Origin of the sequence: Pseudomonas capeferrum, from assembly GCF_000731675.1 — a bacterium.
In the GTDB taxonomy this organism is placed as follows: domain Bacteria; phylum Pseudomonadota; class Gammaproteobacteria; order Pseudomonadales; family Pseudomonadaceae; genus Aquipseudomonas; species Aquipseudomonas capeferrum.
This window is the reverse complement of record NZ_JMIT01000006.1, coordinates 129545-180569: the sequence shown is the minus strand read 5'-3', so window position 1 is coordinate 180569 and position 51025 is coordinate 129545. Positions and strand designations below refer to the sequence as shown.

The 51025-nt window shown below is 57.8% G+C and carries 54 protein-coding genes, 4 tRNA genes and 2 rRNA genes; 57 read left to right on the top strand and 3 right to left on the bottom strand.

Going from position 1 to position 51025, the window contains the following annotated elements:
* Positions 1-176 precede the first annotated feature (176 nt).
* The 52 genes from PC358_RS26540 to bfr all read left to right on the top strand — a co-directional run bounded on the left by PC358_RS26540 (position 177) and on the right by bfr (position 39972).
* Positions 177-3069, top strand: a 23S ribosomal RNA gene (locus PC358_RS26540).
* A 133-nt stretch (positions 3070-3202) separates the two neighbouring features.
* A 5S ribosomal RNA gene (rrf, locus tag PC358_RS26535) occupies positions 3203-3318 on the top strand.
* 154 nt (positions 3319-3472) lie between these two features.
* Complete coding sequence (birA, locus tag PC358_RS26530) at positions 3473-4432, top strand: bifunctional biotin--[acetyl-CoA-carboxylase] ligase/biotin operon repressor BirA (protein WP_033703505.1); 960 nt, start codon at positions 3473-3475, stop codon at positions 4430-4432.
* A complete protein-coding gene (locus PC358_RS26525; RefSeq protein WP_033703503.1) occupies positions 4422-5171 on the top strand; it encodes a pantothenate kinase in 750 nt (249 codons plus the stop codon). The genes birA and PC358_RS26525 overlap by 11 nt, the downstream gene beginning before the upstream one ends.
* A gap of 7 nt (positions 5172-5178) precedes the next feature.
* Positions 5179-5604 carry a hypothetical protein gene (locus tag PC358_RS26520; protein WP_033703501.1) on the top strand — a complete coding sequence of 142 codons (426 nt, stop codon included), beginning with the start codon at positions 5179-5181 and terminating at the stop codon, positions 5602-5604.
* 152 nt (positions 5605-5756) lie between these two features.
* Positions 5757-5840, top strand: a tRNA-Tyr gene (locus PC358_RS26515).
* A 24-nt stretch (positions 5841-5864) separates the two neighbouring features.
* Positions 5865-5938: transfer RNA gene (locus tag PC358_RS26510), tRNA-Gly, on the top strand.
* 29 nt (positions 5939-5967) lie between these two features.
* Positions 5968-6043, top strand: a tRNA-Thr gene (locus PC358_RS26505).
* Positions 6044-6121: 78 nt separating this feature from the next.
* A complete protein-coding gene (gene tuf / locus PC358_RS26500) occupies positions 6122-7315 on the top strand; it encodes an elongation factor Tu (protein WP_033703499.1) in 1194 nt (397 codons plus the stop codon).
* A gap of 54 nt (positions 7316-7369) precedes the next feature.
* Positions 7370-7445, top strand: a tRNA-Trp gene (locus PC358_RS26495).
* Positions 7446-7489: 44 nt separating this feature from the next.
* On the top strand, positions 7490-7858 hold the full coding sequence (gene secE, locus PC358_RS26490) for a preprotein translocase subunit SecE (protein WP_027595465.1): 369 nt from the start codon (positions 7490-7492) through the stop codon (positions 7856-7858).
* A 9-nt stretch (positions 7859-7867) separates the two neighbouring features.
* Positions 7868-8401 carry a transcription termination/antitermination protein NusG gene (nusG, locus tag PC358_RS26485; RefSeq protein ID WP_003255501.1) on the top strand — a complete coding sequence of 178 codons (534 nt, stop codon included), beginning with the start codon at positions 7868-7870 and terminating at the stop codon, positions 8399-8401.
* 119 nt (positions 8402-8520) lie between these two features.
* On the top strand, positions 8521-8952 hold the full coding sequence (gene rplK, locus PC358_RS26480; RefSeq protein WP_028633698.1) for a 50S ribosomal protein L11: 432 nt from the start codon (positions 8521-8523) through the stop codon (positions 8950-8952).
* Positions 8952-9647 carry a 50S ribosomal protein L1 gene (rplA, locus tag PC358_RS26475; RefSeq protein WP_033703496.1) on the top strand — a complete coding sequence of 232 codons (696 nt, stop codon included), beginning with the start codon at positions 8952-8954 and terminating at the stop codon, positions 9645-9647. Before rplK ends, rplA begins: the two co-directional genes overlap by 1 nt.
* Before the next feature lie 197 nt (positions 9648-9844).
* Entirely contained in the window at positions 9845-10345 is a 501-nt protein-coding gene (gene rplJ / locus PC358_RS26470; protein ID WP_027595468.1) for a 50S ribosomal protein L10, read from the top strand.
* 78 nt (positions 10346-10423) lie between these two features.
* Positions 10424-10789: a 50S ribosomal protein L7/L12 gene (gene rplL / locus PC358_RS26465; protein WP_033703494.1), complete on the top strand. Its 366-nt coding sequence runs from the start codon at positions 10424-10426 to the stop codon at positions 10787-10789.
* A 220-nt stretch (positions 10790-11009) separates the two neighbouring features.
* Complete coding sequence (rpoB, locus tag PC358_RS26460) at positions 11010-15083, top strand: DNA-directed RNA polymerase subunit beta (RefSeq protein WP_033703493.1); 4074 nt, start codon at positions 11010-11012, stop codon at positions 15081-15083.
* A 64-nt stretch (positions 15084-15147) separates the two neighbouring features.
* Positions 15148-19347 carry a DNA-directed RNA polymerase subunit beta' gene (gene rpoC / locus PC358_RS26455; RefSeq protein ID WP_033703491.1) on the top strand — a complete coding sequence of 1400 codons (4200 nt, stop codon included), beginning with the start codon at positions 15148-15150 and terminating at the stop codon, positions 19345-19347.
* 211 nt (positions 19348-19558) lie between these two features.
* Complete coding sequence (gene rpsL / locus PC358_RS26450) at positions 19559-19930, top strand: 30S ribosomal protein S12 (protein ID WP_003255492.1); 372 nt, start codon at positions 19559-19561, stop codon at positions 19928-19930.
* 106 nt (positions 19931-20036) lie between these two features.
* A complete protein-coding gene (rpsG, locus tag PC358_RS26445; RefSeq protein ID WP_008089143.1) occupies positions 20037-20507 on the top strand; it encodes a 30S ribosomal protein S7 in 471 nt (156 codons plus the stop codon).
* Positions 20508-20537: 30 nt separating this feature from the next.
* A complete protein-coding gene (gene fusA, locus PC358_RS26440; protein WP_033703490.1) occupies positions 20538-22682 on the top strand; it encodes an elongation factor G in 2145 nt (714 codons plus the stop codon).
* Between the two features lie 27 nt (positions 22683-22709).
* Positions 22710-23903 carry an elongation factor Tu gene (tuf, locus tag PC358_RS26435; RefSeq protein WP_028614144.1) on the top strand — a complete coding sequence of 398 codons (1194 nt, stop codon included), beginning with the start codon at positions 22710-22712 and terminating at the stop codon, positions 23901-23903.
* 141 nt (positions 23904-24044) lie between these two features.
* Positions 24045-24356 carry a 30S ribosomal protein S10 gene (rpsJ, locus tag PC358_RS26430; RefSeq protein ID WP_003186070.1) on the top strand — a complete coding sequence of 104 codons (312 nt, stop codon included), beginning with the start codon at positions 24045-24047 and terminating at the stop codon, positions 24354-24356.
* An 80-nt stretch (positions 24357-24436) separates the two neighbouring features.
* On the top strand, positions 24437-25072 hold the full coding sequence (gene rplC, locus PC358_RS26425; RefSeq protein WP_027594871.1) for a 50S ribosomal protein L3: 636 nt from the start codon (positions 24437-24439) through the stop codon (positions 25070-25072).
* A gap of 12 nt (positions 25073-25084) precedes the next feature.
* Entirely contained in the window at positions 25085-25687 is a 603-nt protein-coding gene (gene rplD, locus PC358_RS26420; RefSeq protein ID WP_003255485.1) for a 50S ribosomal protein L4, read from the top strand.
* Positions 25684-25983 (top strand): 50S ribosomal protein L23, encoded by a 300-nt coding sequence (rplW, locus tag PC358_RS26415; RefSeq protein WP_003255484.1) that lies wholly within the window; start codon positions 25684-25686, stop codon positions 25981-25983. The genes rplD and rplW overlap by 4 nt, the downstream gene beginning before the upstream one ends.
* Before the next feature lie 14 nt (positions 25984-25997).
* Complete coding sequence (gene rplB / locus PC358_RS26410; RefSeq protein ID WP_008089816.1) at positions 25998-26822, top strand: 50S ribosomal protein L2; 825 nt, start codon at positions 25998-26000, stop codon at positions 26820-26822.
* Positions 26823-26838: 16 nt separating this feature from the next.
* Positions 26839-27114: a 30S ribosomal protein S19 gene (gene rpsS, locus PC358_RS26405; protein WP_003255482.1), complete on the top strand. Its 276-nt coding sequence runs from the start codon at positions 26839-26841 to the stop codon at positions 27112-27114.
* Positions 27115-27125: 11 nt separating this feature from the next.
* Positions 27126-27458: a 50S ribosomal protein L22 gene (rplV, locus tag PC358_RS26400; RefSeq protein ID WP_003103908.1), complete on the top strand. Its 333-nt coding sequence runs from the start codon at positions 27126-27128 to the stop codon at positions 27456-27458.
* Between the two features lie 13 nt (positions 27459-27471).
* Positions 27472-28158: a 30S ribosomal protein S3 gene (rpsC, locus tag PC358_RS26395; protein WP_003255481.1), complete on the top strand. Its 687-nt coding sequence runs from the start codon at positions 27472-27474 to the stop codon at positions 28156-28158.
* Between the two features lie 12 nt (positions 28159-28170).
* Positions 28171-28584 carry a 50S ribosomal protein L16 gene (gene rplP / locus PC358_RS26390; RefSeq protein ID WP_003255479.1) on the top strand — a complete coding sequence of 138 codons (414 nt, stop codon included), beginning with the start codon at positions 28171-28173 and terminating at the stop codon, positions 28582-28584.
* Positions 28584-28775, top strand: coding sequence for a 50S ribosomal protein L29 (rpmC, locus tag PC358_RS26385; protein ID WP_002555481.1), 192 nt, complete (start codon positions 28584-28586; stop codon positions 28773-28775). The genes rplP and rpmC overlap by 1 nt, the downstream gene beginning before the upstream one ends.
* Before the next feature lie 2 nt (positions 28776-28777).
* Complete coding sequence (gene rpsQ / locus PC358_RS26380; RefSeq protein WP_023534981.1) at positions 28778-29044, top strand: 30S ribosomal protein S17; 267 nt, start codon at positions 28778-28780, stop codon at positions 29042-29044.
* 23 nt (positions 29045-29067) lie between these two features.
* Positions 29068-29436 carry a 50S ribosomal protein L14 gene (gene rplN / locus PC358_RS26375; RefSeq protein WP_002555479.1) on the top strand — a complete coding sequence of 123 codons (369 nt, stop codon included), beginning with the start codon at positions 29068-29070 and terminating at the stop codon, positions 29434-29436.
* 11 nt (positions 29437-29447) lie between these two features.
* Positions 29448-29762, top strand: coding sequence for a 50S ribosomal protein L24 (gene rplX, locus PC358_RS26370; protein ID WP_003255476.1), 315 nt, complete (start codon positions 29448-29450; stop codon positions 29760-29762).
* A 20-nt stretch (positions 29763-29782) separates the two neighbouring features.
* The gene (rplE, locus tag PC358_RS26365; RefSeq protein ID WP_003255474.1) at positions 29783-30322 is read left to right on the top strand and encodes a 50S ribosomal protein L5; all 540 of its coding nucleotides are present in this window, start codon (positions 29783-29785) and stop codon (positions 30320-30322) included.
* Between the two features lie 13 nt (positions 30323-30335).
* On the top strand, positions 30336-30641 hold the full coding sequence (gene rpsN / locus PC358_RS26360) for a 30S ribosomal protein S14 (RefSeq protein WP_012316516.1): 306 nt from the start codon (positions 30336-30338) through the stop codon (positions 30639-30641).
* Positions 30642-30850: 209 nt separating this feature from the next.
* The gene (rpsH, locus tag PC358_RS26355; RefSeq protein WP_027594873.1) at positions 30851-31243 is read left to right on the top strand and encodes a 30S ribosomal protein S8; all 393 of its coding nucleotides are present in this window, start codon (positions 30851-30853) and stop codon (positions 31241-31243) included.
* 12 nt (positions 31244-31255) lie between these two features.
* Positions 31256-31789 (top strand): 50S ribosomal protein L6, encoded by a 534-nt coding sequence (rplF, locus tag PC358_RS26350; protein WP_003255469.1) that lies wholly within the window; start codon positions 31256-31258, stop codon positions 31787-31789.
* Between the two features lie 10 nt (positions 31790-31799).
* On the top strand, positions 31800-32150 hold the full coding sequence (rplR, locus tag PC358_RS26345) for a 50S ribosomal protein L18 (protein ID WP_008089801.1): 351 nt from the start codon (positions 31800-31802) through the stop codon (positions 32148-32150).
* A 3-nt stretch (positions 32151-32153) separates the two neighbouring features.
* Positions 32154-32654: a 30S ribosomal protein S5 gene (gene rpsE, locus PC358_RS26340; RefSeq protein ID WP_003255465.1), complete on the top strand. Its 501-nt coding sequence runs from the start codon at positions 32154-32156 to the stop codon at positions 32652-32654.
* 2 nt (positions 32655-32656) lie between these two features.
* The gene (rpmD, locus tag PC358_RS26335) at positions 32657-32833 is read left to right on the top strand and encodes a 50S ribosomal protein L30 (protein ID WP_008089798.1); all 177 of its coding nucleotides are present in this window, start codon (positions 32657-32659) and stop codon (positions 32831-32833) included.
* A 3-nt stretch (positions 32834-32836) separates the two neighbouring features.
* Positions 32837-33271 carry a 50S ribosomal protein L15 gene (gene rplO / locus PC358_RS26330; protein ID WP_003255461.1) on the top strand — a complete coding sequence of 145 codons (435 nt, stop codon included), beginning with the start codon at positions 32837-32839 and terminating at the stop codon, positions 33269-33271.
* Entirely contained in the window at positions 33272-34603 is a 1332-nt protein-coding gene (gene secY, locus PC358_RS26325) for a preprotein translocase subunit SecY (protein ID WP_003255459.1), read from the top strand.
* A 28-nt stretch (positions 34604-34631) separates the two neighbouring features.
* Positions 34632-34748, top strand: a complete 117-nt coding sequence (gene rpmJ / locus PC358_RS26320; RefSeq protein WP_002555468.1) for a 50S ribosomal protein L36 — start codon at positions 34632-34634, stop codon at positions 34746-34748.
* Between the two features lie 131 nt (positions 34749-34879).
* The gene (gene rpsM / locus PC358_RS26315; protein ID WP_003255457.1) at positions 34880-35236 is read left to right on the top strand and encodes a 30S ribosomal protein S13; all 357 of its coding nucleotides are present in this window, start codon (positions 34880-34882) and stop codon (positions 35234-35236) included.
* A gap of 18 nt (positions 35237-35254) precedes the next feature.
* Positions 35255-35644: a 30S ribosomal protein S11 gene (rpsK, locus tag PC358_RS26310; RefSeq protein WP_003255454.1), complete on the top strand. Its 390-nt coding sequence runs from the start codon at positions 35255-35257 to the stop codon at positions 35642-35644.
* A 15-nt stretch (positions 35645-35659) separates the two neighbouring features.
* Positions 35660-36280 carry a 30S ribosomal protein S4 gene (gene rpsD / locus PC358_RS26305; RefSeq protein ID WP_009681977.1) on the top strand — a complete coding sequence of 207 codons (621 nt, stop codon included), beginning with the start codon at positions 35660-35662 and terminating at the stop codon, positions 36278-36280.
* A 22-nt stretch (positions 36281-36302) separates the two neighbouring features.
* The gene (locus PC358_RS26300) at positions 36303-37304 is read left to right on the top strand and encodes a DNA-directed RNA polymerase subunit alpha (RefSeq protein ID WP_003255452.1); all 1002 of its coding nucleotides are present in this window, start codon (positions 36303-36305) and stop codon (positions 37302-37304) included.
* A gap of 42 nt (positions 37305-37346) precedes the next feature.
* Positions 37347-37733: a 50S ribosomal protein L17 gene (gene rplQ / locus PC358_RS26295; RefSeq protein WP_033703488.1), complete on the top strand. Its 387-nt coding sequence runs from the start codon at positions 37347-37349 to the stop codon at positions 37731-37733.
* A 172-nt stretch (positions 37734-37905) separates the two neighbouring features.
* Positions 37906-39345 carry a catalase gene (locus tag PC358_RS26290; RefSeq protein WP_033703487.1) on the top strand — a complete coding sequence of 480 codons (1440 nt, stop codon included), beginning with the start codon at positions 37906-37908 and terminating at the stop codon, positions 39343-39345.
* A 162-nt stretch (positions 39346-39507) separates the two neighbouring features.
* A complete protein-coding gene (bfr, locus tag PC358_RS26285; protein WP_008089766.1) occupies positions 39508-39972 on the top strand; it encodes a bacterioferritin in 465 nt (154 codons plus the stop codon).
* 68 nt (positions 39973-40040) lie between these two features.
* Here the strand turns inward: bfr and uvrA are convergent, their stop codons facing one another.
* Positions 40041-42875, bottom strand: coding sequence for an excinuclease ABC subunit UvrA (gene uvrA / locus PC358_RS26280; protein ID WP_033703485.1), 2835 nt, complete (start codon positions 42873-42875; stop codon positions 40041-40043).
* 129 nt (positions 42876-43004) lie between these two features.
* Here uvrA and PC358_RS26275 point away from each other — a divergent pair, with 129 nt between their 5' ends.
* Both PC358_RS26275 and PC358_RS26270 read left to right on the top strand, forming a co-directional pair.
* Entirely contained in the window at positions 43005-44399 is a 1395-nt protein-coding gene (locus tag PC358_RS26275; protein ID WP_033703484.1) for an MFS transporter, read from the top strand.
* Between the two features lie 9 nt (positions 44400-44408).
* A complete protein-coding gene (locus PC358_RS26270; protein WP_033703483.1) occupies positions 44409-44960 on the top strand; it encodes a single-stranded DNA-binding protein in 552 nt (183 codons plus the stop codon).
* 108 nt (positions 44961-45068) lie between these two features.
* On the opposite strand, the gene PC358_RS26265 is transcribed toward PC358_RS26270, so the two are convergent.
* Together PC358_RS26265 and PC358_RS26260 are read right to left on the bottom strand one after the other, a co-directional pair.
* Positions 45069-45563: a GlcG/HbpS family heme-binding protein gene (locus tag PC358_RS26265; RefSeq protein WP_077068794.1), complete on the bottom strand. Its 495-nt coding sequence runs from the start codon at positions 45561-45563 to the stop codon at positions 45069-45071.
* A gap of 128 nt (positions 45564-45691) precedes the next feature.
* Positions 45692-47080 carry an aminotransferase-like domain-containing protein gene (locus PC358_RS26260; RefSeq protein WP_033703482.1) on the bottom strand — a complete coding sequence of 463 codons (1389 nt, stop codon included), beginning with the start codon at positions 47078-47080 and terminating at the stop codon, positions 45692-45694.
* 443 nt (positions 47081-47523) lie between these two features.
* Here PC358_RS26260 and PC358_RS26255 point away from each other — a divergent pair, with 443 nt between their 5' ends.
* The 3 genes from PC358_RS26255 to PC358_RS26245 are packed head-to-tail and all read left to right on the top strand — an operon-like array spanning position 47524 to position 50162.
* Entirely contained in the window at positions 47524-48549 is a 1026-nt protein-coding gene (locus PC358_RS26255) for a TauD/TfdA family dioxygenase (protein WP_033703480.1), read from the top strand.
* Between the two features lie 31 nt (positions 48550-48580).
* Positions 48581-49366: a sulfite exporter TauE/SafE family protein gene (locus PC358_RS26250; RefSeq protein ID WP_033703479.1), complete on the top strand. Its 786-nt coding sequence runs from the start codon at positions 48581-48583 to the stop codon at positions 49364-49366.
* 22 nt (positions 49367-49388) lie between these two features.
* Complete coding sequence (locus PC358_RS26245; RefSeq protein WP_033703478.1) at positions 49389-50162, top strand: SDR family NAD(P)-dependent oxidoreductase; 774 nt, start codon at positions 49389-49391, stop codon at positions 50160-50162.
* Positions 50163-51025 lie beyond the last annotated feature (863 nt).

Genomic DNA, 51025 nt, shown 5'->3' with positions numbered 1-51025 from the left:
CTTTTGTCAGATCGTTCTTTAAAAATTCGGATATGTGATAGAAATAGACTGAACACTACTTTCACTGGTAGTGGATCAGGCTAAGGTAAAATTTGTGATGTGCTCTTAACTGAGCAGCATGCGAATTTTCGGCGAATGTCGTCTTCACAGTATAACCAGATTGCTTGGGGTTATATGGTCAAGTGAAGAAGCGCATACGGTGGATGCCTTGGCAGTCAGAGGCGATGAAAGACGTGGTAGCCTGCGATAAGCTTTGGGGAGTCGGCAAACAGACTGTGATCCAGAGATCTCTGAATGGGGGAACCCACTCAGCATAAGCTGAGTATCTTGTACTGAATACATAGGTGCAAGAGGCGAACCAGGGGAACTGAAACATCTAAGTACCCTGAGGAAAAGAAATCAACCGAGATTCCCTTAGTAGTGGCGAGCGAACGGGGACCAGCCCTTAAGTTGGTTTGAGATTAGTGGAACGCTCTGGAAAGTGCGGCCATAGTGGGTGATAGCCCCGTACACGAAAATCTCTTATCAATGAAATCGAGTAGGACGGAGCACGAGAAACTTTGTCTGAATATGGGGGGACCATCCTCCAAGGCTAAATACTACTGACTGACCGATAGTGAACTAGTACCGTGAGGGAAAGGCGAAAAGAACCCCGGAGAGGGGAGTGAAATAGATCCTGAAACCGTATGCGTACAAGCAGTGGGAGCCTACTTTGTTAGGTGACTGCGTACCTTTTGTATAATGGGTCAGCGACTTATATTCAGTGGCGAGCTTAACCGAATAGGGGAGGCGTAGCGAAAGCGAGTCTTAATAGGGCGTTTAGTCGCTGGGTATAGACCCGAAACCGGGCGATCTATCCATGGGCAGGTTGAAGGTTAGGTAACACTGACTGGAGGACCGAACCGACTACCGTTGAAAAGTTAGCGGATGACCTGTGGATCGGAGTGAAAGGCTAATCAAGCTCGGAGATAGCTGGTTCTCCTCGAAAGCTATTTAGGTAGCGCCTCATGTATCACTGTAGGGGGTAGAGCACTGTTTCGGCTAGGGGGTCATCCCGACTTACCAAACCGATGCAAACTCCGAATACCTACAAGTGCCGAGCATGGGAGACACACGGCGGGTGCTAACGTCCGTCGTGAAAAGGGAAACAACCCAGACCGTCAGCTAAGGTCCCAAAGTCATGGTTAAGTGGGAAACGATGTGGGAAGGCTTAGACAGCTAGGAGGTTGGCTTAGAAGCAGCCACCCTTTAAAGAAAGCGTAATAGCTCACTAGTCGAGTCGGCCTGCGCGGAAGATGTAACGGGGCTCAAACCATGCACCGAAGCTACGGGTATCACCTTTTGGTGATGCGGTAGAGGAGCGTTCTGTAAGCCTGTGAAGGTGAGTTGAGAAGCTTGCTGGAGGTATCAGAAGTGCGAATGCTGACATGAGTAACGACAATGGGAGTGAAAAACTCCCACGCCGAAAGACCAAGGTTTCCTGCGCAACGTTAATCGACGCAGGGTTAGTCGGTCCCTAAGGCGAGGCTGAAAAGCGTAGTCGATGGAAAACAGGTTAATATTCCTGTACTTGCAGTTATTGCGATGGAGGGACGGAGAAGGCTAGGCCAGCTTGGCGTTGGTTGTCCAAGTTTAAGGTGGTAGGCTGAAATCTTAGGCAAATCCGGGATTTCAAGGCCGAGAGCTGATGACGAGTTGCCTTTAGGCGACGAAGTGGTTGATGCCATGCTTCCAAGAAAAGCTCCTAAGCTTCAGATAACTGGGAACCGTACCCCAAACCGACACAGGTGGTTAGGTAGAGAATACCAAGGCGCTTGAGAGAACTCGGGTGAAGGAACTAGGCAAAATGGCACCGTAACTTCGGGAGAAGGTGCGCCGGCGAGGGTTAAGGACTTGCTCCGTAAGCCCATGCCGGTCGAAGATACCAGGCCGCTGCGACTGTTTATTAAAAACACAGCACTCTGCAAACACGAAAGTGGACGTATAGGGTGTGACGCCTGCCCGGTGCCGGAAGGTTAATTGATGGGGTTAGCGCAAGCGAAGCTCTTGATCGAAGCCCCGGTAAACGGCGGCCGTAACTATAACGGTCCTAAGGTAGCGAAATTCCTTGTCGGGTAAGTTCCGACCTGCACGAATGGCGTAACGATGGCGGCGCTGTCTCCACCCGAGACTCAGTGAAATTGAAATCGCTGTGAAGATGCAGTGTATCCGCGGCTAGACGGAAAGACCCCGTGAACCTTTACTATAGCTTTGCACTGGACTTTGAATTTGCTTGTGTAGGATAGGTGGGAGGCTTTGAAGTGGGGACGCCAGTTCTCATGGAGCCATCCTTGAAATACCACCCTGGCAACTTTGAGGTTCTAACTCAGGTCCGTTATCCGGATCGAGGACAGTGTATGGTGGGTAGTTTGACTGGGGCGGTCTCCTCCCAAAGAGTAACGGAGGAGTACGAAGGTGCGCTCAGACCGGTCGGAAATCGGTCGTAGAGTATAAAGGCAAAAGCGCGCTTGACTGCGAGACAAACACGTCGAGCAGGTACGAAAGTAGGTCTTAGTGATCCGGTGGTTCTGTATGGAAGGGCCATCGCTCAACGGATAAAAGGTACTCCGGGGATAACAGGCTGATACCGCCCAAGAGTTCATATCGACGGCGGTGTTTGGCACCTCGATGTCGGCTCATCACATCCTGGGGCTGAAGCCGGTCCCAAGGGNATGGCTGTTCGCCATTTAAAGTGGTACGCGAGCTGGGTTTAGAACGTCGTGAGACAGTTCGGTCCCTATCTGCCGTGGACGTTTGAGATTTGAGAGGGGCTGCTCCTAGTACGAGAGGACCGGAGTGGACGAACCTCTGGTGTTCCGGTTGTCACGCCAGTGGCATTGCCGGGTAGCTATGTTCGGAAGAGATAACCGCTGAAAGCATCTAAGCGGGAAACTTGCCTCAAGATGAGATCTCACTGGGATCTAGAATCCCCTAAAGGGCCGTCGAAGACTACGACGTTGATAGGTTGGGTGTGTAAGCGCTGTGAGGCGTTGAGCTAACCAATACTAATTGCCCGTGAGGCTTGACCATATAACACCCAAGCAATTTGCTCCTGCAGATTGCGGTGGTGAAGACGCACGAACCGAAAGTTCGAATGTACATCACAACATCACATATCCGAATTCGCTAGGCTGTCCATCTGGACGTTCTGGCAACAGAATTTCTTGACGACCATAGAGCATTGGAACCACCTGATCCCATCCCGAACTCAGTAGTGAAACGATGCATCGCCGATGGTAGTGTGGGGTCTCCCCATGTGAGAGTAGGTCATCGTCAAGATTCATTTCGCAAAACCCCTATCTGCGCGAGCAGGTAGGGGTTTTGTCTTTGCGGCTGGAAACTCCCTGTTGGTAGCGTCTGCGGGCGGCCCTTTTCCTATGCAAGGCCACTACCCATAGCTATCATGCCAGCCTTATTCCAAGTCGAGACTGGCATGCTGAAGTTGTTGAATCTCCTCAAGGATGGCCGGTTCCATTCCGGAGAAGCCTTGGGGGCAGCCCTCGGGGTGAGTCGCAGCGCCGTTTGGAAGCAGCTGCAGCACCTGGAGACTGAGTTGAACCTCACCATTCACAAGGTTCGTGGCCGCGGCTACCAGTTAGCGGCGCCTCTGGCCCTGCTCGAAGCGAAGGCGATCGCCGAGTTTGCCGAGGGCGAGCAGTGGCCAGTTTTCATCCACGAAACCATTGATTCGACCAACGCCGAAGGGCTGCGGCTTGCGGGTGAGGGGCAGGCTGCTCCTTTTCTGGTGCTGGCCGAGCGCCAGAATGCCGGGCGTGGCCGCCGCGGTCGTCAATGGGTAAGCCCCTTTGCAGAAAACCTCTATTACAGCCTCGTCTTGCGGGTCGAAGGCGGCATGCGCCAGCTCGAAGGGCTGAGCCTGGTGGTGGGGTTGGCGGTAATGCGTACGCTGCAAGGTTTCGGTGTAAAGGATGTGGGGCTCAAATGGCCCAATGATGTGCTTGTGCGTGGGCAGAAGATCACGGGCATCTTGCTTGAGCTGGTCGGCGACCCGGCAGACGTCTGTCACGTGGTGCTTGGTATTGGCATTAATGTGAACATGCAGACCAATGACCAGGTCGACCAGGCGTGGACCTCGATGCGACGTGAGGTTGGCGCCGCAGTTGATCGCAATCACTTGGTGGCGATGCTCAGCCAGCAACTGCAACATGAATTGGCGCGTCACCGCCGCTATGGTTTTGCCGCATTCCAGGAGGAATGGGAGCAAGCGCATCTATGGCAGGGGCGTAACGTATCGCTGGTTGCCGGCAGCACCCGGATCGATGGGGTGGTGCTTGGTGTGGACGGGCAGGGCGGCTTGCGCCTTGAGGTCGACGGTGTGGAAAAGAGCTTCAGCGGTGGTGAGCTCAGTTTGAGGTTGCGTGATGATTCTTGAGCTCGATTGCGGTAACAGCTTTATCAAGTGGCGGGTCATTCATGCTGGCGACGCTACGATCGTGGGCGGCGGTATTGTCGATTCGGACCAGTCGCTGGTGGCCGAGGTCAGTACCTTGGCGTCGCTGCGTTTGTCGGGTTGCCGTATTGTCAGTGTGCGCAGCGAGGAAGAAACTGCTGCACTTTGTGCGCTGATCGGCCAGGCATTCCGTGTGGTGGCGCAAGTCGCAGAGCCTGCGCAGCAAGCAGCGGGGGTGCGTAACGGCTATGAAGACTATCAACGCCTGGGCATGGATCGCTGGCTCGCAGCGTTGGGTGCGTTTCACCTGGCCAAGGGTGCTTGCCTGGTGATCGACCTGGGGACCGCCGCCAAGGCTGACTTCATCGCCGCCGATGGCGAGCACCTGGGTGGTTATATCTGTCCGGGGATGCCGCTGATGCGTAGTCAGTTGCGTACACATACCCGGCGTATCCGCTATGACGATGCTTCGGCAGCGCGTGCATTGACCAGCCTTGCCCCGGGGCGCTCAACCGTCGAGGCTGTGGAGCGTGGTTGCGTATTAATGCTGCAAGGCTTTGCTCGGACTCAGCTCGAACAGGCGCGTGCGCTGTGGGGGGAGGATTTTACCGTGTTCCTTACCGGCGGGGATGCGCCGTTGGTGCGTGAAGCTGCGCCGCAGGCGCGGGTGGTCCCTGACCTGGTATTCGTTGGCCTGGCAATGGCCTGCCCATTGGACTGAGGTGCTTATGCGTTGGTTGTTTCTGCTGTTGCTGGTGCTCAACGTCTTCTATTACGTCTGGCATCAACAGGAAGCCCCGCTCAAGGTCAAGGATGTCGCCCCGCTATCGTTGTACAAAGGTAACCAACAAGAGATCCGCCTGCTGCGTGAAACAGGCGTGTCCACACCGGCCCGACGTCGCGATGAGTGCCTGGTTGTCGGTGGCCTGGCGGGTAAAGAGCAGCTTGATGCACTGCGTCAGCGCTTGCTGAGCCTGGATATCAATGCATTGCCGGTGTCGGGTCAGCTGCCGGGGGCCGATGGTCTCTGGCTTAAGGTTTCCCCGGAAAGCGAGCGGTTGCTGGACCAAACCGTACTCGCCGCACTTTCCAGTGATTTCAAAGACTTAAAACATAAAATTATTTTCTGCCAGGGTATTGCAACTGGCGAATAGCTTGATAGAATGGCGCCCGCTTCACAGGGAACACCACTCAGGTGGCGGAACTGGAAGCGGTGTCAACGCAGCTAAGTTTCAGATTTGATTGAAAAAATTTGAAAAATAGCTTGACACTAGGGCGGCAGCCAAATAGAATGCCGGCCACATCTGGAGGGATTCCCGAGCGGTCAAAGGGGACGGACTGTAAATCCGTTGCGAGAGCTTCGAAGGTTCGAATCCTTCTCCCTCCACCAGTTTTAGCGAGAGCCGCAAGCTCCGCGGGTATAGTTTAGTGGTAGAACCTCAGCCTTCCAAGCTGATGATGCGGGTTCGATTCCCGCTACCCGCTCCAAGTTTGCTGGGTTTTGCGCAAAGTGTTTCGCTCTTGTAGCTCAGTTGGTAGAGCACACCCTTGGTAAGGGTGAGGTCAGCGGTTCAAGTCCGCTCAAGAGCTCCATATAAACAAGGCAGATATGAAAATATCTGCCTTTGTTTTATCAGCGTAAGACTATTTCTTCTGCGGAGGATTGTATCGATGGCTAAGGAAAAGTTTGATCGTTCCCTACCACACGTGAACGTTGGCACTATCGGCCACGTTGACCATGGTAAAACCACTCTGACTGCAGCTCTGACTCGCGTCTGCTCCGAGGTTTTCGGTTCGGCAGTCGTTGAGTTCGATAAGATCGACTCGGCTCCAGAAGAAAAAGCGCGCGGTATCACCATCAACACCGCTCATGTCGAGTACAACTCGAACATTCGTCACTATGCTCACGACGACTGCCCAGGTCACGCTGACTACGTGAAGAACATGATCACCGGTGCCGCCCAGATGGATGGCGCGATCCTGGTTTGCTCGGCCGCCGATGGCCCGATGCCGCAAACCCGTGAGCACATCCTGCTGTCCCGTCAGGTTGGCGTTCCCTACATCGTGGTCTTCCTGAACAAGGCTGACCTGGTAGACGACGCTGAGCTGCTGGAACTGGTCGAGATGGAAGTTCGCGACCTGCTGTCCACCTATGACTTCCCAGGCGACGACACCCCGATCATCATCGGTTCGGCTCGTATGGCGCTGGAAGGCAAAGACGACAACGAGATGGGCACCACTGCCGTCAAGAAGCTGGTTGAAACTCTGGACAGCTACATCCCAGAGCCAGAGCGTGCTATCGACAAGCCGTTCCTGATGCCAATCGAAGACGTATTCTCGATCTCGGGTCGTGGTACCGTTGTTACCGGTCGTATCGAGCGTGGTATCGTCCGCGTTCAGGATCCGCTGGAAATCGTTGGTCTGCGTGACACCACCACCACCACCTGCACTGGTGTTGAGATGTTCCGCAAGCTGCTGGACGAAGGTCGTGCTGGCGAGAACTGCGGCGTTCTGCTGCGTGGTACCAAGCGTGACGACGTTGAGCGTGGCCAGGTTCTGGTCAAGCCAGGTTCGGTCAAGCCGCACACCAAGTTCACCGCAGAAGTCTACGTCCTGTCGAAGGAAGAAGGCGGCCGTCACACTCCGTTCTTCAAAGGCTACCGTCCTCAGTTCTACTTCCGTACCACTGACGTGACCGGTAACTGCGAACTGCCGGAAGGCGTTGAAATGGTAATGCCAGGTGACAACATTCAGATGACTGTCACGCTGATCAAGACCATCGCAATGGAAGACGGTCTGCGCTTCGCTATCCGTGAAGGCGGTCGTACCGTCGGCGCAGGCGTCGTAGCAAAAATTATCGAATAAGTAGTTGATTTACTTGATCAGGCCGGTATAATGGCCGGCCTGATACAGCGTTACAGGTCAGTAGCTCAATTGGCAGAGCGACGGTCTCCAAAACCGTAGGTTGGGGGTTCGATTCCCTCCTGACCTGCCATTCACCTCGGTGTGATTGGCTTTCTTCTCACAGGATCCTCCCCGATGACTCCCAAAACTGAAGCCCAAGAATCGCGTTTTGATCTGTTCAAGTGGCTGGCTGTAGTTGCTTTGGTGGTTGTTGGCGTCGTGGGTAATCAATATTACTCCGCCTCCCCAATCCTGTATCGCGTCCTTGCATTGCTCGCCCTGGCTGCGGCTGCTGGCTTTGTTGCCCTGCAGACTGCGAAGGGTAAGTCGTTCTTTGCGTTGGCGAAGGAAGCTCGTACCGAGATCCGTAAAGTCGTGTGGCCGACCCGCCAAGAAACCACTCAGACCACGCTGATTGTCGTGGCTGTAGTTCTGGTTATGGCGCTGCTGTTGTGGGGTCTTGATTCCCTGCTCGGCTGGGCGGTCTCCTTGATTGTTGGCTAAGGGTGTCCCGTGGCTAAGCGTTGGTACGTAGTGCATGCTTACTCGGGTTACGAGAAGCATGTGATGCGCTCGCTGATCGAGCGCGTCAAGCTGGCTGGCATGGAAGACGGTTTCGGCGAAATTCTGGTTCCGACCGAAGAAGTCGTTGAAATGCGTAACGGCCAGAAGCGCAAGAGTGAGCGCAAATTCTTCCCTGGCTATGTACTGGTCCAGATGGAGATGAACGAAGGGACTTGGCACTTGGTCAAGGATACCCCTCGTGTGATGGGCTTCATCGGTGGTACCGCAGACAAACCTGCGCCAATCACTGATAAAGAAGCTGAGGCTATCCTGCGTCGCGTTGCCGATGGTAGCGACAAGCCGAAGCCGAAGACGCTGTTCGAGCCAGGTGAAGTGGTTCGAGTCATTGACGGTCCGTTCGCAGACTTCAATGGCAGTGTCGAAGAGGTTAACTACGAAAAGAGTCGCCTCCAGGTGGCGGTGCTCATTTTCGGCCGCTCTACCCCGGTAGAGCTCGAGTTCAGCCAGGTCGAAAAGGTCTAGGCGGACGAAGCATCCCATACCCCGCAGCCCTGTGTGCTGCGGGGTTTTGTCGTCACTGGGATAAAACGCAAGTCATCCGGGGAGCCTTCTGGCGTTCGTACCCGATTTTGGAGTAGCTCATGGCTAAGAAGATTCAGGCTTACATCAAGCTGCAAGTTAAGGCCGGCCAGGCCAACCCAAGCCCACCCGTTGGTCCAGCACTGGGCCAACACGGTGTGAACATCATGGAATTCTGCAAGGCCTTCAACGCCCGTACTCAGGGTCAAGAAGCCGGCCTGCCGACTCCTGTGATCATCACTGTCTACAGCGACCGTAGCTTCACTTTCGAGACCAAGAGCACCCCTGCCTCGGTTCTGCTGAAGAAAGCTGCTGGCCTGACCAGTGGTTCGGCTCGTCCGAACACCGTCAAAGTCGGTACCGTGACCCGTGCTCAGCTCGAAGAGATCGCCAAGACTAAACAGGCTGATCTGACCTCTGCTGACCTGGACGCTGCTGTGCGCACCATCGCTGGCTCTGCCCGCAGCATGGGCCTGAACGTGGAGGGTGTGTAATGGCTAAGCTGACCAAGCGCCAAAAGGCTATTGCTTCGAAAATCGAAGCTGGCAAAGTCTACAACTTCGAAGAAGCAGCCGTGCTGCTGGCCGAACTGTCCACCGTGAAGTTCAGCGAATCCTTCGACGTTGCTGTCAACCTCGGCGTTGACCCGCGTAAATCCGACCAGGTCGTTCGTAGCGCTACTGTGCTGCCACACGGCACTGGCAAGACCGTACGCGTTGCCGTCTTCACCCAGGGTCCAGCTGCTGAGGCCGCTCTGGCTGCCGGCGCTGACCGTGTAGGTATGGACGATCTGGCTGCTGAAATGAAAGCCGGCGACCTGAACTATGACGTTGTTATCGCATCGCCAGATGCTATGCGCGTTGTAGGTCAACTGGGTCAGGTTCTGGGTCCTCGCGGCCTGATGCCTAACCCGAAAGTTGGTACCGTGACTCCAGACGTAGCCGGCGCTGTCAAAAACGCCAAGGCTGGTCAGGTTCGCTACCGTACCGACAAGAACGGTATCATTCACACCTCCGTTGGCAAAGTCGGCTTCGAAGCCGTCAAGCTGAAGGAAAACGTTGAAGCCCTGATCGCTGATCTGAAGCGTATCAAGCCAGCTTCTTCGAAAGGTATTTACGTCAAGCGCGTTACCCTGAGCACCACCATGGGCCCAGGCCTGGTCATCGACCAAGGTTCGCTGAACGCGTAAGACCATGGCGGCACGACGTGTCGTGCTGCCAGCAAAAATTGGGGTCCCTGCCTGGCGGGGGCTATCCAAGACCGTAGGCGACGCAAGTCTTAAACCACCAGCCTACGCAGATGGTGCTCCCGATTCGTTATCGAATCAGACACCAAAACGACATCCGGCTTCGGCCAGATGAAACGGTAGAAACCAGGAGTAAACCCGTGGCAATTAAACTCGAAGACAAGAAGGCCATCGTCGCTGAAGTCAACGAGGCTGCCAAAGTCGCTCTGTCCGCTGTCGTGGCTGATGCCCGTGGTGTGACTGTAGGCGCAATGACCGGACTCCGTAAAGAGGCTCGTGAAGCTGGCGTTTACGTACGTGTCGTACGTAACACCCTGCTCAAGCGCGCTGTTGCTGATACTGAATTCAGTGTCCTCAACGACGCCTTCACTGGCCCGACCCTGATCGCTTTCTCCAACGAACACCCGGGCGCTGCTGCTCGTCTGTTCAAAGAGTTCGCCAAGGGTCAGGACAAGTTCGAGATCAAGGCAGCTGCGTTTGACGGCAAGTTCATTGCCGCCAACCAGATCGATGTACTGGCTACCTTGCCGACCCGTGACGAAGCTATCGCACGTCTGATGAGCGTGATTCAAGGCGCTACCAGCAAGCTGGCTCGTACTCTGGCGGCCGTTCGCGACCAGAAAGAAGCTGCTGCTGCCTAAGGCGGCGTAACCTCTTTCAAAATCATTTGTTTAATTTGATGGCTGCGAAGGCTGTCACCCCAATACAGGATTTAAGTCATGTCCCTGACTAACGAGCAAATCATCGAAGCAATCGGCCAGAAAACCGTTCTGGAAGTTGTTGAGCTGATCAAAGCTATGGAAGAAACCTTCGGCGTTACCGCTGCTGTTGCCGCTGCTGGCCCAGCTGCTGCTGCTGCCGTTGTTGAAGAGCAAACCGAATTCAACGTTGTTCTGCTTGAAGCCGGTGAGAAGAAAGTAAACGTGATCAAGGCCGTTCGTGAACTGACCGGTCTGGGCCTGAAAGAAGCCAAAGAGAAAGTCGACGGCGCTCCTCAGGTCGTAGCTGAAGGCGTTTCGAAAGAAGCCGCTGAAGACGCTAAGAAGAAGCTGGAAGAAGCAGGCGCTAAAGTCGAGCTGAAGTAATTTCGACTTTGCGATGCCAGCCTGAGCGTTGAGCACAAGGCTGATGGCTGGTGGCTTATGCCACCGGCCTTTTTCCGTTATTGGTGGCCGATCAGATCGGCCCCGATAGCGAGCTGCAAGACACCCATGTGGGTGGCGCAAACCAAGGGGTTTGCACGATTTTCTGGCTGCTCCCGCCGGGAGAAGCCAAACAAGCAGGTGACCAAGCTGGGGAACGCTGATGGCTTACTCATACACTGAGAAAAAACGTATCCGCAAGGACTTTAGCAAGTTGCCGGACGTCATGGATGTGCCTTACCTCCTGGCCATCCAGCTGGATTCGTATCGCGAATTCCTGCAAGCGGGAGCATCCAAGGATCAGTTCCGCGACGTCGGCCTGCACGCGGCCTTCAAATCGGTATTTCCGATCATCAGCTACTCCGGCAATGCTGCCCTGGAGTACGTAGGCTATCGCCTGGGCGAACCCGCCTTCGATGTGAAGGAATGTGTCCTGCGTGGCGTGACCTTCGCGGTCCCACTGCGGGTCAAGGTGCGCCTGATCATCTTCGACAAGGAATCGTCGAACAAAGCGATCAAGGACATCAAAGAGCAAGAAGTCTACATGGGTGAAATCCCCCTGATGACTGAGAACGGTACCTTCGTAATCAACGGTACCGAGCGTGTGATCGTTTCCCAGCTGCACCGTTCGCCAGGTGTGTTCTTTGACCACGACCGTGGCAAGACGCACAGCTCCGGCAAGCTGCTGTACTCCGCTCGCATCATTCCTTACCGTGGTTCCTGGCTGGACTTCGAGTTCGACCCGAAGGACTGCGTGTTCGTGCGTATCGACCGTCGCCGCAAACTGCCGGCATCGGTACTGCTGCGCGCGCTGGGTTACAGCACCGAAGAGGTTCTGAACACCTTCTACACCACCAACGTGTTCCACGTTTCCGGCGAAAAACTGAGCCTGGAACTGGTACCGCAGCGTCTGCGTGGTGAAGTCGCGGTCATGGACATCCATGACGAAACCGGCAAGGTCATTGTCGAGCAGGGTCGCCGTATCACTGCGCGCCACATCAACCAGCTCGAGAAAGCCGGCGTCAAGCAGCTCGACGTTCCTATGGAATACGTCCTGGGCCGCACCACTGCCAAGGCTATCGTGCATCCGGCTACCGGCGAGATCCTCGCCGAGTGCAACACCGAGATGACCACCGAGCTGCTGATCAAGGTCGCCAAGGCGCAGGTTGTCCGTATCGAGACCCTGTACACCAACGACATCGATTGCGGTCCGTTCATCTCCGACACCCTGAAGATCGACACCACCAGCAACCAGCTGGAAGCCTTGGTCGAAATCTATCGCATGATGCGTCCAGGCGAGCCGCCAACCAAGGATGCTGCCGAGACCCTGTTCAACAACCTGTTCTTCAGCGCCGAGCGTTACGACCTGTCCGCCGTAGGCCGCATGAAGTTCAACCGTCGTATCGGTCGTACCGAGATCGAAGGTTCGGGCGTGCTGAGCAAGGAAGACATCGTCGAGGTCCTCAAGACCCTGGTCGACATCCGTAACGGCAAAGGTATCGTCGACGACATCGACCACCTGGGTAACCGTCGCGTTCGTTGCGTTGGCGAGATGGCCGAGAACCAGTTCCGTGTTGGCCTGGTGCGCGTCGAGCGTGCGGTCAAGGAACGTCTGTCGATGGCTGAAAGCGAAGGCCTGATGCCGCAAGACCTGATCAACGCCAAGCCGGTAGCGGCGGCGGTGAAAGAGTTCTTCGGTTCCCGCCAGCTGTCGCAGTTCATGGGCCAGAACAACCCGCTCTCCGAGATCACCCACAAGCGCCGTGTTTCTGCACTCGGCCCTGGCGGTCTGACCCGTGAGCGTGCTGGCTTCGAAGTCCGTGACGTACACCCGACCCACTACGGCCGCGTGTGCCCGATCGAGACCCCTGAAGGTCCGAACATCGGTCTGATCAACTCCCTGGCGGCCTATGCCCGCACCAACCAGTACGGCTTCCTGGAAAGCCCGTACCGCGTGGTGAAGGAAGGCGTGGTCAGCGACGACATCGTGTTCCTGTCGGCCATTGAAGAAGCGGATCACGTCATCGCCCAGGCTTCGGCCGCGATGAACGAGAAGAAGCAACTGATCGATGAGCTGGTAGCGGTTCGTCACCTGAACGAATTCACCGTCAAGGCGCCGGAAGACGTCACCTTGATGGACGTTTCGCCGAAGCAGGTTGTCTCGGTCGCAGCGTCGCTGATTCCGTTCCTCGAACACGACGACGCCAACCGTGCACTGATGGGTTCGAACATGCAGCGTCAGGCTGTACCGACCCTGCGCGCTGACAAGCCGCTGGTAGGTACCGGCATGGAGCGCAACGTTGCCCGTGACTCCGGCGTCTGCGTCGTAGCCCGTCGTGGCGGCGTGATCGACTCGGTCGATGCCAGCCGTATCGTCGTGCGTGTTGCCGATGACGAAGTCGAGACCGGTGAAGCAGGTGTAGATATCTACAACCTGACCAAGTACACCCGCTCGAACCAGAACACCTGCATCAACCAGCGTCCGCTGGTCAGCAAAGGTGATGTGGTCAAGCGTCACGACATCATGGCCGACGGTCCATCCACCGATATGGGTGAACTGGCACTGGGTCAGAACATGCGCATCGCGTTCATGGCGTGGAACGGCTTCAACTTCGAAGACTCCATCTGCCTGTCCGAGCGTGTGGTTCAGGAAGACCGCTTCACCACGATCCACATCCAGGAACTGACCTGTGTGGCGCGTGACACCAAGCTTGGCCCAGAGGAAATCACCGCAGACATCCCGAACGTGGGTGAAGCTGCGCTGAACAAGCTGGACGAAGCCGGTATCGTCTACGTGGGTGCCGAAGTCGGCGCTGGCGACATCCTGGTCGGCAAGGTCACTCCGAAAGGCGAGACCCAGCTGACTCCGGAAGAGAAGCTGCTGCGCGCAATCTTCGGTGAGAAGGCAAGCGACGTCAAAGACACCTCCCTGCGTGTGCCAACCGGCACCAAAGGTACTGTCATCGACGTTCAGGTCTTCACCCGTGACGGCGTTGAGCGCGACAGCCGCGCCCTGGCCATCGAGAAGATGCAGCTGGACGAGATCCGCAAGGACCTCAACGAAGAGTTCCGCATCGTCGAAGGTGCAACCTTCGAGCGTCTGCGTTCCGCCCTGAACGGCCAAGTGGTCGACGGTGGTGCGGGCCTGAAGAAAGGCACCGTGATCGCTGACGAAGTACTGGACGGTCTGGAGCACGGCCAGTGGTTCAAACTGCGCATGGCCGAAGATGCTCTGAACGAGCAGCTGGAAAAAGCCCAGGCTTACATCGTCGATCGCCGTCGTCTGCTGGATGACAAGTTCGAAGACAAGAAGCGCAAGCTGCAGCAAGGCGATGACCTGGCACCGGGCGTACTGAAGATCGTCAAGGTCTACCTGGCTATCCGCCGCCGCATCCAGCCGGGCGACAAGATGGCTGGTCGTCACGGTAACAAAGGTGTGGTCTCGGTGATCATGCCGGTCGAAGACATGCCGCACGACGCCAACGGTACTCCGGTCGACGTCGTACTGAACCCGCTGGGCGTACCTTCGCGTATGAACGTCGGTCAGATCCTTGAAACCCACCTGGGCCTCGCGGCCAAAGGCCTGGGCGAGAAGATCGACCGGATGATCGAAGAGCAACGCAAAGCTGCTGAGCTGCGCGTGTTCCTTACCGAGATCTACAACGAGATCGGCGGTCGTCAGGAAAGCCTGGAAGAGTTCACCGACGAAGAGATCCTCGCCCTGGCGCACAACTTGAAGAAGGGCGTGCCTATGGCTACCCCGGTATTCGACGGTGCCAAGGAAAGCGAGATCAAGGCCATGCTGAAACTGGCAGACATGCCAGAAAGCGGCCAGATGGTGCTGTTCGACGGCCGTACCGGCAACAAATTCGAGCGTCCTGTGACCGTTGGTTACATGTACATGCTCAAGCTGAACCACTTGGTGGACGACAAGATGCACGCGCGTTCCACTGGTTCCTATAGCCTGGTTACTCAGCAGCCGCTGGGTGGTAAGGCGCAGTTCGGTGGTCAGCGTTTCGGGGAGATGGAAGTGTGGGCGCTGGAAGCATACGGCGCGGCATACACCCTGCAAGAAATGCTCACAGTGAAGTCGGACGACGTGAACGGCCGTACCAAGATGTACAAGAACATCGTGGATGGCGATCACCGTATGGAGCCGGGCATGCCCGAGTCCTTCAACGTGTTGATCAAAGAGATCCGTTCGCTCGGTATCGATATCGATCTGGAAACCGAATAACACGTGACGCGAAGGGGAGCGGGGCTGGCACAGCCCGCTTCCTGCTCCGCCAGGAGGAAAGGCCTTGAAAGACCTACTGAATTTGCTGAAAAACCAGGGTCAAGTCGAAGAGTTCGACGCCATCCGCATCGGTCTGGCGTCGCCTGAAATGATCCGTTCGTGGTCGTTCGGTGAAGTTAAGAAGCCGGAAACCATCAACTACCGTACGTTCAAACCTGAGCGTGACGGCCTGTTCTGCGCCAAGATCTTTGGCCCAGTCAAGGACTACGAGTGCCTGTGCGGCAAGTACAAGCGCCTCAAGCACCGCGGTGTGATCTGCGAGAAGTGCGGCGTTGAAGTTGCCCTGGCCAAGGTTCGTCGTGAGCGCATGGCGCACATCGAACTGGCCTCGCCGGTTGCCCACATCTGGTTCCTGAAGTCGCTGCCGTCCCGTATCGGCTTGCTGATGGACATGACCCTGCGTGATATCGAGCGCGTTCTCTACTTCGAGAGCTACGTCGTTATCGACCCAGGCATGACCACCCTTGAAAAGGGTCAGCTGCTGAACGACGAGCAGTACTTCGAAGCGCTGGAAGAGTTCGGTGACGACTTCGACGCCCGCATGGGTGCCGAGGCTGTCCGCGAGCTGCTGCACGCTATCGACCTGGAGCACGAGATTGGCCGCCTGCGCGAAGAGATTCCGCAGACCAACTCGGAAACCAAGATCAAGAAGCTGTCCAAGCGCCTGAAGCTGATGGAAGCTTTCCAGGGCTCGGGCAACCTGCCTGAGTGGATGGTCCTGACCGTCCTGCCAGTACTGCCGCCGGACCTGCGTCCGCTGGTTCCGCTGGATGGTGGCCGCTTTGCGACCTCCGACCTGAACGACCTGTATCGTCGGGTGATCAACCGTAACAACCGTCTGAAGCGCCTGCTCGATCTGTCGGCGCCGGACATCATCGTGCGCAACGAAAAGCGCATGCTGCAGGAAGCGGTCGACGCCCTGCTGGACAACGGCCGTCGCGGTCGCGCCATCACTGGCTCGAACAAGCGTCCGCTGAAGTCCCTGGCTGACATGATCAAAGGTAAGCAAGGTCGTTTCCGTCAGAACTTGCTCGGTAAGCGTGTGGACTACTCCGGCCGTTCGGTAATTACCGTAGGCCCGACCCTGCGTCTGCACCAGTGCGGTCTGCCGAAGAAGATGGCCCTCGAGCTGTTCAAGCCGTTCATTTTCGGCAAGCTGGAAATGCGTGGTCTGGCGACCACCATCAAGGCTGCCAAGAAGATGGTCGAGCGCGAGCTGCCAGAGGTATGGGACGTGCTCGCCGAGGTCATCCGCGAACACCCCGTGCTGCTCAACCGTGCACCGACCCTTCACCGTCTGGGTATCCAGGCGTTCGAGCCTGTGCTCATCGAAGGTAAGGCGATCCAGCTGCACCCGTTGGTCTGTGCGGCGTACAACGCCGACTTCGACGGTGACCAGATGGCCGTTCACGTGCCGCTGACGCTGGAAGCCCAGCTCGAAGCGCGCGCGCTGATGATGTCGACCAACAACATTCTGTCGCCAGCCAACGGTGAGCCAATCATCGTTCCGTCGCAGGACGTTGTACTGGGTCTGTACTACATGACCCGTGAAGCCATCAACGCCAAGGGCGAAGGTCGCGTATTCGCCGACCTGCAGGAAGTCGACCGCGTATTCCGCGCCGGCGAAGCCGCCCTGCACGCGAAAATCAAGGTCCGTATCAACGAGACCGTGAACGACCGCGATGGTAGCGTCACCAAGAACACCCGCATCGTCGACACCACTGTCGGCCGTGCGCTGCTGTTCCAGGTTGTGCCGGCAGGTCTGCCGTACGACGTGGTCAACCAGCCGATGAAGAAGAAGGCGATCTCCAAGCTGATCAACCAGTGCTACCGCGTGGTTGGTCTGAAAGAGACCGTTATCTTCGCTGACCAGCTGATGTACACCGGTTTTGCCTACTCGACCATTTCCGGCGTTTCGATCGGTGTTAACGACTTCGTTATCCCGGACGAAAAAGCCCGCATCATCGGTACCGCTACCGACGAAGTGAAGGAAATCGAGAGTCAGTACGCCTCCGGCCTGGTTACCCAGGGCGAGAAGTACAACAAGGTCATCGACTTGTGGTCCAAGGCGAACGACGAAGTGTCCAAGGCGATGATGGCCAACCTCTCGAAAGAGAAAGTCATCGACCGCGAAGGCAACGAAGTCGAGCAAGAGTCCTTCAACTCGATGTACATGATGGCTGACTCCGGTGCGCGGGGTTCCGCTGCACAGATCCGTCAGCTGGCAGGTATGCGTGGTCTGATGGCCAAGCCGGACGGCTCGATCATCGAGACGCCGATCACCGCGAACTTCCGTGAAGGTCTGAGCGTACTGCAGTACTTCATCTCGACTCACGGTGCTCGTAAGGGTCTGGCGGATACCGCACTGAAGACTGCGAACTCCGGTTACCTGACTCGTCGTCTGGTAGACGTTGCGCAGGATCTGGTCGTGACCGAGATCGACTGTGGCACCGACCACGGCTTGCTGATGACGCCGCACATCGAAGGCGGTGACGTTGTCGAGCCGCTGGGTGAGCGCGTATTGGGCCGTGTCATTGCCCGTGACGTGTTCAAGCCAGGTACCGAGGACGTCATCGTTCCGGCCGGTACCTTGGTCGACGAGCAATGGGTCGAGTTCATCGAGCTGAACAGCATCGACGAAGTTATCGTGCGTTCGCCGATCAACTGCGAAACTCGCTACGGCATCTGCGCCAAGTGCTACGGTCGTGACCTGGCTCGCGGTCACCAGGTCAACATCGGTGAAGCTGTCGGCGTTATCGCTGCACAGTCGATCGGTGAGCCGGGTACCCAGCTGACCATGCGTACGTTCCACATCGGTGGTGCTGCAAGCCGGACCTCGGCTGCCGACAGCGTCCAGGTGAAGAACGGCGGTATGGTGCGTCTGCACAACCTGAAGCATGTCGTGCGCGCCGATGGCAACCTGGTTGCCGTATCGCGTTCCGGCGAGCTGGCCATTGCCGACGAATTCGGTCGTGAGCGCGAGCGTTACAAGCTGCCTTACGGTGCGGTGATTTCGGTCAAGGAAGGTGACAAGGTCGAAGCTGGCGCCATCGTCGCCAAGTGGGACCCGCACACCCACCCGATCGTTACCGAGCTGAAAGGTACCGTGACCTTCGTGGGCATGGAAGAAAACATCACCATCAAGCGTCAGACCGACGAATTGACGGGTTTGACCAACATCGAAGTTCTGGACGTCAAGGATCGCCCTGCCGCAGGCAAGGAAATCCGTCCGGCAATCAAGATGGTCGATGCCAACGGCAAGGACCTGTACCTGCCAGGTACCGACGTACCGGCTCAGTACTTCCTGCCGGCCAACGCCCTCGTCGGCGTGGCTGACGGTGCTCAGATCGGTGTGGGTGACGTTATCGCGCGTATCCCGCAAGAAACGTCGAAAACCCGTGACATCACCGGTGGTCTGCCGCGCGTTGCCGACTTGTTTGAAGCGCGCCGTCCGAAAGAAGCCTCGATTCTGGCTGAAGTCAGCGGCACCATCGCGTTCGGTAAAGAGACCAAGGGCAAGCGTCGTCTGGTCATTACTCCGACCGACGGTAGCGATCCGTACGAAGAGCTGATTCCGAAGTGGCGCCACCTGAACGTCTTCGAAGGCGAACAGGTAAACCGCGGCGAAGTTATCTCCGACGGCCCGAGCGATCCGCACGACATCCTGCGTCTGCTGGGTGTGAGCGCGCTGGCGAAGTACATCGTCAACGAGATTCAGGACGTTTACCGTCTGCAAGGCGTTAAGATCAACGACAAGCACATCGAGACCATCCTGCGTCAGATGCTGCGTAAGGTCGAGATTGCCGAGTCGGGTGATTCCAGCTTCATCAAGGGCGACCAGATGGAACTGACTCACGTACTGGTCGAGAACGAGCGTCTGGCCAGCGAAGACAAGTTCATCTCGAAGTTCTCGCGCGTGCTGCTGGGTATCACTAAGGCGTCGCTGTCGACCGAATCGTTCATCTCCGCGGCTTCCTTCCAGGAAACCACCCGCGTACTGACCGAAGCGGCCGTCACCGGCAAGCGCGATTACCTGCGCGGCCTGAAAGAGAACGTGGTCGTGGGTCGTCTGATCCCGGCCGGTACCGGTCTGGCCTACCACAGCGAGCGCAAGCGTCGCCGTGAAGCCGACAAACCGCTGCGTGTGAGCGCCAGTGAGGTTGAAGCCGCACTGACCGAAGCGCTGAATTCCAGCGGTAACTAAGTACAGGGCAGGGCCCCGGCAAGCCCCGAACGGCCGTCGGCGACATAAATTGTTGCCGATGACCGGGCGGGGATGGCCGGGGCCTCGTCTTGACTGGGTGCAAGATCCTCCGTAGACTTTTGTACCCTTAAATTTGGTGAGGCTCCGTCTCGCCAATTTTTGGCTTTCTTGCAAGACAATAGAGTCGCAAGACAATCAGTGGAGCTAGTAGATGGCAACTATCAACCAGCTGGTACGTCAGCCGCGTAAGCGTTCGGTCGAGAAGTCCGACGTTCCTGCGCTGCAGAACTGCCCGCAACGTCGTGGCGTGTGCACCCGCGTGTACACCACCACGCCGAAAAAACCTAACTCGGCACTGCGTAAGGTTTGCCGTGTTCGCCTGACCAACGGTTTCGAGGTTTCCTCGTACATCGGCGGTGAAGGCCACAACCTGCAAGAGCACAGCGTCGTCCTGATCCGTGGCGGCCGTGTAAAAGACTTGCCAGGTGTTCGTTACCACACCGTTCGCGGCTCTCTGGATACTTCGGGCGTTAAAGGCCGTAACCAGGGTCGTTCGAAGTACGGTACCAAGCGTCCGAAGTAATCGGCCGTTTGCACACATCCATTTTTTTGAGTCGATAAGAGTAAGGTCGGGCAGGGGTCGCAGACCCACGTCCCGGGCTAACCTGAAGACCGTTTGAGGGCTTATCATGCCAAGACGTCGTGTAGCAGCAAAACGTGAGATTCTGGACGATCCTAAATACGGATCCCAAATCCTCGCCAAGTTCATGAACCACGTGATGGAAAGCGGCAAAAAGGCCGTGGCCGAGCGCATCGTTTACGGTGCACTGGACAAGGTCAAAGAGCGCAAGAACAGCGACCCCCTGGAAATCTTCGAGAAAGCTCTCGACGCCATCGCTCCGCTGGTCGAAGTAAAGTCCCGTCGTGTCGGCGGTGCCACTTACCAGGTCCCGGTTGAAGTTCGTCCATCCCGTCGTAATGCTCTGGCAATGCGCTGGCTCGTAGACTACGCCCGCAAGCGCGGCGAGAAGTCGATGGCTCTGCGCCTGGCTGGCGAGCTGCTGGATGCTGCTGAAGGCAAAGGTGCTGCAGTCAAGAAGCGTGAAGACGTTCACCGTATGGCCGAAGCCAACAAAGCGTTCTCGCACTACCGCTTCTAATTCAAGCATCAATCATTTTGCGAGGGCTTTATGGCTCGTACTACAGCAATTAACCGCTACCGTAACATTGGTATCTGTGCCCACGTTGACGCGGGCAAGACCACCACTACCGAGCGGATCCTGTTCTATACAGGCCTGAGCCACAAGATGGGCGAGGTGCACGACGGCGCCGCGACCACCGACTGGATGGTGCAGGAGCAGGAGCGGGGTATCACCATTACCTCCGCTGCCGTTACCACCTTCTGGAAAGGTTCTGTTGGTCAGTATGACAACTACCGCGTAAACGTCATCGATACCCCTGGCCACGTCGACTTCACCATTGAAGTAGAGCGTTCGCTGCGTGTACTCGACGGCGCGGTCGTTGTGTTCTGCGGTACCTCCGGCGTTGAGCCTCAGTCCGAAACCGTATGGCGTCAGGCCAACAAGTACGGCGTTCCACGTGTTGTTTACGTGAACAAGATGGACCGTGCCGGTGCAAACTTCCTGCGCGTCGTAGGTCAGATCAAGAACCGTCTGGGTCACACCCCGGTTCCTGTTCAGCTGGCCATCGGTTCGGAAGATAACTTCCAGGGTCAGGTCGACCTGATCAAGATGAAGGCTATCTACTGGAACGACGACGACAAAGGCACCACCTATCGCGAGGAAGAAATTCCTGCCGATATGCTGGAGCTGGCTGAAGAGTGGCGCTCCAACATGGTTGAGGCGGCTGCCGAGGCCAGCGAAGAGCTGATGAACAAGTACCTGGAAGGCGAAGAGCTGACCGTCGACGAGATCAAAGCCGGTCTGCGCGCGCGCACCCTGGCCAGCGAAATCGTACCGGCCGTCTGTGGTTCGTCGTTCAAGAACAAGGGCGTTCCCCTGGTTCTCGACGCCGTCATCGACTACCTGCCTGCTCCGACCGAGATTCCTGCAATCCAGGGTATCAACCCGGACGACAAGGATCTGGACAAAGACGATCCGGCTGTTCGTAAAGACGAGCGTCACGCTGACGACGACGAGCCGTTCTCGGCTCTGGCGTTCAAGATCGCGACTGACCCGTTCGTGGGTACTCTGACCTTCGTTCGCGTCTACTCGGGTGTTCTGACCTCCGGTGACTCCGTCATCAACTCGGTCAAGGGCAAGAAAGAGCGCGTTGGTCGTATGGTGCAGATGCACGCCAACCAGCGTGAAGAGATCAAGGAAGTGCGCGCTGGCGACATCGCGGCCCTGATCGGCATGAAGGACGTGACCACAGGCGAAACCCTGTGCAACGCCGACAAGCCAATCATCCTTGAGCGTATGGACTTCCCTGAGCCGGTTATTTCGCTCTCCGTAGAGCCGAAAACCAAGGCTGACCAGGAGAAGATGGGTATCGCTCTGGGCAAGCTGGCCCAGGAAGACCCGTCGTTCCGCGTCAAGACCGACGAAGAGACTGGTCAGACCATCATCTCGGGCATGGGTGAGTTGCACCTGGATATCCTCGTTGACCGCATGAAGCGCGAGTTCAACGTCGAAGCCAACATCGGTAAGCCTCAGGTTTCGTACCGCGAGAAGATCACCAAGTCCAACGTCGAGATCGAAGGCAAGTTCGTTCGTCAGTCGGGCGGTCGTGGTCAGTTCGGTCACTGCTGGATCCGTTTCTCGGAGCCGGACGTCGACGAGAAGGGCAACATCACCGAAGGTCTGGTGTTCACCAACGAAGTCGTTGGTGGTGTGATTCCTAAGGAATTCATCGCCCCGATCCAGAAGGGTATCGAAGAGCAGATGAAAAACGGCGTTGTTGCCGGCTATCCGCTGCTCGGCCTGAAGGCTACGGTATTCGACGGTTCGTACCACGACGTCGACTCCAACGAAATGGCGTTCAAGATCGCCGCTTCGATGGCGACCAAGCAACTGGCCCAGAAGGGTGGTGGCGTGGTGCTTGAGCCGATCATGAAGGTCGAAGTTGTAACTCCGGAAGACTACCTGGGTGACGTGATGGGTGACCTGAGCCGTCGTCGCGGGATGATCCAGGGTAATGAAGACTCGGTGTCCGGCAAGGTAATCACTGCTGAGGTACCGCTCGGAGAGATGTTCGGTTATGCGACCGACGTTCGTTCCATGTCTCAGGGTCGCGCAAGCTACTCCATGGAATTCTCCAAATACGCCGAAGCTCCGTCGAACATCGTCGAAGCACTCGTTAAAAAACAAGGCTAATCCCCTTTAGGCAAGAGGTTCACTGTCGTGGCTAAAGAAAAATTTGATCGTTCCCTTCCCCACGTTAACGTCGGCACTATCGGCCACGTTGACCACGGTAAGACCACTCTGACCGCAGCTCTGACTCGCGTCTGCTCCGAAGTTTTCGGTTCGGCAGTCGTTGAGTTCGACAAGATCGACTCGGCTCCGGAAGAAAAAGCGCGCGGTATCACCATCAACACCGCTCACGTCGAGTACAACTCGAACATTCGTCACTACGCTCACGTCGACTGCCCAGGTCACGCTGACTACGTGAAGAACATGATCACCGGTGCTGCCCAGATGGACGGCGCGATCCTGGTTTGCTCGGCCGCTGATGGCCCGATGCCACAAACCCGTGAGCACATCCTGCTGTCCCGTCAGGTTGGCGTTCCGTACATCGTGGTCTTCCTGAACAAGGCTGACCTGGTAGACGACGCTGAGCTGCTGGAACTGGTCGAGATGGAAGTTCGCGACCTGCTGTCCACCTATGACTTCCCAGGCGACGACACTCCGATCATCATCGGTTCGGCTCGTATGGCGCTGGAAGGCAAAGACGACAACGAGATGGGCACCACTGCCGTCAAGAAGCTGGTTGAAACTCTGGACAGCTACATCCCAGAGCCAGAGCGTGCTATCGACAAGCCGTTCCTGATGCCAATCGAAGACGTATTCTCGATCTCGGGTCGTGGTACCGTTGTTACCGGTCGTATCGAGCGTGGTATCGTCCGCGTTCAGGATCCGCTGGAAATCGTTGGTCTGCGTGACACCACCACCACCACCTGCACCGGTGTTGAGATGTTCCGCAAGCTGCTGGACGAAGGTCGTGCTGGCGAGAACTGCGGCGTTCTGCTGCGTGGTACCAAGCGTGACGACGTTGAGCGTGGCCAGGTTCTGGTCAAGCCAGGTTCGGTCAAGCCGCACACCAAGTTCACCGCAGAAGTCTACGTCCTGTCGAAGGAAGAAGGCGGCCGTCACACTCCGTTCTTCAAAGGCTACCGTCCTCAGTTCTACTTCCGTACCACTGACGTGACCGGTAACTGCGAACTGCCGGAAGGCGTTGAAATGGTAATGCCAGGTGACAACATTCAGATGACTGTCACGCTGATCAAGACCATCGCAATGGAAGACGGTCTGCGCTTCGCTATCCGTGAAGGCGGTCGTACCGTCGGCGCCGGCGTCGTAGCCAAAATCATCGAGTAATCACTCGATCGATTGAAAAAACCCCCGCTCAGCGGGGGTTTTTTTTATTGGGTTGACACTAAATTGAGCCGTCTATAGAATCACGCCTCCTTTTAGCGGGCGTAGTGCGTCCGTTGGGAACAGCCTGGAGTCTGAAATCCAATGCAAAATCAGCAAATCCGTATCAGGTTGAAGGCTTTCGACCATCGCCTGATCGACCAATCCACCCAGGAAATCGTGGAAACCGCGAAACGTACTGGTGCACAAGTGCGTGGTCCAATTCCACTGCCTACCCGCAAAGAGCGTTTCACCGTTCTGGTCTCCCCGCACGTCAACAAAGACGCGCGTGACCAGTACGAGATTCGCACTCATAAGCGCGTTCTGGACATCGTCCAGCCAACGGATAAAACCGTTGATGCGCTGATGAAGCTTGATCTCGCGGCAGGTGTGGAAGTGCAGATCAGCCTCGGCTAAGACTTCGGTCTTGTCCGTGTAACGCTCTGAAATGGGCGGCCATAGCGGGTGAAAGCCCCGTACACTCATGAGGTTACAACATGACTATTGGTGTAGTCGGTCGTAAATGCGGTATGACCCGCGTTTTCACCGAAGAAGGTGTCTCCATTCCGGTCACGGTCATTGAGATCGAGCCGAATCGCGTCACCCAGTTCAAGACTGAAGAAACCGATGGCTACCGTGCAGTGCAAGTCACTGTCGGCGAGCGTCGTGCTTCGCGTGTGACTGCTGCTCAAGCAGGTCACTTCGCTAAAGCGAACGTTGCCGCTGGTCGCGGTGTCTGGGAGTTCCGCCTTGAAGAAGGCGAGTTCCAGGCTGGCGACTCGATCAAAGCTGAACTCTTCACTGCAGGCCAGCTGGTAGACGTTACTGGTCAGTCCAAAGGTAAAGGCTTCGCCGGTACCATCAAGCGCTGGAACTTCCGTGGTCAGGACAACACCCACGGTAACTCCGTGTCGCACCGTGTCCCAGGCTCCATCGGCCAGTGCCAGACTCCTGGTCGTGTGTTCAAGGGCAAGAAAATGTCCGGCCACATGGGCGCCGAGCGCGTGACTGTTCAGTCCCTGGAAGTAGTACGCGTAGACGCTGAACGCAACCTGCTGCTGATCAAGGGTGCCGTTCCTGGCGCTACTGGCGGCGACGTGGTTGTACGTCCGGCTGTCAAGGCTCGCGGTTAAGGGGAAACTGACATGCAACTTAATGTAAATGACGCTCAGGCGATCGAAGTTTCCGAACTGACTTTCGGTGGCGAATTCAACGAGACGCTGGTTCACCAAGCAGTCGTGGCCTACATGGCCGGCGGCCGTCAGGGCACCAAGCAGCAAAAGACCCGTTCCGACGTGGCTGGTGGCGGTAAGCGCCCATGGCGTCAGAAGGGTACTGGCCGTGCTCGTGCTGGTACCACTCGTGGTCCGATCTGGCGTGGCGGTGGTGTTACCTTCGCAGCTCGCCCTCAAGATCACTCGCAAAAGCTCAACAAGAAGATGTATCGCGCAGCACTGCGCTCCATCCTCGCTGAGCTGGTGCGTAGCGACCGTCTGGTCGTGGTTCAGGACTTCGCTGTTGAAGCACCGAAAACCAAAGATCTGCTGAACAAGCTGAACGGCATGGGTCTGAGCGACGTTCTGATCGTTTCGGACGCTGTTGATCAGAACCTGTACCTGGCTGCTCGCAACCTGCCGCACGTCGATGTACGTGACGTTCAAGGTTCCGACCCGGTCAGTCTGATCGCATACGAGAAAGTGTTGATCACTGTCTCGGCCGTGAAGAAATTCGAGGAGCTGCTGGGATGAACCAGGAACGCGTATTCAAAGTCCTCCTTGGCCCGCACGTTTCCGAGAAGGCTACCGTTCTGGCTGAGAAGAAAGGCCAGTTCGTATTCAAGGTTGCTACCGACGCAACCAAGCTGGAAATCAAGAAAGCTGTCGAAGGCCTGTTCAACGTAAAAGTTGAAAACGTGTCGACCGTTAACGTTCTGGGTAAAACCAAGCGTACCGCACGTGGTCTGGGCAAGCGTAATGACTGGAAGAAGGCAATTGTCTCCCTTCAGCCAGGCCAAGATCTCGATTTCAGCAGCAGTGCTGAGTAAGGAAGGGGTGCATCATGGCAATCGTTAAATGCAAACCGACTTCCCCTGGCCGCCGTTTCGTGGTCAAGGTGGTCAACAAGGAGCTCCATAAAGGCGCTCCTCACGCACCGCTGCTCGAGAAGAAGTCGAAGTCTGGTGGTCGTAACAACAATGGCCGCATTACCACTCGTCACGTTGGTGGTGGTCACAAGCAGCATTACCGTCTGGTCGACTTCCGTCGCAACGACAAAGATGGCATCCCAGCCACTGTCGAGCGTATCGAATACGATCCAAACCGTACTGCTCACATCGCCCTGCTGTGCTACGCAGACGGTGAGCGTCGCTACATCATCGCCCCTAAAGGCGTGAGCGCTGGCGACCAGCTGATCGCAGGTGCCCTGGCCCCAATCAAGGCCGGTAACTCCCTGCAGCTGCGCAACATCCCAGTAGGTAGCACCATTCACGGCGTCGAACTGAAGCCGGGTAAAGGTGCTCAGATCGCTCGTTCCGCTGGTGCTTCGGCTCAGCTGATCGCTCGTGACGGCGTCTACGTGACTCTGCGTCTGCGTTCCGGTGAGATGCGTAAAGTACTGGCTGAGTGCCGTGCGACCCTGGGCGAAGTCTCGAACTCCGAGCACAGCCTGCGTTCGCTGGGTAAAGCAGGTGCCAAACGCTGGCGCGGCGTTCGCCCAACCGTTCGTGGTGTTGCCATGAACCCGGTTGACCACCCACATGGTGGTGGTGAAGGTCGTACCTCTGGTGGTCGTCATCCGGTATCGCCATGGGGCTTCCCAACCAAGGGTGCTAAAACCCGTGGTAATAAGCGTACCGACAACATGATCGTCCGTCGTCGCAAGTAACTAGAGGGATACGACAGTGCCACGTTCTCTGAAAAAAGGTCCTTTTATCGATCTTCACCTGTTGAAGAAGGTCGAAGTGGCGGTGGAGAAGAACGATCGCAAGCCAGTTAAAACCTGGTCGCGTCGCTCGATGATCCTGCCACAAATGGTCGGTCTGACCATCGCGGTTCATAACGGTCGCCAGCATGTCCCAGTTCTCGTGAACGAAGACATGGTCGGCCACAAACTGGGCGAGTTCGCCGGTACCCGCACCTATCGCGGGCACGTGGCTGACAAGAAAGCCAAGCGTTAAGGGGTAAGGAAATGGAAGTAGCCGCTAAGTTGTCGGGCGCTCGCATCTCCGCCCAGAAAGCCCGCTTGGTCGCCGACCAGATCCGCGGGAAGAAGGTGGGCGAAGCGCTCAACCTGTTGGCCTTCAGCAGCAAAAAAGCCGCTGAAATCATGAAGAAAGTCCTCGAGTCGGCCGTTGCCAACGCCGAACACAACGAAGGCGCAGACGTTGATGACCTGAAGGTCTCCACCGTTTTCGTCAACGAAGGGCGTTCGCTGAAGCGCATCATGCCACGTGCCAAAGGCCGTGCTGATCGCATCGTCAAGCGGTCTTGCCATATCACTGTCAAGGTTGCGGACAAGTAACGGAGTCGATCAGATGGGTCAGAAAGTACATCCCACTGGCATTCGCCTGGGAATCGTCAAGGAGCACACCTCCGTCTGGTACGCAGACGGTGCTACTTACGCAGATTACCTGTTGAAGGATCTGAAAACACGTGAGTACCTCCAAGACAAACTAAAAAGCGCGTCCGTAAGCCGTATCGATATTCATCGTCCGGCTCAAACTGCACGCATCACCATCCACACTGCTCGTCCCGGTATCGTTATCGGTAAGAAAGGTGAGGATGTCGAGAAGCTGCGTCAGGACCTGACCAAGCAGATGGGTGTGCCTGTGCACATCAACATCGAAGAGATCCGCAAGCCGGAGCTCGACGCTATGCTGGTTGCGCAGAGCGTAGCTCAGCAGCTGGAACGCCGCGTAATGTTCCGTCGCGCCATGAAGCGCGCCGTACAGAACGCCATGCGTATTGGTGCCAAGGGCATCAAGATCCAGGTGAGCGGTCGTCTCGGCGGCGCCGAGATTGCTCGTACCGAGTGGTATCGCGAAGGTCGTGTGCCTCTGCACACCCTGCGTGCCGATATCGACTACAACACCTACGAAGCTCACACCACTTATGGTGTGATCGGTGTGAAGGTTTGGATCTTCAAAGGCGAAGTTATTGGTGGTCGCCAAGAAGAACTGAAACCACAAGCACCAGCGCCTCGTAAAAAAGCTGCTAAGTAAGGGGTACGCCAAATGTTGCAACCAAAGCGTACAAAATTCCGCAAGCAGATGACTGGCCACAACCGTGGTCTGGCACTGCGCGGTAGCAAAGTCAGCTTCGGCGAATTCGCCCTGAAAGCTGTTGCTCGCGGTCGCCTCACCGCCCGCCAGATCGAGTCGGCACGTCGTGCTCTGACCCGTCACGTTAAACGTGGCGGCAAGATCTGGATCCGTGTGTTCCCGGACAAGCCGATCTCCAAGAAGCCTCTCGAGGTTCGTATGGGTAAAGGTAAGGGCTCCGTGGAATACTGGGTTGCCCAGATCCAGCCAGGCAAAGTCCTGTACGAGATCGAGGGTGTTTCTGAAGAGCTGGCGCGCGAAGCTTTCGCCCTGGCTGCTGCAAAGCTGCCTCTCGCCACCTCCTTTGTTAAGCGGACGGTGATGTGATGAAAGCGAATGAACTTCGTGAAAAATCGGCACAGCAGCTGAACGAGCAACTGCTCGGCTTGCTGCGCGACCAGTTCAATCTGCGCATGCAGAAAGCAACTGGCCAGTTGGGGCAGTCGCACCTGCTCTCGCAAGTTAAGCGTGACATCGCTCGCGTGAAAACTGTGCTCAACCAGCAGGCAGGTAAGTGATCATGGCTGAAGCTGAAAAAACCGTCCGTACGCTGACTGGCCGTGTCGTCAGCGACAAAATGGACAAGACCATCACCGTTCTGATCGAGCGTCGCGTAAAGCACCCGATCTACGGTAAATACGTTAAGCGTTCGACTAAGCTGCACGCGCACGACGAAACCAACCAGTGCAAGATCGGCGACAAAGTTTCGATTACCGAAACCCGTCCGCTGGCCAAGACCAAGTCCTGGGCACTGGTTGAAGTCCTCGAACGCGCTGTTGAAGTCTAAGGGCTAGGGGTCGGAGAAATTTTATGATTCAGACTCAATCCATGCTCGATGTGGCCGATAACAGCGGCGCTCGTCGCGTCATGTGCATCAAGGTACTCGGCGGTTCGCACCGTCGTTACGCTGGCATCGGTGACATCATCAAAGTAACCGTCAAGGAAGCAATTCCGCGCGGTAAGGTCAAAAAAGGCCAGGTGATGACCGCTGTTGTCGTCCGTACCCGTCACGGTGTACGTCGCGCTGACGGTTCCATCATTCGTTTCGACGGCAACGCTGCTGTTCTGCTGAACAACAAGCAAGAGCCGATCGGCACTCGCATCTTCGGGCCAGTGACCCGTGAACTTCGTACTGAGAAGTTCATGAAGATCGTCTCGCTCGCCCCTGAAGTGCTGTAAGGAGATCCGACATGCAAAAGATTCGTCGTGACGACGAGATCATCGTGATCGCCGGCAAAGACAAAGGTAAGCGCGGTAAGGTGCTGAAGGTTCTTGCTGATGACCGTCTGGTTATCGGTGGTGTGAACCTGGTCAAGCGTCATACCAAGCCTAACCCGATGGCGGGCGTTCAGGGCGGTATCGTCGAGAAAGAAGCGCCTCTGCACGCTTCCAACGTTGCCATCTTCAACGGCGAAACCAACAAGGCTGACCGCGTTGGTTTCAAAGTAGAAGACGGTAAGAAAATTCGTGTCTTCAAGTCGACCCAAAAAGCGGTTGATGCTTGAACACTGCTAGGTAGAAGACCATGGCACGACTGAAAGAGATTTACCGGAACGAAATCGCTCCCAAGCTTAAGGAAGAACTTAAGCTGTCGAACGTGATGGAAGTTCCGCGCGTTACCAAAATCACCCTGAACATGGGTCTGGGCGAAGCGATCGGCGACAAAAAAGTCATCGAGCACGCTGTTGCCGACCTGGAAAAGATCACCGGTCAAAAGCCGGTCGTGACTTTCGCTCGTAAATCCATCGCGGGCTTCAAAGTCCGTGAAGGATGGCCGATCGGCGTCAAGGTGACCCTGCGTAGCGACAAGATGTACGAATTCCTGGACCGCCTGCTGGCGATCTCCCTGCCTCGGGTTCGCGACTTCCGCGGCCTGAATGCCAAGTCCTTCGATGGCCGTGGCAACTACAGCATGGGCGTGAAAGAGCAGATCATCTTCCCGGAAATCGATTACGACAAGATCGATGCTCTGCGCGGTTTGGACATCACCCTGACCACCACTGCTCGTTCGGATGACGAAGGCCGCGCTCTGCTGCGTGCTTTCAAATTCCCGTTCCGCAACTGATTGGAGTAGGAAAATGGCCAAGAAGAGCATGAAAAACCGCGAGCTGAAGCGTCAGCTCACGGTAGCCAAGTTCGCCAAGAAGCGTGCTGAGCTGAAAGCGACCATCGTCAACCTGAACGCCTCTCCTGAAGAGCGTTTCGCTGCCGTTGTCGCTCTGCAGAAGCAGCCACGTGATGCCAGCGCTGCGCGTCTGCGCAACCGTTGCCGCCTGACCGGTCGTCCTCACGGTGTATACCGTAAGTTCGGCCTGGGCCGTAACATGCTGCGTCAAGCGGCAATGCGTGGTGACGTACCAGGTCTGGTCAAGGCCTCCTGGTAATCGCTGCAGGTGTGATCCCGGCGGAAGGGGAGCAATCTTCCGACCGCCGGTGACCTCGCCAACAAACAAGCCCCTATATGGGGCTTGTTTCGTTTCTGCCTTGTGTCTAGAATGACCGGCTCACCTGAGCCTGGGTTTTTTACCCAACCCGCTCGGGTGGTTGTGATAGCCGCAAGGCTAATAATTCTTGTATCAGGAGCATCTAGCCCATGAGTATGCAGGACCCGTTAGCGGACATGCTAACTCGCATCCGTAATGCCCAGATGGCTGAAAAGTCCGTCGTGAGCATGCCTTCCTCTACGCTGAAGGTTGCGGTTGCCAAAGTTCTGAAGGATGAAGGTTACATCGCTGGCTACCAAGTCAGTGGCGAAGCCAAGCCCTCCCTGTCGATCGAACTGAAGTACTTCGAAGGCCGTCCGGTCATCGAGGAACTGAAGCGCTCCAGCCGTCCAGGCCTGCGCCAGTACAAGGCCGTCACCGATCTGCCGAAAGTACGTGGCGGTCTGGGCGTGTCTATTGTCTCCACCAACAAAGGTGTGATGACTGATCGCGCTGCGCGCGCTGCCGGCGTCGGCGGCGAAGTTCTCTGCACAGTGTTCTAAGGGGGGATAGACATGTCTCGCGTCGCTAAGAACCCCGTTAAGCTGCCATCTGGTGTCGAAGTCAAATTCGCCGGCCAGCAGCTTTCGGTGAAGGGTGCCAAAGGCACTCTCGAACTGAACGTTCACTCGTCTGTTGAAGTTACCGAAGAGTCTGGTGAGCTGCGTTTCGTCGCTCGCAATGGTGACCAGCAAGCTCGCGCCATGGCCGGTACTACCCGCGCTCTGGTCAACAACATGGTCCAAGGCGTAAGCCAAGGCTTCGAGCGTAAGCTCCAGCTGGTCGGTGTTGGTTACAAGGCTCAGGCCAAGGGCACCGTCCTGAACCTGGCCCTGGGCTTCTCGCACCCAGTGGACTACGAACTGCCAGCCGGTATCACCGCTGAAACACCTAGCCAGACCGACATCCTGATCAAGGGTATCGACAAGCAGCTGGTAGGTCAGGTGGCCGCTGAAATCCGCGACTTCCGTCCGCCAGAGCCTTACAAAGGTAAAGGTGTGCGTTACGCGGACGAAGTAGTCCGTCGTAAAGAAGCCAAGAAGAAGTAGGGCCTAGCAAATGACCGACAAAAAAGTTACTCGACTGCGTCGCGCTCGCAAAGCACGCCTCAAGATGCACGAACTCGAAGTCGTGCGCCTGTGCGTGTTCCGCTCCTCGCAGCACATCTATGCCCAGGTCATTTCGGCCGACGGCAGCAAGGTTCTGGCAAGCGCCTCGACCTTGGACAAAGACCTGCGTGATGGCGCCACTGGCAACATCGACGCGGCCACTAAGGTTGGCAAGCTGGTAGCTGAGCGTGCGAAAGCCGCCGGTGTATCTCAAGTTGCCTTTGACCGTTCCGGCTTCAAGTACCATGGCCGCGTCAAAGCGCTGGCTGATGCTGCTCGTGAAGGCGGGCTGGAGTTCTAAGTTATGGCAAATAACGATCAAAAGCGCGACGAAGGCTACATCGAGAAGCTGGTTCAAGTTAACCGCGTTGCCAAGACCGTAAAAGGCGGCCGTATCTTCACCTTCACCGCGTTGACCGTGGTAGGTGATGGTAAAGGTCGTGTTGGCTTCGGCCGTGGCAAGTCGCGCGAAGTACCAGCCGCGATCCAGAAAGCCATGGAAGCTGCTCGTCGCAATATGATCCAGGTTGACCTGAAGGGCACTACCCTGCAGTACGCCACCAAGGCTGCCCACGGCGCCTCGAAGGTTTACATGCAGCCTGCTTCGGAAGGTACCGGTATCATCGCCGGCGGCGCAATGCGTGCTGTCCTGGAAGTTGCTGGTGTTCAGAACGTTCTGGCCAAGTGCTACGGTTCGACCAACCCAGTGAACGTGGTTTACGCCACCTTCAAGGGTCTGAAAGCCATGCAATCTCCTGAATCCATTGCTGCCAAGCGCGGCAAGAGCGTCGAGGAGATCTTCTGATCATGGCAACCGTTAAAGTAACGCTGATCAAGAGCGTCTCGGGCCGTATTCCTAACCACAAACTGTGCGTTAAGGGTCTGGGTCTGCGTCGCATCGGTCACACTGTAGAAGTCCAGGATACTCCCGAGAATCGCGGGATGATCAACAAGGCTTACTACATGCTGCGCGTCGAGGGTTAATCGATGAAACTCAATGATCTGAGTCCAGCGCCGGGTTCCCGTCGCGAAAAACATCGTCCGGGTCGTGGTATCGGTAGCGGTCTGGGTAAGACCGGCGGCCGTGGCCACAAAGGTCAGACCTCCCGTTCGGGTGGTTCGATCGCTCCGGGCTTCGAAGGCGGTCAACAGCCGCTGCACCGTCGTCTGCCGAAATTCGGCTTCGTTTCGCTGAAAGCCATGGACCGCGCAGAAGTGCGTCTGTCCGAGCTGGCCAAAGTGGAAGGCGACGTGATCTCCGTGCAATCCCTGAAGGATGCCAACGTGATCAACCAGCACATTCAGCGTGTGAAAATCATGCTGTCTGGCGAAGTTACTCGCGCAGTCACCATCAAGGGCATCGCAGCCACCAAGGGTGCGCGTGCGGCTATCGAAGCAGCTGGCGGCAAATTCGAGGAATAAATGGCTAAGCAAGGTGCTCTCTCTTCGCTCGGTAAGGGCGGGATGTCGGAACTCTGGGCTCGTCTGCGCTTTCTGTTCATGGCGATCATCGTCTATCGGATAGGTGCGCATATCCCGGTTCCAGGCATCAATCCGGACCGTTTGGCGGATCTGTTTCGGCAGAATGAGGGGACCATTCTTAGCTTGTTCAACATGTTTTCCGGTGGTGCGCTTGAGCGCATGAGCATCTTTGCACTGGGGATCATGCCGTACATTTCGGCATCGATCATCATGCAGCTGATGACGGCGGTCAGCCCGCAACTGGAGCAGTTGAAGAAGGAAGGTGAAGCTGGCCGTCGCAAGATCAGCCAGTACACCCGCTACGGCACCGTTATTCTGGCGCTGGTCCAAGCCATTGGCATGTCCATTGGCCTGGCCAACCAGGGCGTGGCGTTTTCTGCCGGTCTAGGCTTCCATGTCGTCGCAGTTTCCACGTTTGTGGCAGGCGCGATGTTCATGATGTGGCTGGGCGAGCAGATCACCGAGCGCGGTGTGGGCAACGGTATCTCGATGTTGATCTTCGCGGGTATCGTTGCCGGTCTTCCGAGAGCAATCGGGCAGTCTTTCGAGTCTGCGCGCACAGGCGATATCAACATTTTCGCCCTGGTCGCTATCGGTTTGCTGGCAGTAGCGATTATCGGTTTCGTGGTGTTCATTGAGCGTGGTCAGCGTCGTATCGCCGTTCACTACGCCAAGCGTCAGCAGGGCCGCAAGGTCTTCGCTGCGCAGACCAGCCACTTGCCGTTGAAGGTGAACATGGCAGGGGTTATCCCGGCCATTTTCGCCAGCAGCATTTTGCTGTTCCCGGCTTCGCTGGGTGCCTGGTTCGGTCAGTCCGAAGGTATGGGCTGGCTGCAGGACATCTCGCAGTCGATCGCTCCTGGTCAGCCGTTGAACATTTTGCTGTTTAGTGCAGGGATCATTTTCTTCTGCTTCTTCTACACAGCGTTGATGTTCAATCCGAAAGACGTAGCGGAAAACCTGAAGAAGTCCGGTGCCTTTATTCCGGGTATCCGTCCTGGTGAGCAGTCGGCGCGCTACATTGATGGCGTTCTGACCCGTTTGACCATGTTCGGTGCTCTATACATGATGGCCGTCTGCCTTCTGCCCCAGTTCCTGGTGGTGGCAGCAAATGTGCCGTTCTACCTTGGCGGGACCTCGTTGCTGATTGTGGTAGTGGTTGTGATGGACTTCATGTCCCAAGTACAATCGCACCTCGTTTCGCACCAGTACGAATCCCTGATGAAGAAAGCCAACCTGAAAGGCTACGGTGGCAGCGGTTTGCTGCGCTGATACGCCCCTAAGGTTCGAGGAGTCGGTAATGAAAGTTCGTGCATCGGTGAAAAAGCTGTGCCGTAACTGCAAGATCATCCGTCGCGAAGGCGTCGTACGAGTGATCTGCAGCGCGGAACCGCGTCACAAACAGCGCCAAGGCTGATTGTGATCGTCGCTTCAAACCCAGCAGCTAGTGTGCTGCTGGGTTGATTATTCGTTTCTACAGCGATATTATCTCGCGCCCTATTTCTTGGCTTCCGGGGCGTAGGTAGCTGTCAATTGGAGTCCCACTGAATGGCCCGTATTGCAGGCGTCAACATTCCAGATAACAAGCATACTGTTATCTCGCTGACCTACATCTATGGTGTCGGTCGCACAACTGCGCAGAAGATCTGTGCAGACGCTGGTGTAAACCCAGCCGCTAAGATCAAGGATCTGAGCGACGAGCAAATCGAAACCCTGCGTGGCGAAGTCGCGAAGTTCACCACCGAAGGTGACCTGCGTCGTGACATCAACATGAAGATCAAGCGCTTGATGGACCTGGGTTGCTACCGCGGCCTGCGTCATCGTAAAGGTCTGCCGGTTCGCGGTCAGCGCACCAAGACCAACGCACGCACCCGTAAGGGCCCGCGTAAGCCGATCCGCAAGTAACCGCCCAGGAATATAGACATGGCAAAACCTGCTGCTCGTCCTCGTAAGAAAGTCAAAAAGACAGTGGTTGATGGCATCGCCCACATCCACGCTTCTTTTAACAACACCATCGTGACCATCACCGACCGTCAGGGCAATGCTTTGTCCTGGGCGACCTCCGGTGGTTCGGGTTTCCGTGGTTCGCGCAAATCCACCCCGTTCGCAGCTCAGATTGCTGCTGAGCGTGCTGGTCAAGCTGCGCTGGAATACGGTCTGAAGAACCTCGACGTTAACGTCAAGGGTCCAGGTCCAGGTCGTGAGTCCGCCGTTCGTGCATTGAACAGCTGCGGCTACAAGATCGCCAGCATCACCGACGTGACGCCAATCCCGCATAACGGGTGCCGTCCGCCGAAGAAGCGTCGCGTGTAATCAGGAGACAGAAGAATGGCACGTTACATTGGTCCAAAATGCAAACTGTCTCGTCGTGAAGGCACCGATCTGTTCCTGAAGAGCGGCGTTCGCGCTCTGGAATCGAAGTGCAACATCGAAGCAGCCCCAGGTATCCACGGCCAGCGCCGTGGCCGTCAGTCCGACTACGGTACCCAGCTGCGCGAGAAACAAAAAGTCCGTCGTATCTACGGTGTTCTGGAGCGTCAGTTCCGCGGTTACTACCAAGCTGCTGCCTCGAAAAAAGGCGCAACCGGTGAGAACCTGCTGCAACTGCTCGAGTGCCGTCTGGATAACGTCGTTTACCGTATGGGCTTCGGCTCGACTCGTTCCGAGTCCCGTCAGCTGGTTTCGCACAAAGCGATCAGCGTCAACGGTAAGACTGTAAACATTCCATCCTACCAAGTTCGTCCGGGTGACGTGGTCGCGGTTCGCGAGAAGTCGCTGAGCCAGCTGCGCATTGTTCAAGCCCTTGAACTGTGCGCCCAGCGTGGCCGCGTTGAGTGGGTTGATGTGGATGCTGCTAAAAAGTCGGGCGTTTTCAAGAACGTTCCTGCTCGCAGCGACCTGTCCGCCGACATCAACGAGAACCTGATTGTCGAGCTCTACTCCAAGTAAGGGCTAGAAAATAGGTGCATCCATGCAGATTTCGGTAAATGAGTTCCTGACTCCCCGCCACATTGATGTGCAGGTAGTCAGTCCGACCCGCGCCAAGATCACGCTCGAGCCTCTCGAGCGTGGCTTCGGCCATACCCTGGGCAACGCGCTGCGCCGCATCCTGTTGTCCTCCATGCCTGGCTGTGCAGTAGTCGAGGCCGAGATCGATGGCGTACTCCATGAGTACTCCGCGATCGAAGGTGTTCAGGAAGACGTCATTGAAATCCTGTTGAACCTGAAAGGCCTGGCTATCAAACTGCACGGTCGTGACGAAGTTACGCTGACCTTGTCGAAAAAGGGTTCGGGGGTGGTTACCGCTGCCGATATTCAGCTGGATCACGATGTCGAGATCGTCAACCCCGATCACGTAATCGCGAACCTGGCGTCGAATGGCGCCCTGAACATGAAGCTCACCGTAGCTCGTGGTCGTGGTTACGAGCCGGCCGACTCCCGTCAGACCGACGAAGACGAAAGCCGTAGCATTGGCCGTCTGCAGTTGGACGCTTCGTTCAGCCCGGTGCGTCGTATCGCCTATGTGGTCGAAAACGCCCGTGTTGAACAGCGTACCAACTTGGACAAGCTGGTCATTGATCTGGAAACCAACGGCACCCTGGATCCTGAAGAGGCTATCCGCCGCGCTGCGACCATCCTGCAACAGCAGCTGGCCGCGTTCGTCGACCTCAAAGGTGACAGTGAGCCGGTTGTTGTCGAGCAGGAAGACGAGATCGATCCGATCCTGCTGCGTCCGGTTGACGACCTGGAACTGACTGTACGTTCGGCCAACTGCCTCAAGGCGGAGAACATCTACTACATCGGCGACCTGATTCAGCGTACCGAAGTAGAGCTGTTGAAGACTCCTAACCTGGGCAAGAAGTCCCTGACTGAAATCAAGGACGTCCTGGCCTCTCGTGGTCTGTCTCTCGGCATGCGCCTCGACAACTGGCCGCCTGCAAGTCTTAAGAAAGACGACAAGGCGACCGCCTGATCGTCGTAATCACCGAACGTAGTGTTTGGTAAGGAATGAATCATGCGTCATCGTAAAAGTGGACGTCACCTGAGCCGTACCAGCTCTCACCGCAAAGCTATGTTCCAGAACATGGCAGTGTCGCTGATCGAGCACGAGCTGATCAAAACCACCCTGCCGAAAGCCAAGGAACTGCGCCGCGTTGCCGAGCCGCTGATCACCCTGGCCAAGGAAGACAGCGTTGCTAACCGTCGTCTGGCCTTCGACCGTACCCGTTCGAAGTCCGCTGTTGGCAAACTGTTCAACGATCTGGGCAAGCGTTACGCCTCCCGTCAGGGCGGCTACCTGCGCATCCTGAAGTGCGGTTTCCGCGCTGGCGACAACGCGCCTATGGCGTACGTCGAGCTGGTTGATCGTCCAGTCGGTGGTGCTGTAGAAGCTGCCGAGTAAGACGTTCTGTCTGCTACAAAAAACCGGGCCTAGTGCCCGGTTTTTTGTTTCTGTACGTATTGTTAATTTCTATTGATACAAGTCATGTAATGAATTTGTCCTGAAACAACCGCTCGTCAATACTCCTATCCAAGCCGATTAGCCGGCACTTCAAGACCGATAAGGAGAGCCCATGAGCAAGATTCTCACCACCGCCAGCGGTGCACCTGTAGCTGACAACCAGAATTCCCGCTCTGCCGGCCCCCGCGGCCCGCTGCTGCTCGACGATTTCCACCTGATCGAGAAGCTCGCCCACTTCAACCGCGAGAACATCCCCGAGCGTCGTGTTCACGCCAAGGGTTCGGGCGCCTATGGCACGTTTACCGTCACCCGCGACATCACCGCATACACCAGCGCCAAGTTGTTCGAGCAGGTCGGCAAACAGACTGAAACCTTCCTGCGTTTCTCCACCGTCGGTGGCGAACGGGGTTCGGCCGACACCGAGCGTGACCCGCGAGGTTTTGCGCTGAAGTTCTATACCGAGGAAGGCAACTGGGACATCGTTGGCAATAACACCCCGGTGTTCTTCATCCGTGACCCGCTCAAGTTCCCGGACTTTATCCACACCCAGAAGCGCCACCCGCAATCCAACCTGAAGAACGCCCAGATGATGTGGGACTTCTGGTCGCACTCACCCGAGGCACTGCACCAGGTCACCATCCTGTTCTCCGACCGCGGCATTCCGGACGGCTATCGTCACATGCACGGCTTCGGCAGCCACACCTACAGCCTGATCAGTGCGGCAGGCGAGCGCACCTGGGTCAAATGGCACTTCAAGACCCAGCAAGGCATCAAGAACCTCGCCCCAGCCGACGCTGCACGGCTGGCCGGCACAGACCCGGACTACGCCCAGCGCGACCTGTTCGAGGCCATCGAGCGTGGCGACTACCCGCGCTGGACAGTGTGCATTCAGGTGATGAGTGAAGCCGAGGCGGCCAGCCGCGACGAGAACCCGTTCGACGTGACCAAGACCTGGTCGCAAAAGGACTACCCATTGATCGAAGTGGGTGTGCTGGAGCTTAACCGCAACCCGCTCAACTACTTCGCCGAAGTCGAGCAGGCCGCTTTTGGCCCTAGCAACATGGTCCCTGGTGTAGGGCTGTCGCCAGACCGCATGCTGCAAGGCCGCGTGTTTGCCTACGCTGATGCGCACCGCTACCGAGTGGGTACCAACCATCAGCATCTGCCAGTCAATGCACCGCGCTGCCCAGTCAACAGCTACCAGCGTGACGGTTCTATGGCCACCGGCAGCTACGGCAGCGCGCCGAACTACGAGCCCAACAGTTACGCCGATGCACCCAAGCAGTCCCCACGCCATGCTGAGCCTGCACTGGCCCTCAATGGTTCGGCTGATCGCTACGATCACCGCGAGGACAACGATTACTACAGCCACGCCGGTGCGTTGTTCCGCCTGATGAACGAACAGCAGAAGGCCTTGCTGATCAGTAACATCGCCGGTGCCATGGCAGGGGTGAGCGAGGATGTGATCCAGCGTCAGCTCCAGTACTTCTACAAGGCTGACGCCGCCTACGGCGAAGGCATTGCCAAGGCGTTGGGCGTGAACCTCGCTTAACTCGAAGTGATAAGAAGAACCGCCCTCATTTGGGCGGTTTTTCAATGAATATCACTACTGTTTAGCCGATTTTTTGCCTGTTATTGCGCGTTTATCCGTGACCGCGAGCAAAACCTGGTTCACACTATGTCCATTGATGTTTTCACATGGAGAAGCAGGGCGATGCAAGGTCACCCGGACGTAATCAACTACCTCGTCACGTTGCTGAAGGGCGAACTGGCAGCACGCGACCAGTACTTCATTCACTCGCGTATGTATGAAGACTGGGGCCTGTCCAAGCTCTACGAGCGCATCAACCACGAGATGGAAGAAGAGACGCAGCACGCCGATGCGCTGATGCGCCGCATCCTCATGCTCGAAGGCACGCCCGACATGCGTGCCGATGACCTCGAAGTGGGCAGCACAGTGCCGGAAATGATCGAGGCTGACCTCAAGCTCGAATACAAGGTGCGTGCCGCGCTGTGCAAAGGCATCGAGCTGTGCGAGCTGCACAAGGACTACATCAGCCGCGACATCCTGCGCGCACAGCTGGCTGACACCGAAGAAGATCACACCTACTGGCTGGAGAAGCAGCAGGGCCTGATCAAGGTGATCGGCCTGGAGAACTACCTGCAGTCGCAGATGTAAGTTATCCACAGCCCACGAAAAAGCCCCTGGCACCTACGGTACCAGGGGCTTTTTTATCCACAGGCGGATCAGGCCCGGTCACGCTCCAACAGCGGCTTGAGGTAATGCCCGGTGTAGGACTGCTTCATCTTGGCCAGCTCTTCCGGCGTACCGCTGGCAATGATCTGCCCACCCTTGGAGCCACCCTCCGGCCCCAGGTCCACCAGCCAGTCGGCCGTCTTGATCACGTCCAGGTTGTGCTCGATCACCACCACGGTGTTGCCGTGGTCGCGCAGGCGGTGCAGCACATCGAGCAACTGCTGGATATCGGCAAAGTGCAGGCCGGTGGTCGGCTCGTCGAGGATGTACAGGGTCTTGCCGGTGTCACGCTTGGACAGCTCGCGCGACAGCTTCACCCGCTGCGCCTCACCGCCGGACAAGGTCGTCGCCGACTGCCCCAGCTTGATGTATGACAGGCCCACGTCCATCAGCGTTTGCAGCTTGCGCGCCAGCGCCGGCACCGCATCGAAGAACTCGCGGGCATCCTCGATGGTCATTTCCAGCACCTCGTGGATGTTCTTGCCCTTGTACTTGATCTCCAGGGTTTCGCGGTTATAGCGCTTGCTCTTGCACACATCGCACGGCACGTAGATGTCTGGCAGGAAGTGCATCTCGACCTTGATCAGGCCGTCGCCCTGGCACGCCTCACAACGCCCCCCCTTGACGTTGAACGAGAAGCGACCGGGGCCATAGCCACGCGAGCGCGACTCGGGCACGCCCGAGAACAGTTCGCGGATAGGCGTGAAGATACCGGTGTAGGTTGCCGGGTTGGAGCGCGGTGTGCGGCCAATCGGGCTCTGGTCGATATCGACCACCTTGTCCAGGTGCTGCATGCCGTCCATGCTGCTGTGCGGCGCGGCTTCCAGGCTGCTGGCACCGTTCAGCGCGGTCGCTGCGAGCGGGTACAAGGTGTTGTTGATCAGCGTCGACTTGCCCGAACCCGATACCCCTGTCACGCAGGTCAGCAGGCCGATCGGGATTTCCAGGTCGACGTTCTGCAGGTTGTTGCCGCGGGCACCCTTGAGTTTCAGCGAGAGCTTCTTGTCGCGCGGTGTGCGTTTGGCTGGCACGGCGATCTTCTTGCGCCCGGACAGGTATTTGCCGGTCAGCGAGTCAGGGTGCGCCATGACCTCTTCAGGCGTGCCCTCGGCGACGATCTGGCCGCCATGCACCCCGGCCCCCGGACCGATGTCCACCACGTAGTCAGCCAGGCGGATAGCGTCCTCGTCGTGCTCCACCACGATCACCGTGTTGCCAAGGTCGCGCAGGTGGTTGAGGGTGGCCAGCAGGCGGTCGTTGTCGCGTTGATGAAGACCGATGGACGGTTCGTCGAGGATGTACATCACCCCGACCAGGCCCGCGCCGATCTGGCTGGCAAGGCGGATGCGCTGGGCTTCACCGCCCGACAGGGTGTCGGCGCTGCGGTCCAGTGTCAGGTAGTCCAGGCCGACGTTGACCAGAAATTGCAGGCGCTCGCAGATTTCCTTGAGGATCTTCGAAGCAATTTCGCCTCGGCGCCCGGTCAGGGTCAGCTCGCCGAAGTAGTTGCTGGCTTCACCGATGGGCAGGTTGGTAACTGCCGGCAGGGTTTTCTCGCCAACCCACACGTGGCGGGCCTCGCGCCGCAGGCGGGTACCGCGGCAGTCGGGGCAGGGCTGGGTGCCGAGCAGCTTGGCCAGCTCTTCACGCACCGTGGCCGACTCGGTTTCGCGGTAGCGCCGCTCCAGGTTCGGCACGATGCCTTCGAACGGGTGCGAGCGCTTGACGATGTCGCCCCGGTCGTTGAGGTACTTGAAGTCCACGCTCTGCTTGCCGCTGCCTTGCAGGATCACCTTCTGGTGCTCGGCCGACAGCTCGCCGAACGGCGCCTCCAGGCTGAACCCGTAATGCGCGGACAGCGAGCCGAGCATCTGGAAGTAATAGACGTTGCGCCGGTCCCAGCCACGTATCGCGCCCTCGGCCAAGGTCAGCTCGGTATTGACCAGGCGCTTGGTGTCGAAGAACTGCTTGACCCCCAGGCCGTCACAGGTCGGGCAGGCACCGGCCGGGTTGTTGAACGAGAACAGCTTGGGTTCCAGCTCGCTGATCGCATGGCCGCAGACCGGGCAGGCGAAGCGGGCGGAGAAGATCATCTCTTCGCCTTCCTCATCGTCCATCGGCGCCACCAGCGCGATGCCGTCGGCCAGCTTGAGCGCAGTCTCGAACGACTCGGCCAGGCGCTGCTGCAGGTCGGCGCGGACCTTGAAGCGGTCTACCACCACATCGATGCTGTGCTTCTTCTGCTTGTCCAGCTTGGGCAGTTCATCGAGCTCGTAGAGCTTGCCGTTGACCCGTGCGCGGACGAAGCCCTGGGCGCGCAGCTCGTCGAACACCGCCAGGTGCTCGCCCTTGCGCTCGCGGATTACCGGGGCCAGCAGCATCAGCTTGCTGCCTTCTGGGCGCTCCAGTACCAGGTCGACCATCTGGCTGATGGTCTGCGCTTCCAGCGGGATGTCGTGGTCCGGGCAGCGCGGGGTGCCGACGCGGGCATAAAGCAGGCGCAGGTAGTCGTAGATCTCGGTGATCGTGCCCACGGTAGAGCGCGGGTTGTGCGACGTCGACTTCTGCTCGATGGAGATGGCCGGGGAGAGCCCTTCAATGGTGTCGACGTCGGGCTTTTCCATCATCGACAGGAACTGCCGGGCATAGGCCGACAGGGATTCGACATAGCGGCGCTGGCCTTCGGCGTACAGCGTGTCGAACGCCAGTGAGGACTTGCCGGATCCGGACAGGCCGGTGATCACGATCAGCTTGTCCCGCGGCAGGGTCAGGTCGATGTTCTTCAGGTTGTGGGTACGTGCCCCACGAATCAGGATCTTGTCCACTGCGGCCTCGCTCGGCGGGCATAAACAAGGAAGTATACGGCGCGCTGCCATTACGCGGCAAAGCGTCGCGTATATGCCGTCTAGCTGTCGGACTGATAGAATCGCCGCCGGTTCACACGAGGTTAATCCATGCACGACACCCACAACGAGCGCATGAGTGGCAGCGAAACCCGCGCCGCAAGCGGCCTGGCCCTGGTCTTTGCCTTTCGTATGCTGGGCATGTTCATGGTCTTGCCGGTGCTGGCCACCTACGGCATGGACCTGGCTGGCGCCACGCCCGCGCTGATCGGCCTGGCCATTGGCGCCTATGGCCTGACCCAGGCGGTACTGCAGATCCCGTTCGGCATGGTGTCCGACCGCATCGGGCGGCGTCCGGTGATCTACCTGGGGCTGGTGATCTTCGCCCTGGGCAGCATTTTGGCGGCCCAGGCCGACTCTATCTGGGGCGTGATCGCCGGGCGCATTCTGCAGGGCGCGGGGGCGATTTCTGCGGCGGTCATGGCGCTGCTGTCCGACCTTACCCGCGAGCAACACCGCACCAAGGCCATGGCCATGATCGGCATGAGCATCGGCCTGTCATTCGCCGTCGCCATGGTCGTCGGGCCACTGTTGACCAGTGCCTTCGGCTTGTCAGGATTGTTCCTTGCCACGGCGGGGCTTGCCTTGGTCGGTATCCTGCTGATTGCCTTCGTCGTGCCCAATTCCCACAGCACCCTGCAGCACCGCGAGTCGGGTGTCGCGCGCCAGGCACTCGGCCCGACCCTGCGCCATGCGGACCTTCTGCGCCTGGACGTCGGTATCTTCATCCTGCATGCCATCCTCATGGCCAGCTTCGTCGCCCTGCCTCTTGCCTTCGTCGAACGGGGCGGCCTGCCGAAGGAAGAACACTGGTGGGTGTACCTGACCGCGCTGTTCATCTCATTTTTTGCAATGGTGCCGTTCATCATCTACGGCGAGAAGAAGCGCAAGATGAAACGCGTGCTGGCCGGAGCGGTCAGTGTGTTGCTGCTGGTGGAGGTGTTCTTCTGGCAGTGGGCTGACAACTTGCGCGGACTGGTGATTGGCACCGTGGTATTCTTTACTGCATTCAACCTGCTGGAAGCCTCGCTGCCTTCGCTGGTGAGCAAGGTGTCGCCTGCGGGTGGCAAGGGAACGGCGATGGGGGTGTATTCCACCAGCCAGTTCCTGGGTGCCGCCCTAGGCGGAATCCTCGGTGGCTGGTTGTTCCAGCACGGTGGGCTGAACATGGTGTTTCTGGGTTGTGCGGCGCTGTGTGCCGTGTGGCTGGTCGTTGCCTTGCGCATGAACGAGCCGCCGTATGTGACCAGCCTGCGCATGCCGTTGACGCCCGAGGCAGTCCGGGAAGCCGGGTTGACCGAACGCCTGATGGCCGTGCCGGGTGTAACCGACGCCGTTGTGGTGGAAGAAGAAGCCGCCATCTATATCAAACTGGATACGAAAATTTTGGACCGTACGACCCTCGAGCGTCTGGTGAACCCAGCCTCTTCGGCGTGCGAAGCCTAGGAGAACGTTATGGCCCGTGGGGTTAACAAAGTCATTCTGGTCGGCACCTGTGGCCAGGATCCCGAAGTCCGCTACCTGCCCAACGGTAACGCCGTGACCAACCTGAGCCTGGCTACCAGCGAGCAGTGGACCGACAAGCAGTCGGGCCAGAAGGTCGAGCGTACCGAGTGGCACCGTGTGTCGATGTTCGGCAAGGTTGCCGAAATCGCCGGCGAATACCTGCGCAAGGGTTCGCAGGTGTACATCGAAGGCAAGCTGCAGACCCGCGAGTGGGAAAAAGACGGCATCAAGCGTTACACCACCGAAATCATCGTCGACATGCAGGGCACCATGCAGCTGCTGGGCGGCCGTCCGCAGAACCAGCAAGGTGGCGGCGACCAGTACAACCAGGGTGGTGGTAACAACTACAACCAGGGTGGCCAGCAGCAACAGTACAACCAGGCGCCGCCACGTCAGCAGGCCCAACGCCCGCAGCAGGCGCCACAGCGTCCTGCACCGCAGCAGCCAGCGCCGCAGCCGGCCGCTGACTTTGACAGCTTTGATGACGATATTCCGTTCTGATCAGAGCGGTTAGGCGTCGCGCTACATCGAAAGCCCAGGGCATTTGCCCTGGGTTTTTTTATGTGCGAGGAAACTTCACGGGCGCAAATGAAAGGTAAGCCTCGAGAGTCAGGCATCGCCATCCAGCGCCGCCTGGGCAAACTGCACATCCAGCTCCGGCGTAGCCCCGCTGATACCGATGCCGCCGATATGCTGGCCATTCGCATCCATGATTGGCAGGCCACCCCCCAGTAGTGTGAAGCCAGGCAGTGACGCATAGGGATTCGCTGGCAGGGCAGCACTGCGCTCTGCAAGTGTTCTGGAGGCAAGCGGGAAACGGGCGGAAGTCGCGGCCTTGAGCTTTGCGACCTGGATGCTGCCGCTGCTGGTGCCGTCCATGCGGTGGAAGTGCTTGAGGTTGCCATGGTTGTCGACAATGCTGATGACGATGGCAAAGCCCTCGGCCTGGGCAGCGCGTTCGGCGGCTGAGGCCATTGCCCGGGCGGCTTCGGCAGTGATCGAGGCGGAGGGAGGCGGGGCGGCTGTCAGGGGATCAGCCAGCGAGGGTGCCGCCAGCAACAGCGAGCACATGAGGAGACTGGCACGGCCGTAATAGGTTTTCATGCAAGCATTACCCTTAGGATTTTTCGGGCAACCTAGCAGGCGACTGGCGTTTGTTGATGTAGTCCGTTTCTGAAACTGATGTCGGCCTGTCCCAAAAGGACGGCAGCGAGCCGTCCAGGGTCATTCGCCTAGTAGAAAAGCCGCGGCTCTGGTGAATCCAGCAGGCTGACCAGCTTGGTCAGGGCAAAGCCCAGTTCCGAACGGCTCGGCGTCATCAGGGCGATACGCACGCCACAGGTGGCAGCGCTGCGTTCAGGCAGGAACTGGCTGCCGCTGACCACGGTGACGCCATTGTTGCGCGCCAGGTTGGCAAATTCGTCGCTGGTCCAGGGCTCGGGCAGTTCCAGCCAGATATGAAAACTGTAGGGCTGGCTGCGGATCTTGTACTTGCCAAGGATTTCACGGGCCATCTGCTGGCGCGTGGCCGCTTCGTCCTGCTGCACCTGCACCAGTTGCTCGGCCATGCCGCTGTTGATCAGGTTGCTGGCCAGTTGTGCCATCAACGGCGATGGCATCCACACGCTGCTGCGCACCATCGACGACAGCCGCGACAGGGTTTGCGGCGGGGCATACAGGTAGCCGATACGCAGCGCTGGCAGCACGCTCTTGGACAAGCTGGTCAGGTATACCGAGCGTTCGGGTGCATAGGCGGCCAAGGGCTTGTAGCCAGGTGCTGGCTCCAGGAAACCGTAGATATCGTCATCGACGATGAACAGGTCGAACTCGCGGGCAATGGCGGCGATGGCTTCGCGGCGCGCGTGGGGCATGATCGAGTTGGTCGGGTTCTGGTGGGTGGTGACGCACACCAGCAGGGAAGGGCGGTGCTCCATGCACGCTGTGCGCAAGGCCTCGGGAATCAGGCCGTGTTCGTCCATGGCCACACCGCGCAGGCGGCGCCCCATGCTATGGGCCAGCGAAATGATGCCTGGGTAGCAGAACGACTCGCACAGTATGACGTCGTCGCCTTTGGACAGGCTGCTGATGGCCACCAGCAGGCCATGCTGGGCACCCGAGGTCAGCACTACCTGCTGCCAGTTGGCTTCAGGCATCCAGCGCTGGATCCAGGCCGCACCGGCCTGCTTGTGCGTCGCATGGCCACCCTCGGTGACGTAATCGAGCACCTGGGCCAGGTCGGGTGACGCGGCCAGTTCGTTTATTGCCCCGCGCAGCCAGTCGGTCATGTGCGCGTCATTGGGCTTGATGATCGAAAGGTCGATCTGCCCGCTCTCGCGTTCGGCTGGCGGCATCAAGGGGCGTGCTGCCGGGGCCTGCGCCTGGCGTTGCTGCAGCACGAAGGTGCCGCGCCCCACCTCGCCCACCACCAGGCCACGTTTGGCCGCTTCGTCATAGGCTCGGCCGATGGTGCCAGGCGTCACGTTCAGTGATTCGGCCAGGTCCTTGAGTGTCGGCAAGCGTTCGCCAGCGGTCAGCCGGCCGCTACCGATGTCCTGTTCAAGGGCGTCGGCGATCATCAGATAGACCGGCTGTGCCAGGTCGCTGTAGTGAGGAACCCACATGGAAATGGCACCAGAAGCTGCAAGAACGCGAAAGCCTAGCACGAAAGGTCTGATAGGAGTAATTGTGTTTTTGTCTAGGTAAATTGCACCGATTGAGGTGGTTTCGCTAAACAAAAACGGAGGAAGGGGCGAATCGCGTTCCGGCTGTACTCGGCACCAGGCACGCGTGTCTACGGCGGTTTTTCCAGAAATCTTTTGAAATCAATGAGTTGATTGAATCGATTCAATCGGTGTTCTTTGTTGATGATGAAATAAATTGAGTCGATTCTATTTTTGTAATTACAATGATTGAGTCGATGCAATTGACGGGTGCCCTTTCTGCCTCCGCCACCCCCATCGCACAGCTGTGAACGGCTTCAAAAAAAAGACAATGTCTGCCGCCTCTGCCCGGCTTAGCACGACACCGAATGGCCACAAGCTAGCTCAATGGACTAACACTCGAAATGGAAAGCGCACACCTGCAACAAGCAGCCGAGCCTCAGACTTCACTGGAGATTCGCCTGCCTTGGGTGACTTCAAGTGCCTGGCAAACCGTACTGAACAATACCCCCCTCGATTTCGAAACCAGCAAAGAGCTCTATCCGCAGCTCAAGGACCAGGCACAGGAGGTGCTGGGCAAAGCACTCTGCCAACAGATTCGTGGCTTCGTCGAAGACCCGCAGCTGACCTGCATGATCGTGCGCAACTGCCCACGCGACCGCGACGTCCCCCCTACGCCGTACTCCGGGGTACTCAGCCCGCGCAGCACGCCGATAGCCTGCCTGGTCAGCCTGACCATGCAGAGTCTGATGGGGATCAACCCGATCGTTTATGAAGGGGAGAACGACGGGCGCCTGTTCCGCCATGTCATCCCGGCGCGTACCTCGTCCAGCCACAAAAGCTCCCACGGCTCGCGGCTGCGCTTTTCCTACCACGTCGACAACCCCGACTTGCCGTTGTCGTCCGAGCCACTGGGCAGCGCTTCGTGCTGCCCGGAGTACCTGTCGTTCTTCGGCATGCGCTGTGACCCGCGTATCAGCACAACCCTGGTCAACCTCGATGCCGTAGTGGCGGCGCTGCCCGCGGCCAGCGTGCGCGAGCTTTGCCAGCCACAGTTCGAAATTCGCCGCCCCGACTCGTTCACCGCCAATCGGCGCTGCACCGCGGAGCTGCCCGTGCTGGCACGTGGCAACGCGGGGGAGTGGTTGTGCCGTTTCGACAGCGAAAACACCCACGGGCTGAACCTGCGTGCCGAGCAAGCCCTGGCCAGCCTGCGCGGCGTGCTGGAAACCCGCCGCTTCGATGAGCCGCACCTGCTGCTGCCGGGTGACTTCATGGTGTTCAAGAACCAGCGCGTATTGCATGCCCGTGATGGCTTCGAGCCGCAAAACGACGGTGCCGACCGCTGGCTGATGCGCCTGTTCGCAGTCAACGACCTGAACCGTGTGCATTTCACCCGCGCCGATCACCTCTACGAAGTGCGCTCCTGATCTCACTCAACCACTCGATGGAAGTAATGCTATGGAACTGTTAGGCGCTTTCTGGGCGGAACACTGGCTGCTGGCGATCCTGATGCTGGGGGCGATCGCGTTCATTGCCGGCTTCGTCGACAGCATTGCCGGCGGTGGCGGGCTGTTTCTGGTCCCTGGGTTTTTGCTGGTGGGCATGCCGCCGCAAGTGGCCCTGGGGCAAGAAAAACTGGTCAGCACCCTGGGCACGCTGGCGGCCATTCGCAACTTTCTGGCCAACAGCAAGATGGTCTGGAAGGTGGCGCTGGTCGGCGTGCCGTTCTCGTTGCTCGGGGCCTACCTGGGGGCGCACCTGATTGTGTCGATCTCCCAGGAGACCGTGGGCAAGATCATCCTGGCGCTGATCCCGGTCGGCATCCTGATTTTCCTCACCCCTAAGGACCGCCCGGTCGAGGAACGCGAGCTGTCACCGCGGGTGCTGTACACCGTGGTGCCATTGACCTGCCTGACCATCGGCTTTTATGACGGTTTCTTCGGCCCCGGCACCGGCAGCATGTTCATCATCGCCTTCCACTACCTGCTGCGCATGGACCTGGTGTCCAGCTCGGCCAACTCCAAGACCTTCAACTTCGCCTCCAACATCGGCGCACTGGTGGCGTTCATCATGGCCGGCAAGGTTGTGTACCTGCTGGCCCTGCCACTGGTGGCCTGCAACATCCTCGGCAACCACATGGGCAGTGCCCTGGCCTTGCGCAAAGGCAATGACGTGGTGCGCAAGGTGTTGGTGTTCTCGATGCTGTGCCTGTTCACCAGCCTGGGCGTGAAGTACCTGGTCTGACTTACCCAACCGGAGATAACTGATGAAAACCGCATTCGTAACCGGCGCCTCCTCGGGGTTTGGCCGTGCCATCTGTCGTACCTTGGTTGCCAAGGGCTACCGCGTGATCGGTGGCGCCCGGCGCATGGATAAACTGCAGGCACTGGAGGGTGAACTGGGGGTCAATTTCATCCCGCTGGCCCTGGATGTCACCGACCCGGTGTCGCTTGAAGCGGCAGTCGAACAGATCCGTGATGCGTCGCTGCAGATCGACCTGCTGGTGAACAACGCCGGGCTGGCGCTGGGCGTCGATCGCGCCCAGGCCAGCAGCGCCGAAAACTGGCAGCGGATGATCGACACCAATGTCACCGGGCTGGCCATGGTCACCCACAAGATCCTGCCGCAGATGGTGGCGGCGGACAGCGGGATGATCATCAACATCGGCTCCATTGCCGGCACTTACCCGTACCCAGGCGGCAACGTGTATGGCGCCAGCAAGGCATTCGTTCGCCAGTTCAGCCTCAATCTGCGTGCCGACCTGGCCGGTACGTGTGTTCGGGTGAGCAACATTGAACCGGGCCTGTGCTCGGGTACCGATTTTTCGCTGGTGCGCCTGAAGGGCGATGTGGAGGCCGTGCAGGCTCTGTACCGTGATGTGGAGGCGATTCTGCCGGAGGATATCGCGGCCACGGTGGCCTGGATTGCGGACCAGCCCGCGCATGTGAATATCAATACCATCGAGATCATGCCGGTGGCGCAGAGCAGTGCGGCGCTTAATGTGGTGCGCGATCTGCCTAGGCCGTTGGGCGCTGCTTGATTGCCCCGTTATCGTTTGGGCCAACTGGCGCCCTGGCGGCTGATGGCCTCTTCGCGGGATCTTGTGGGGTTTACCGCGAAGAGGCCAGTGAGATCAATGCAACCGGTTCTTGGCTAACTCGATATCGTCCATCAACGCCTTGGCCAGGACACTCATCGTCGATGGTTTCGATAACGCCGCGTAGCAGCTCGCTAACGTGGGCGAGGGCATGGGGTGGGTACATGTCGGATTGGACGGTGAAGAATGGGGTGGTGATCGGTTTGCGGCGGGGTGGGTCTGGGACGATCTTTTTCATAGGGTAACTCCAGCTTCTCGTCGAAGGGTGCTACCACCTGAATCTTTCTCATGGATTGAAGGTGGCAGCCATACGCAGGTGTGAGAAAGCCGATAGAAGCTAGCAAACACTCGGCCAGGCGAAAGCCCGCCCACGTACGGCCACCATAACGGTGCTGCTAGCTAAGTGATCGGGTTCTCATGCCCGGCTGCCGAAGCGACCCGAAAACGTTATCCCTGAGGCATTTCACCGACAACAGCGATACTTCAGCAGTGCGTGTAGGGTAATTCCTAAGTGGCTGGAACCTGTAGCATTTGGTTTCAGGTTCAGAAATGTCTTACGGCGGATGGGTTTGTTGGCTGTGAGGTGCATGTCGGGAGAAAAGGGTGGGCACGGGGTGTTCGCCACAACAGGTTCAGCGCCTATGAGATCGAGCGCCGCCCGCGCGGCGCATCGCGACGCAAGGCCGCTCCTACATTTGTTTCGGGCCAATGAGGTCTGTGACATTTGCGCGCGACCGCCTTGTTCGCACGACGCAATATCGAGGCGAACACCAAGGGGGCGCGCGCCAATGCCTCAGGAATAATTG

Coding starts and splice junctions, on each gene's coding strand:
- birA (WP_033703505.1), top strand. CDS start 3,473: ATGCTGAAGTTGTTGAATCTCCTCAAGGATGGCCGGTTCCATTCCGGA.
- PC358_RS26525 (WP_033703503.1), top strand. CDS start 4,422: ATGATTCTTGAGCTCGATTGCGGTAACAGCTTTATCAAGTGGCGGGTC.
- PC358_RS26520 (WP_033703501.1), top strand. CDS start 5,179: ATGCGTTGGTTGTTTCTGCTGTTGCTGGTGCTCAACGTCTTCTATTAC.
- tuf (WP_033703499.1), top strand. CDS start 6,122: ATGGCTAAGGAAAAGTTTGATCGTTCCCTACCACACGTGAACGTTGGC.
- secE (WP_027595465.1), top strand. CDS start 7,490: ATGACTCCCAAAACTGAAGCCCAAGAATCGCGTTTTGATCTGTTCAAG.
- rplK (WP_028633698.1), top strand. CDS start 8,521: ATGGCTAAGAAGATTCAGGCTTACATCAAGCTGCAAGTTAAGGCCGGC.
- rplA (WP_033703496.1), top strand. CDS start 8,952: ATGGCTAAGCTGACCAAGCGCCAAAAGGCTATTGCTTCGAAAATCGAA.
- rplL (WP_033703494.1), top strand. CDS start 10,424: ATGTCCCTGACTAACGAGCAAATCATCGAAGCAATCGGCCAGAAAACC.
- rpoB (WP_033703493.1), top strand. CDS start 11,010: ATGGCTTACTCATACACTGAGAAAAAACGTATCCGCAAGGACTTTAGC.
- rpsL (WP_003255492.1), top strand. CDS start 19,559: ATGGCAACTATCAACCAGCTGGTACGTCAGCCGCGTAAGCGTTCGGTC.
- rpsG (WP_008089143.1), top strand. CDS start 20,037: ATGCCAAGACGTCGTGTAGCAGCAAAACGTGAGATTCTGGACGATCCT.
- fusA (WP_033703490.1), top strand. CDS start 20,538: ATGGCTCGTACTACAGCAATTAACCGCTACCGTAACATTGGTATCTGT.
- rpsJ (WP_003186070.1), top strand. CDS start 24,045: ATGCAAAATCAGCAAATCCGTATCAGGTTGAAGGCTTTCGACCATCGC.
- rplC (WP_027594871.1), top strand. CDS start 24,437: ATGACTATTGGTGTAGTCGGTCGTAAATGCGGTATGACCCGCGTTTTC.
- rplD (WP_003255485.1), top strand. CDS start 25,085: ATGCAACTTAATGTAAATGACGCTCAGGCGATCGAAGTTTCCGAACTG.
- rplW (WP_003255484.1), top strand. CDS start 25,684: ATGAACCAGGAACGCGTATTCAAAGTCCTCCTTGGCCCGCACGTTTCC.
- rplB (WP_008089816.1), top strand. CDS start 25,998: ATGGCAATCGTTAAATGCAAACCGACTTCCCCTGGCCGCCGTTTCGTG.
- rplV (WP_003103908.1), top strand. CDS start 27,126: ATGGAAGTAGCCGCTAAGTTGTCGGGCGCTCGCATCTCCGCCCAGAAA.
- rpsC (WP_003255481.1), top strand. CDS start 27,472: ATGGGTCAGAAAGTACATCCCACTGGCATTCGCCTGGGAATCGTCAAG.
- rplP (WP_003255479.1), top strand. CDS start 28,171: ATGTTGCAACCAAAGCGTACAAAATTCCGCAAGCAGATGACTGGCCAC.
- rpmC (WP_002555481.1), top strand. CDS start 28,584: ATGAAAGCGAATGAACTTCGTGAAAAATCGGCACAGCAGCTGAACGAG.
- rpsQ (WP_023534981.1), top strand. CDS start 28,778: ATGGCTGAAGCTGAAAAAACCGTCCGTACGCTGACTGGCCGTGTCGTC.
- rplN (WP_002555479.1), top strand. CDS start 29,068: ATGATTCAGACTCAATCCATGCTCGATGTGGCCGATAACAGCGGCGCT.
- rplX (WP_003255476.1), top strand. CDS start 29,448: ATGCAAAAGATTCGTCGTGACGACGAGATCATCGTGATCGCCGGCAAA.
- rplE (WP_003255474.1), top strand. CDS start 29,783: ATGGCACGACTGAAAGAGATTTACCGGAACGAAATCGCTCCCAAGCTT.
- rpsN (WP_012316516.1), top strand. CDS start 30,336: ATGGCCAAGAAGAGCATGAAAAACCGCGAGCTGAAGCGTCAGCTCACG.
- rpsH (WP_027594873.1), top strand. CDS start 30,851: ATGAGTATGCAGGACCCGTTAGCGGACATGCTAACTCGCATCCGTAAT.
- rplF (WP_003255469.1), top strand. CDS start 31,256: ATGTCTCGCGTCGCTAAGAACCCCGTTAAGCTGCCATCTGGTGTCGAA.
- rplR (WP_008089801.1), top strand. CDS start 31,800: ATGACCGACAAAAAAGTTACTCGACTGCGTCGCGCTCGCAAAGCACGC.
- rpsE (WP_003255465.1), top strand. CDS start 32,154: ATGGCAAATAACGATCAAAAGCGCGACGAAGGCTACATCGAGAAGCTG.
- rpmD (WP_008089798.1), top strand. CDS start 32,657: ATGGCAACCGTTAAAGTAACGCTGATCAAGAGCGTCTCGGGCCGTATT.
- rplO (WP_003255461.1), top strand. CDS start 32,837: ATGAAACTCAATGATCTGAGTCCAGCGCCGGGTTCCCGTCGCGAAAAA.
- secY (WP_003255459.1), top strand. CDS start 33,272: ATGGCTAAGCAAGGTGCTCTCTCTTCGCTCGGTAAGGGCGGGATGTCG.
- rpmJ (WP_002555468.1), top strand. CDS start 34,632: ATGAAAGTTCGTGCATCGGTGAAAAAGCTGTGCCGTAACTGCAAGATC.
- rpsM (WP_003255457.1), top strand. CDS start 34,880: ATGGCCCGTATTGCAGGCGTCAACATTCCAGATAACAAGCATACTGTT.
- rpsK (WP_003255454.1), top strand. CDS start 35,255: ATGGCAAAACCTGCTGCTCGTCCTCGTAAGAAAGTCAAAAAGACAGTG.
- rpsD (WP_009681977.1), top strand. CDS start 35,660: ATGGCACGTTACATTGGTCCAAAATGCAAACTGTCTCGTCGTGAAGGC.
- PC358_RS26300 (WP_003255452.1), top strand. CDS start 36,303: ATGCAGATTTCGGTAAATGAGTTCCTGACTCCCCGCCACATTGATGTG.
- rplQ (WP_033703488.1), top strand. CDS start 37,347: ATGCGTCATCGTAAAAGTGGACGTCACCTGAGCCGTACCAGCTCTCAC.
- PC358_RS26290 (WP_033703487.1), top strand. CDS start 37,906: ATGAGCAAGATTCTCACCACCGCCAGCGGTGCACCTGTAGCTGACAAC.
- bfr (WP_008089766.1), top strand. CDS start 39,508: ATGCAAGGTCACCCGGACGTAATCAACTACCTCGTCACGTTGCTGAAG.
- PC358_RS26275 (WP_033703484.1), top strand. CDS start 43,005: ATGCACGACACCCACAACGAGCGCATGAGTGGCAGCGAAACCCGCGCC.
- PC358_RS26270 (WP_033703483.1), top strand. CDS start 44,409: ATGGCCCGTGGGGTTAACAAAGTCATTCTGGTCGGCACCTGTGGCCAG.
- PC358_RS26265 (WP_077068794.1), bottom strand. CDS start 45,563: ATGAAAACCTATTACGGCCGTGCCAGTCTCCTCATGTGCTCGCTGTTG.
- PC358_RS26260 (WP_033703482.1), bottom strand. CDS start 47,080: ATGTGGGTTCCTCACTACAGCGACCTGGCACAGCCGGTCTATCTGATG.
- PC358_RS26255 (WP_033703480.1), top strand. CDS start 47,524: ATGGAAAGCGCACACCTGCAACAAGCAGCCGAGCCTCAGACTTCACTG.
- PC358_RS26250 (WP_033703479.1), top strand. CDS start 48,581: ATGGAACTGTTAGGCGCTTTCTGGGCGGAACACTGGCTGCTGGCGATC.
- PC358_RS26245 (WP_033703478.1), top strand. CDS start 49,389: ATGAAAACCGCATTCGTAACCGGCGCCTCCTCGGGGTTTGGCCGTGCC.